44 protein-coding genes (1 of these 44 only partly in view) are annotated in these 57,671 nt (G+C 41.5%); 24 read left to right on the top strand and 20 right to left on the bottom strand.

Going from position 1 to position 57,671, the window contains the following annotated elements; translation table 11 throughout:
• Positions 1 to 138: 138 nt before the first annotated feature.
• Positions 139 to 699: a GNAT family N-acetyltransferase gene (locus AAEZ00_RS07565; protein ID WP_351088495.1), complete on the bottom strand. Its 561-nt coding sequence runs from the start codon at positions 697 to 699 to the stop codon at positions 139 to 141.
• A 157-nt stretch (positions 700 to 856) separates the two neighbouring features.
• On the opposite strand from AAEZ00_RS07565, the gene AAEZ00_RS07570 reads away from it, so the two are divergent.
• The 3 genes from AAEZ00_RS07570 to AAEZ00_RS07580 all read left to right on the top strand — a co-directional run bounded on the left by AAEZ00_RS07570 (position 857) and on the right by AAEZ00_RS07580 (position 8,245).
• On the top strand, positions 857 to 2,044 hold the full coding sequence (locus AAEZ00_RS07570; protein ID WP_351076873.1) for an efflux RND transporter periplasmic adaptor subunit: 1,188 nt from the start codon (positions 857 to 859) through the stop codon (positions 2,042 to 2,044).
• Between the two features lie 5 nt (positions 2,045 to 2,049).
• Positions 2,050 to 5,226 carry an efflux RND transporter permease subunit gene (locus AAEZ00_RS07575; protein WP_101031666.1) on the top strand — a complete coding sequence of 1,059 codons (3,177 nt, stop codon included), beginning with the start codon at positions 2,050 to 2,052 and terminating at the stop codon, positions 5,224 to 5,226.
• 310 nt (positions 5,227 to 5,536) lie between these two features.
• Entirely contained in the window at positions 5,537 to 8,245 is a 2,709-nt protein-coding gene (locus AAEZ00_RS07580; protein ID WP_101031668.1) for a bifunctional acetate--CoA ligase family protein/GNAT family N-acetyltransferase, read from the top strand.
• Positions 8,246 to 8,519: 274 nt separating this feature from the next.
• On the opposite strand, the gene AAEZ00_RS07585 is transcribed toward AAEZ00_RS07580, so the two are convergent.
• Complete coding sequence (locus AAEZ00_RS07585) at positions 8,520 to 9,542, bottom strand: GGDEF domain-containing protein (RefSeq protein ID WP_101031670.1); 1,023 nt, start codon at positions 9,540 to 9,542, stop codon at positions 8,520 to 8,522.
• A gap of 273 nt (positions 9,543 to 9,815) precedes the next feature.
• Between AAEZ00_RS07585 and eco the strand changes: the two genes are divergently transcribed.
• Both eco and AAEZ00_RS07595 read left to right on the top strand, forming a co-directional pair.
• Complete coding sequence (gene eco / locus AAEZ00_RS07590) at positions 9,816 to 10,379, top strand: serine protease inhibitor ecotin (protein WP_351088496.1); 564 nt, start codon at positions 9,816 to 9,818, stop codon at positions 10,377 to 10,379.
• A gap of 60 nt (positions 10,380 to 10,439) precedes the next feature.
• Positions 10,440 to 11,186, top strand: coding sequence for a TrmJ/YjtD family RNA methyltransferase (locus AAEZ00_RS07595; protein WP_351088497.1), 747 nt, complete (start codon positions 10,440 to 10,442; stop codon positions 11,184 to 11,186).
• Between the two features lie 58 nt (positions 11,187 to 11,244).
• Here the strand turns inward: AAEZ00_RS07595 and AAEZ00_RS07600 are convergent, their stop codons facing one another.
• From AAEZ00_RS07600 to pssA, 5 genes are all read right to left on the bottom strand, one after another.
• On the bottom strand, positions 11,245 to 11,520 hold the full coding sequence (locus AAEZ00_RS07600; protein WP_101031676.1) for a hypothetical protein: 276 nt from the start codon (positions 11,518 to 11,520) through the stop codon (positions 11,245 to 11,247).
• Positions 11,517 to 13,526, bottom strand: coding sequence for a RecQ family ATP-dependent DNA helicase (locus AAEZ00_RS07605; protein ID WP_124011486.1), 2,010 nt, complete (start codon positions 13,524 to 13,526; stop codon positions 11,517 to 11,519). The genes AAEZ00_RS07600 and AAEZ00_RS07605 overlap by 4 nt, the downstream gene beginning before the upstream one ends.
• 209 nt (positions 13,527 to 13,735) lie before the next feature.
• Complete coding sequence (locus AAEZ00_RS07610; protein ID WP_124011487.1) at positions 13,736 to 14,089, bottom strand: hypothetical protein; 354 nt, start codon at positions 14,087 to 14,089, stop codon at positions 13,736 to 13,738.
• Positions 14,090 to 14,243: 154 nt separating this feature from the next.
• On the bottom strand, positions 14,244 to 15,053 hold the full coding sequence (locus tag AAEZ00_RS07615) for a tRNA-uridine aminocarboxypropyltransferase (RefSeq protein WP_351076865.1): 810 nt from the start codon (positions 15,051 to 15,053) through the stop codon (positions 14,244 to 14,246).
• A gap of 71 nt (positions 15,054 to 15,124) precedes the next feature.
• Positions 15,125 to 16,465 (bottom strand): CDP-diacylglycerol--serine O-phosphatidyltransferase, encoded by a 1,341-nt coding sequence (gene pssA / locus AAEZ00_RS07620; protein WP_351076862.1) that lies wholly within the window; start codon positions 16,463 to 16,465, stop codon positions 15,125 to 15,127.
• Positions 16,466 to 17,069: 604 nt separating this feature from the next.
• Here pssA and dacB point away from each other — a divergent pair.
• From dacB to katG, 3 genes are all read left to right on the top strand, one after another.
• Positions 17,070 to 18,755 (top strand): D-alanyl-D-alanine carboxypeptidase/D-alanyl-D-alanine endopeptidase, encoded by a 1,686-nt coding sequence (gene dacB / locus AAEZ00_RS07625; RefSeq protein ID WP_351088498.1) that lies wholly within the window; start codon positions 17,070 to 17,072, stop codon positions 18,753 to 18,755.
• Between the two features lie 250 nt (positions 18,756 to 19,005).
• Complete coding sequence (locus tag AAEZ00_RS07630; protein ID WP_101031688.1) at positions 19,006 to 20,418, top strand: nicotinate-nucleotide adenylyltransferase; 1,413 nt, start codon at positions 19,006 to 19,008, stop codon at positions 20,416 to 20,418.
• Between the two features lie 1,071 nt (positions 20,419 to 21,489).
• Entirely contained in the window at positions 21,490 to 23,676 is a 2,187-nt protein-coding gene (katG, locus tag AAEZ00_RS07635; RefSeq protein WP_101031691.1) for a catalase/peroxidase HPI, read from the top strand.
• 413 nt (positions 23,677 to 24,089) lie between these two features.
• Here katG and pgm read toward each other — a convergent pair whose 3' ends face one another.
• Entirely contained in the window at positions 24,090 to 25,733 is a 1,644-nt protein-coding gene (gene pgm, locus AAEZ00_RS07640) for a phosphoglucomutase (alpha-D-glucose-1,6-bisphosphate-dependent) (RefSeq protein ID WP_351088499.1), read from the bottom strand.
• 51 nt (positions 25,734 to 25,784) lie between these two features.
• Entirely contained in the window at positions 25,785 to 26,411 is a 627-nt protein-coding gene (gene seqA / locus AAEZ00_RS07645) for a replication initiation negative regulator SeqA (RefSeq protein WP_101031697.1), read from the bottom strand.
• A 304-nt stretch (positions 26,412 to 26,715) separates the two neighbouring features.
• Between seqA and AAEZ00_RS07650 the strand changes: the two genes are divergently transcribed.
• The 10 genes from AAEZ00_RS07650 (at position 26,716) to AAEZ00_RS07695 (ending at position 35,051) form a co-directional block, all read left to right on the top strand.
• Entirely contained in the window at positions 26,716 to 27,489 is a 774-nt protein-coding gene (locus AAEZ00_RS07650) for an alpha/beta fold hydrolase (RefSeq protein ID WP_351088500.1), read from the top strand.
• Between the two features lie 99 nt (positions 27,490 to 27,588).
• The gene (locus AAEZ00_RS07655) at positions 27,589 to 27,810 is read left to right on the top strand and encodes a DUF2788 domain-containing protein (protein ID WP_101031701.1); all 222 of its coding nucleotides are present in this window, start codon (positions 27,589 to 27,591) and stop codon (positions 27,808 to 27,810) included.
• Positions 27,811 to 27,818: 8 nt separating this feature from the next.
• A complete protein-coding gene (gene ybfE / locus AAEZ00_RS07660) occupies positions 27,819 to 28,091 on the top strand; it encodes a LexA regulated protein (RefSeq protein ID WP_011637372.1) in 273 nt (90 codons plus the stop codon).
• 51 nt (positions 28,092 to 28,142) lie between these two features.
• A complete protein-coding gene (gene fldA, locus AAEZ00_RS07665) occupies positions 28,143 to 28,670 on the top strand; it encodes a flavodoxin FldA (protein ID WP_101031703.1) in 528 nt (175 codons plus the stop codon).
• Between the two features lie 77 nt (positions 28,671 to 28,747).
• The gene (locus AAEZ00_RS07670; protein WP_351088501.1) at positions 28,748 to 29,620 is read left to right on the top strand and encodes a hypothetical protein; all 873 of its coding nucleotides are present in this window, start codon (positions 28,748 to 28,750) and stop codon (positions 29,618 to 29,620) included.
• A gap of 34 nt (positions 29,621 to 29,654) precedes the next feature.
• Positions 29,655 to 30,863: an elongation factor P maturation arginine rhamnosyltransferase EarP gene (gene earP / locus AAEZ00_RS07675; RefSeq protein ID WP_351088502.1), complete on the top strand. Its 1,209-nt coding sequence runs from the start codon at positions 29,655 to 29,657 to the stop codon at positions 30,861 to 30,863.
• 49 nt (positions 30,864 to 30,912) lie between these two features.
• On the top strand, positions 30,913 to 31,473 hold the full coding sequence (gene efp / locus AAEZ00_RS07680) for an elongation factor P (protein ID WP_101031709.1): 561 nt from the start codon (positions 30,913 to 30,915) through the stop codon (positions 31,471 to 31,473).
• 277 nt (positions 31,474 to 31,750) lie between these two features.
• Entirely contained in the window at positions 31,751 to 32,965 is a 1,215-nt protein-coding gene (locus tag AAEZ00_RS07685) for a pyridoxal phosphate-dependent aminotransferase (RefSeq protein ID WP_351088503.1), read from the top strand.
• Positions 32,966 to 33,077: 112 nt separating this feature from the next.
• The gene (yfbR, locus tag AAEZ00_RS07690) at positions 33,078 to 33,665 is read left to right on the top strand and encodes a 5'-deoxynucleotidase (RefSeq protein ID WP_101031713.1); all 588 of its coding nucleotides are present in this window, start codon (positions 33,078 to 33,080) and stop codon (positions 33,663 to 33,665) included.
• A 9-nt stretch (positions 33,666 to 33,674) separates the two neighbouring features.
• On the top strand, positions 33,675 to 35,051 hold the full coding sequence (locus tag AAEZ00_RS07695) for an anti-phage deoxyguanosine triphosphatase (protein ID WP_502959321.1): 1,377 nt from the start codon (positions 33,675 to 33,677) through the stop codon (positions 35,049 to 35,051).
• Here the strand turns inward: AAEZ00_RS07695 and AAEZ00_RS07700 are convergent.
• Positions 35,034 to 35,282 carry a hypothetical protein gene (locus AAEZ00_RS07700; RefSeq protein WP_335687459.1) on the bottom strand — a complete coding sequence of 83 codons (249 nt, stop codon included), beginning with the start codon at positions 35,280 to 35,282 and terminating at the stop codon, positions 35,034 to 35,036. The two genes, AAEZ00_RS07695 and AAEZ00_RS07700, sit on opposite strands and share 18 nt — an antisense overlap.
• A gap of 655 nt (positions 35,283 to 35,937) precedes the next feature.
• Here AAEZ00_RS07700 and adhE point away from each other — a divergent pair.
• Positions 35,938 to 38,535, top strand: coding sequence for a bifunctional acetaldehyde-CoA/alcohol dehydrogenase (gene adhE, locus AAEZ00_RS07705; RefSeq protein WP_351088504.1), 2,598 nt, complete (start codon positions 35,938 to 35,940; stop codon positions 38,533 to 38,535).
• 101 nt (positions 38,536 to 38,636) lie between these two features.
• Here adhE and AAEZ00_RS07710 read toward each other — a convergent pair whose 3' ends face one another.
• The 6 genes from AAEZ00_RS07710 to zwf form a co-directional block, all read right to left on the bottom strand.
• On the bottom strand, positions 38,637 to 39,332 hold the full coding sequence (locus AAEZ00_RS07710; RefSeq protein WP_351088505.1) for an aspartate/glutamate racemase family protein: 696 nt from the start codon (positions 39,330 to 39,332) through the stop codon (positions 38,637 to 38,639).
• Positions 39,333 to 39,811: 479 nt separating this feature from the next.
• Entirely contained in the window at positions 39,812 to 40,324 is a 513-nt protein-coding gene (locus tag AAEZ00_RS07715) for a DUF1993 domain-containing protein (protein WP_124011501.1), read from the bottom strand.
• A gap of 227 nt (positions 40,325 to 40,551) precedes the next feature.
• Positions 40,552 to 41,196 (bottom strand): bifunctional 4-hydroxy-2-oxoglutarate aldolase/2-dehydro-3-deoxy-phosphogluconate aldolase, encoded by a 645-nt coding sequence (locus AAEZ00_RS07720; RefSeq protein WP_101031725.1) that lies wholly within the window; start codon positions 41,194 to 41,196, stop codon positions 40,552 to 40,554.
• A 20-nt stretch (positions 41,197 to 41,216) separates the two neighbouring features.
• On the bottom strand, positions 41,217 to 43,043 hold the full coding sequence (gene edd / locus AAEZ00_RS07725; protein WP_124011502.1) for a phosphogluconate dehydratase: 1,827 nt from the start codon (positions 43,041 to 43,043) through the stop codon (positions 41,217 to 41,219).
• Between the two features lie 11 nt (positions 43,044 to 43,054).
• A complete protein-coding gene (pgl, locus tag AAEZ00_RS07730; RefSeq protein WP_124011503.1) occupies positions 43,055 to 43,753 on the bottom strand; it encodes a 6-phosphogluconolactonase in 699 nt (232 codons plus the stop codon).
• A 9-nt stretch (positions 43,754 to 43,762) separates the two neighbouring features.
• Positions 43,763 to 45,232, bottom strand: a complete 1,470-nt coding sequence (gene zwf, locus AAEZ00_RS07735; RefSeq protein WP_124011504.1) for a glucose-6-phosphate dehydrogenase — start codon at positions 45,230 to 45,232, stop codon at positions 43,763 to 43,765.
• A gap of 345 nt (positions 45,233 to 45,577) precedes the next feature.
• Here zwf and AAEZ00_RS07740 point away from each other — a divergent pair, with 345 nt between their 5' ends.
• Complete coding sequence (locus AAEZ00_RS07740; RefSeq protein WP_124011505.1) at positions 45,578 to 46,432, top strand: MurR/RpiR family transcriptional regulator; 855 nt, start codon at positions 45,578 to 45,580, stop codon at positions 46,430 to 46,432.
• A gap of 444 nt (positions 46,433 to 46,876) precedes the next feature.
• Complete coding sequence (gene pyk / locus AAEZ00_RS07745; protein ID WP_124011506.1) at positions 46,877 to 48,316, top strand: pyruvate kinase; 1,440 nt, start codon at positions 46,877 to 46,879, stop codon at positions 48,314 to 48,316.
• Between the two features lie 281 nt (positions 48,317 to 48,597).
• Here the strand turns inward: pyk and AAEZ00_RS07750 are convergent, their stop codons facing one another.
• Positions 48,598 to 50,874 carry an acyl-CoA dehydrogenase gene (locus tag AAEZ00_RS07750; RefSeq protein ID WP_124011507.1) on the bottom strand — a complete coding sequence of 759 codons (2,277 nt, stop codon included), beginning with the start codon at positions 50,872 to 50,874 and terminating at the stop codon, positions 48,598 to 48,600.
• Between the two features lie 11 nt (positions 50,875 to 50,885).
• Positions 50,886 to 51,527 (bottom strand): TetR family transcriptional repressor PsrA, encoded by a 642-nt coding sequence (gene psrA, locus AAEZ00_RS07755; RefSeq protein ID WP_124011508.1) that lies wholly within the window; start codon positions 51,525 to 51,527, stop codon positions 50,886 to 50,888.
• Between the two features lie 194 nt (positions 51,528 to 51,721).
• Between psrA and AAEZ00_RS07760 the strand changes: the two genes are divergently transcribed.
• A complete protein-coding gene (locus AAEZ00_RS07760) occupies positions 51,722 to 53,563 on the top strand; it encodes a M2 family metallopeptidase (protein ID WP_124011509.1) in 1,842 nt (613 codons plus the stop codon).
• Between the two features lie 180 nt (positions 53,564 to 53,743).
• On the opposite strand, the gene smrA is transcribed toward AAEZ00_RS07760, so the two are convergent.
• Positions 53,744 to 54,346: a DNA endonuclease SmrA gene (gene smrA / locus AAEZ00_RS07765; protein WP_124011510.1), complete on the bottom strand. Its 603-nt coding sequence runs from the start codon at positions 54,344 to 54,346 to the stop codon at positions 53,744 to 53,746.
• Positions 54,347 to 54,492: 146 nt separating this feature from the next.
• Between smrA and AAEZ00_RS07770 the strand changes: the two genes are divergently transcribed.
• Together AAEZ00_RS07770 and AAEZ00_RS07775 are read left to right on the top strand one after the other, a co-directional pair.
• On the top strand, positions 54,493 to 55,077 hold the full coding sequence (locus AAEZ00_RS07770) for a YybH family protein (protein ID WP_233768532.1): 585 nt from the start codon (positions 54,493 to 54,495) through the stop codon (positions 55,075 to 55,077).
• Between the two features lie 8 nt (positions 55,078 to 55,085).
• Positions 55,086 to 55,577, top strand: a complete 492-nt coding sequence (locus AAEZ00_RS07775) for a YchJ family protein (protein ID WP_124011511.1) — start codon at positions 55,086 to 55,088, stop codon at positions 55,575 to 55,577.
• A 227-nt stretch (positions 55,578 to 55,804) separates the two neighbouring features.
• On the opposite strand, the gene AAEZ00_RS07780 is transcribed toward AAEZ00_RS07775, so the two are convergent.
• Positions 55,805 to 57,671, bottom strand: partial view of a bifunctional diguanylate cyclase/phosphodiesterase gene (locus AAEZ00_RS07780; RefSeq protein WP_124011512.1) — the 3' portion only. 368 nt of this gene lie beyond the right edge of the window; the window shows 1,867 of its 2,235 coding nt (coding positions 369-2,235); its start codon lies beyond the right edge, outside the window — the gene reads right to left on this strand; it ends in the stop codon at positions 55,805 to 55,807.

A 57,671-nucleotide genomic window follows, 5' to 3' on the forward strand; every position in this document is an offset into this window, starting at 1 on the left:
GGTACCCGCTCGGATGCCAAATAAAGATGCCACATTTGTTAATGGCCATTCCCTTGTCACTTGTTGCAACGCCGTTGGCGTTACTCTGTTAGGTTTATGCCATTAATCTAGATAAATTATAATAAATTAAATGCCTTTTTAAACTTCTTTTTGATAAAACACTGCTTCGGTATCACCTAATGGATCTCGATGAATACTTTTGTGTTGGAAGGTCATCCCGAGTTTTTTCATGATCGCGATAGACGCTAAGTTTTCTTCTATCGCCACGGCACTGACATTAGTGACCTCATCTACTGCACTCACCACGTCCATGACAGCTTGGGCCGCTTCTGTTGCGTAACCTTTACCCCAACTTATGTGCTTAAATCGCCACCCTAATTCAAGGTTATGCGGCTGTGCTTGGGTAAAAAAATGCATTGGTCTGACTAACACCCAGCCCAAATAGGCACCGCTTAAGCCATGATTGTCGTTGTCAGCACACGTTAATGCCTGTACCTTCCATAATCCCCAACCTTTGGCTGGATTTAAATATTGAGCCAATCTGGGGATCATCACCGTATCAATCTGATGTTGAGTGGTTTTGTGTCCTCCATTTAAAAAATGCATCACCCGTTCGTCTTGGTCTAGTTCAAATAATAATGCGCTGTCATCAAGGGTTATTAATGATAATTGTAATCTAGAGGTATTAGCGACCAACATGTTTTTTATCCTTGGGTTGACGCACAAATTGACACACAAGTTTACACAATGAAACAACAAACAATAAACATATCGATTAACATATACCATTGAAAAAACTATTAGCAGTATGCACAGCAATTTGCTGCAAAAAAATCGGATATTAAGAGGAAGGATTGTGGCGACTAAAAAACAAATCATATTACCAATCATAGTATTAGGAATTGGAATAGCCGGTTTAGTTGGCTTCTCTGCGTTAAAAAAGCCCCCAGAAGAAAAGCCCGCTGTTGATAACACTCCTTTAGTGTCGGTTGAAGCAATAGAGTATAACACGATGACCTTTTCGGTCAGTTCATATGGTGTTGTGGCCGCCAAATACGATACCGAACTCGTGTCGCAAGTAAGTGGTGAGATTATTTATTTAGCCGATGGATTCGTCAAAGGCGGATTTGTTAAAAAAGGCGATATTCTCGCCAAAATAGACCCTAGCGATTATGAAGCAGGCTTATTAGATGCTCAGGCCAATGTTGCCGCATCCAAAGCTAATATGGTTCAAGAGCGAGCCAATGGCGAAGTTGCTTTGCGAGAGTGGGCGGAAATTACCAGCAGCAAGCCAACGGCTCTCAGTTTGCGGAAACCGCAATTAGCCCAAGAGTTAGCAAAGCTAAAAAGTGCTGAAGCAGGCTTATTACGCGCACAACGTGATTTAGAACGTACCGTGATCCGCGCACCGTATGATGCACTCATTTCCAGTCGAGAAATCGGTTTAGGTGCATACATGACTACGGGCAGTAAAATTGGCCATGTTTACAATACAGATACAGCTGAGATCCGCTTACCACTAGCCGATAAAGATATGCAATATTTAGACAGCAAAGGCACCCATGCTGAAGTGCAATTAGTGGGCAATTTTGCCGGAAGTAAACAAGAGTGGACAGGAAAAATTGTCCGCAGTGAAGGCGTGGTAGACAGTAAAAGTCGTATGACCTATTTGGTTGCAGAAATTGACGATCCCTACGGGCTTAACACCAATAAGAATGAATTACGTTTTGGCACCTATGTCACCGCTCATATCGAAGGCAGTAATGCCGGTAATGTGACCATTATCCCCCGTCATTTGATAGTAAATGGCTTAGTTGCCGTCATGGATGCAGACAAAAAACTGCGTTATAAACCCGTCACAATTATCCGCCAAGAAGGTGCTAATGTGGTTATTTCTGAAGGGCTTGAATCAGGAATGCAAGTGATAACATCAGCGCTTGATTACCCATTAGAAGGCATGAAACTGGCACTGCCAGAAGATAAGATTCTGCAAAAAGAGTCTGTAGAAAAAGAGCAAACAGAACTTGCGATGGAAGGTAAATAATCATCATGGCAGATACTCATAAAGGAATCATCGCCTGGTTTGCTCGCAATAGTGTGGCCGCAAACTTACTGATGATCATTATCATACTCGGTGGTCTGTTGACCGCCAATACTATTCGAAAGCAGTTCTTCCCTGCCGTTGAAATTAACTGGATTCAATTTAGCGCTGTTTACCCCGGTACTGCGCCGCAAGAAGTGGAAGAAGGCATTACCATTAAAATTGAACAAGCATTAGAAAGTGTTCAAGGTTTAAAGCGAGTCATTACCTATTCAAACCGTAATATGGCTCAGGGTTACTTTCAGGTTGAAGACTCATATGACCCATTAGTGGTACTTGATGAAGTCAAGTCCCAAATTGACTCTATCTCTACTTTCCCTGGCGGCATGGAGCCCCCAAAAGTTGAGCGAATTAAATTCAGGCAAGAGGTAATGTACTTAAGCCTATATGGTGATTTAAATCAAAAGCAGCTGAAAGACTTGGGCGAGCGGATTAATGATGAAATCATGCAGCTGCCTGGGGTTAACATTAGCGAATACTACAGCGGCTTAAGTTATGAAATTGGTATTGAAGTTAGTAAAGACCGTTTGCGGGAGTTTGGCATAACCTTTAACGATGTTGCCGATGCGGTTCGCGGCTATTCACGCAATATGTCTGCGGGGCAAATTAAAGCTGAAAATGGTTACATTAATTTACGCGTCCAGAATCAAGCCTATGTGGGCTACGAGTTTGAACAACTGCCTTTACTGACCTTAGATGATGGTACTAAGATTTTATTGGGCGATATCGCCACCGTAAATGATGGCTTTGAAGAAGGCATCCAATACTCAAAATTTAATGGTAAAAATTCAGTTAGCTTTTTCATTGGCGCCGCTAAAAACCAGAGTATTACAGATGTTGCCAAAACCATTAATATTTTTGTCGATAAACAGCAAAATATATTGCCACAAGGCGTAAAACTTGAACCTTGGGTCGACATGACTTACTACTTAGACGGTCGTTTGCAATTAATGCTCGACAGCATGAAAACGGGTTCTATATTAGTGTTTATTATGTTGGCACTATTCTTACGAGTTCGATTAGCGTTTTGGGTGATGATGGGGCTACCAGTATGTTTCTTAGGCACCTTATTGTTTATGCCAATGGCATTTATTGATGTCACCATTAACGTTATCAGCTTGTTTGCCTTTATCTTAGTACTGGGGATCGTGGTCGACGATGCCATTGTTATGGGAGAAAGTGCCCACAGCGAATCAGAAGAACACGGCCAAAGTATTGAAAGTGTTATTCGTGGGGTTAAAAAAGTTGCCATGCCAGCGACCTTTGGGGTGCTAACAACAATAGCGGCCTTTTTACCCATAACCCTTGATGATGGTCCGTCATCAGCATTTGGGCAAGCCATTGGTTTTATTGTTATTTTATGTTTGTTATTTTCGCTAATAGAATCAAAATTAATTTTACCCGCGCATTTAGCCCACATGAAAAAACCTACCGTGGTTAAACCCGGTTCAAAAAATCCAGTAGATTGGCTGCGTAACGGCGTCAATTTTGTTCAAGGAAAAGTTGACCGCGGTTTGAGCCGATTTATTAGTTCTATTTATCGCCCTTCCCTTGAATTAGCCGTTGAATATCGTTATGCGGTCATAATGTTGTTCATTAGCTTGATCCTGATCGGTGTTGGACTCTATATGGGTGGTGTGGTGCGTTTTATTGGTCAGCCAAAAATCCCCCACGATTTCCCAAGGGTAACGGTTGAAATGAACGTCGATGCATCAGAACAGTCGACGCTTGCGGCCGCTCTGGCGATTGAGAAAACCTTATATGATGTCGATAAAAAGATAGAGCAACAGTACGGTCAGAAAATGATTTCTGACATGCAGGTCGATCTTAAAGGGCAAACAACCGCTGAAGTGATGACAAAATTAGTCGACCCCTCTGTGAGACCGATGGACACTTTCGCTTTAGCTGAATTATGGCGACAAGCCATGCCATTAATTCCAGGTGTAAAATCCTTTAACATCCGCGACAGTCTGATGGGTGGCGGTCGTGAAGACGGTGATATTAGCTTCAGGCTTGAAAGTAAAGATGAAGCCCAATTAGTTGCCGCTTCACTCGCCCTTAAAGAGAAGCTTAAATCTCTTAAAGGCGTCAGCGATGTCAATGACAGCCGTCAGTCAAGTGCAAAAGAAGTGCAGTTCCAATTAAAACCGTTAGCCAACGCATTAGGCTTAACCTTAGCCAATATTGCCTCGCAAGTGGGTAACAGTTTTTATGGCTTAGAAGCACAGCGTATTATTCGAAATGGTGAAGAGATCAAAGTGATGCTTCGCTATCCAGAAGAACAACGCAATTCAATCGCACTGGTACAAGACGTAATGATTAACACCCCACAAGGTGCAGAGTTACCCTTATCTGAAGTGGCGGAAATTAAGGTGGTTCAAGGGGTTAATAGTATTCGACGCGAAAACAGTAACCGTACGATTAACGTATGGGGCAATGTTGATGCAGAGCAAACTGAACCGTTTAAATTGGCTAAAGATATCCGTGATAACTTTATGCCAGAATTACTGACCAAGTATCCACGGGTACACAGTGAGGTTTCGGGCAGTATTCAAGAGCAATTAGACAGTGCCGACACCCAAATGCGTGACTTTATTTTATCGCTATTACTGATTTATAGCTTGTTGGCTATCCCACTGCGCTCATATATACAACCAATTATGATCATGTCTGTTATCCCTTTTGGGGTCATAGGCTCCGTCATGGGACACATCATTTTAGGCATTGATTTAAGCGTCTTATCCATTTTTGGTATTATCGCGGCGGCTGGTGTGGTGGTGAATGATTCGTTAGTGATGGTGGATTATGTTAATAATTCCCGAAAAGCGGGCGTCGCCATGAAAGAAGCTGTGCTCAATGCGGGTTGCAGACGCTTTAGGGCGATAATGTTAACTTCATTGACCACATTTATTGGTTTAGTGCCGATTATGGCCGAGACCAGTATGCAAGCTCAAATGGTGATCCCAATGGCGGTATCATTAGCCTTTGGGGTACTGTTTGCAACAGTCGTAACCTTATGCCTCATCCCTTGTCTGTACATTGCTATTGAAGACGGTAAAACAATGATCCGCAAGATCATCAATATTTACGTCCCGGTCCCTTCATCAGCAACAACAGCAACCTAGCAGTATTAGTTACTTGTAAAAAAAACCACTAGCAGCACACATAAAAAGGGCCTTAACAGGCCCTTTTTTATTACCGCTTTCTATGGCCGTTCTCTATTATTCTTTCTAAGACGAATTTTTAGCTTGAAGCTAAGCCCTACACACTATTTCATGATGCTTTAATCGATTACTAGAGACAGACTGAGTAATTGGTTTTATTCACAAAATAACGACCGCGTAAAAATAGTGTCTTTAACGTTATTCCACAAAATATTATGCTAATCTAACCTTAATCACCGTGCTTATTGCCAGCCAGCTAAGGTCACTTTCTATGAGTCAACGTAGCATTAATGCTCTATTTAAACCCACTTCTGTGGCAGTCATTGGCGCGTCTAACGGCAATAAACGTGCGGGTAAAGCCATTATGAAAAACCTGCTTTCGGGTGGTTTTTCTGGACCTATTATGCCGGTCACCCCCAAGTACACTGCTGTGATGGGGGTATTGGCTTATCCCAATATTGAAGCGCTACCCATCAAACCAGATCTCGCCATTATTTGTACTAATGCGCTAAAAGTCCCCAGTATCGTTGAACGTTTAGCGCAATTTGGCTGCAAAGTGGCCATTATTATGGCCTCAGGCATGGCCTCGCAAACCGACGAGCAAGGCAATAATTTACTTGAAGTCACCAAGCAATATGCTAAACGTTACGGGATGCGTTTGTTAGGCCCCAATAGCTTAGGAATGATTTTACCGCCTATAGGTCTCAATGCCAGTTTAGCCCACGCAGGTGCCAACACCGGGAAAATCGCCTTTGTGTCACAATCTGCCGCCATTTGTACCACGGTACTCGATTGGGCAAACAACAAAGGCATTGGCTTTTCTTCCTTTATTTCATTGGGTGATGCCACCGATATCGACTTTGGTGAATTGCTAGACTATCTAGGCCGTGACAGTAAAACCAGCGCCATCATGTTATATATTGATTCAATAAACGAAAAACGTCACTTTTTATCTGCTGCCCGTGCCGCCTCGCGCAATAAACCCATATTTGTGATTAAATCAGGACGCAGCCGTGAAGGTGTAAAAGCCGCCATGCTCCATACTGGGGGGATTGGTGGCAACGATGCCGTTTACGAAGCCGCCTTTAGGCGTGCCGGTATGCTAAGGGTTAATGATTTAATCGAATTATTTGCCGCGGTTGAAAGTCTCGCACATTCTGCACCCCTCAAAGGCGAACGATTGGTTATTATGAGCAATGGCGGCGGCCCTGCGGTGCTTGCTGCTGATGAGCTGATCATAAAAGGTGGCAAATTAGCCCCCTTGTCAGAAAAAACAGTTGCCGAGCTCAACACTATTTTGCCTAGCACCTGGTCACAGCAAAATCCTATCGACATGATTGGTGATGCAGACCATCAACGTTACGCTGATACCTTAAATGTGCTGATGAGTAGTAATGAGACTGACACCATTTTAGTGCTGCATTCGCCATCGATATTAGGCGAAAGCGTCGAAATAGCCAACAGTATTATCGACATCATTAATAAACACCCCAATCGAAACCGATTAAATATACTCACCAACTGGGGCGGTGAGGACTCAGCTTATCTCGCCCGCAAACGGTTTACTAAAGCTGGCATTTCGACCTATCGCACCCCTGAAGGGGCTGTAAAAGCATTTATGCATATGGTCGAATACCGTCGTAACCAAAAATTACTCCAAGAAGTCCCACAATCGATACCCGATAATATTCCGACTGATAGCCACGCGGCGCGAGCATTATTACAACAGGCCTTAGATAATGGTCAAACGGTACTGGAAACCCATCAAGCTGGTGATATTTTACGAGCTTACGGCCTCAATACCATTGAAACATTATTTGTAAAAGACGTGGATGAAGCCGTCAATGTCGCCAAGCAAATAGGTTATCCGGTGGCGTTAAAAGTGCAATCACCCGACCTACTCTACAAGTCGGATGTCCACGGTGTGGTATTAAATTTAGCCTCGGATGAAGATGTGAGCTATGCCGCCCACTCTATTATTAATCGGGTTCATCAAATTACTCCTAGCGCCAAAATTGACGGTTTGATTATTCAAAAAATGGCCTTAACCGCGGGGGCACAAGAAATTCGGGTATCCGTGATTAATGATCCGGTATTTGGCCCCGCTATCTGTTTAGGTGAAGGTGGCTCGGATTGGGACCCGACTCGTGATGCTGCCGTTGCCTTGCCTCCGTTAAATATGGCGTTGGCGCGATATATGGTCATCCAAGCACTGAAAACCCACAAGTTACGTGACCGTCACTTACCACTGGGTTTAGACATGAATGCCTTGTGCGTCATGTTAACCCAAATCTCTCATTTGATTATTGATTGCCCTGAAATCGCTGAATTAGACATTAACCCAGTGTTAGCGGCGGGTGAGAAAATCACCTTATTAGACGTCAATATGCGGTTGCATGATACGCCACAAGACAACATAAACCGCTTGGCCATTTTGCCTTACCCGAAAGAATTAGAACAAACCACCACCTTAAAAAACGGTCTTCAGGTGATGTTAAGACCCATTTTGCCCGAAGATGAACCTAAGCATTTAGAGTTTGATAATTCATTAAGTGATGAAGACAGATACAAACGTTATTTTGGGGTGCGTTCACGGATGACCCATGAAGAAATGGCAGTATTAACTCAAATTGATTATTCCCGTGAAATGGCGTTTATCGCAACCACAATGACAGAAGATGGCGAAGAGCTGACCTTAGGCGCCGTGAGAGCATCTATCGACCCAGATAATACTGAAGCCGAGTTTGCTATGGCGGTACGCAGTAACTATCAAGGGATCGGCTTAGGTAAGTTATTGCTCGAAAAACTGATTGCTTATTACAAGACCAATAACACCCTTTATTTAATGGGGTTTACCATGTTTGAAAACCGCAGTATGGCCAACCTTGCCAAGTCACTCGGGTTTACAGTGTCATTTGATATGGAAGAACATCTGATAAAAATGCACATGGATTTGCAACCTGAGTCTACCGTCCAATAACATTCTGGTTATCACACGGTATTAATCAGCAATAGATAAACAAACGCCCACCAATGGATCATAGCGATTACATTCATTGGTGGGCTTAAACGTTTTATAGCCAAATACCCGTGCGATTAAACAAGATAAAAGACATTATCGAAATAGCCATTATGCCCGCTAGAACAGACCTGATAACGTCTGATTATTGACGAGCATGTCGCTAAATCATGTGCTAAATCAAAAGCTAAATAGAGGATTGAATTTATAGCCATAAAAACGATATAGATTAACATCAAGCAAACTTAACGCAATTTTTACCGGCTGATTTTGCGATATAAAGTTGCTCATCAGCGCGGTAAAATAACGTGTCAGTGTCATCACCCGTTTGAATTGTTGCCACCCCAATAGAGACGGTAATATGGCCTAGGTTTTGTTTTTTTTCTTTACCGATAGAAAGCTGTTTCAATGAAATTCTCTCGCGGATCTTTTCGGCCACATTCACGGCGTCGTTAAGCTTGGCATTGGGTAACATGACGACAAACTCTTCACCGCCATAGCGGGCAACCAAATCGTCGCCTTTAACGGTATTTTTCATGGCTAAGGCAACATAAGCCAAAACCTTATCGCCAATTAAATGGCCAAAAGTATCATTGAATACCTTAAAATCATCGATATCTATCATCAACAGACTGCATATGGTTTGGGTATCATTAAACTTAGTCACCTGCTCTGCGGCAAACAGTTCATAAGAACGGCGATTTTTTAACGATGTCAGTTCATCTGTCATGGCCACCTTACTTAAGTTGTCCATTTCATCTTTGAGACTAGTAATCTCTTCAGATAACGACGCAAGACTGACCGCCATATGACGATTATTGGCAATGACTTGTTCCACTTCATCAGCAATACATTCCACGATAAGGTGGAGTTCATCAGCATTGGGGTTTGTTTGAAGCTTTTCACCAAATTCATTAAGATTAGTTGAAAAAGACTCAGTACCAAGATTTAGCAGCTCAACCTTATTCAATAAGCTGTTTATCAGAATTTGAGTTTCAATGTGCACATTTTCAATAATTTCTGGTGAACGTTCTTCAATAAACCGATTGTATAAGCCTAAGTTAACTTCGGGAGTAAATTGGACCTTATTAGCAATTAAACCATCAATTGCACGTTTAAGATTAAGGTTCGTCTCAGCAAAATAATCAAACCAAATAGCATAATTTTCTGGCGTTACAGGAATAGCTAATGATGCCATTTTAGGTAATGCCAAATGCAGTATATGCGAAGTTTGTTCAAGATTTTGGGTATTATGCATCGAAAACGATACCTTAGTAATAAATACAATGTGTCAAAGGTTATCAGTATGTTATGTCATACTTATGAACTAAACTCAATTATTGATCGTTTTGTTAACCATTAGACATAGGTAAATAAAACGTATTCATTTAACCCTTTTAGTCCCACACAGCGTTTACTATAAATAACTAAGGTAAACATACTTTTATTATTTGTTATTTTTAGTGTGAACACCGGAAATACCATGCCTTTTAATGCGAAACATCTTACATACACTTTACGAGGACAGAATATGAACCTGCCAGCTCTCGCTTATGCCAAAAAGCTCATCATTACTGTAACTATCATTACTAGCGTGTTGTCGTTTGGATCGAATGCTACAAGTCCTGTTGACAATAATTATCTTAACAACATAAAAATTAACAGCACAGTTATGGATACCCGTCATTATCAACCGCAAGTTGCCAGTAAAATGTATCCCTCACCTTCCACTGGAATGGTACAACATGTGCTTACCTTGCCAACCCTAGCCGATGAACAAAATTATATGCTTGAAGTGCAAATAGGCCAAAATAAACTTGTCGATTGCAATAAAATCAATCTTGTAGGTAAGATTAGCACATTGTCATTAGCCGGCTGGGGATATGTTTATTACCAAGTCGATAAAGTGATGCAAGGCCCAACTACCAGAATGATGTGTACTGCAGAGAGAACCGCTGAATTTATTGTCCTCAATGAAGCCCTGACGCTGCGCTATGACAGCCGTCAACCTAAAGTCTTCTATTTACCTGAAGGTACTGATTTACGTTATAGAGTGTGGAAAACTGCCAGCGAGTTTGTGTTTAGTGAGCAGTAAGCGTTGAGGCACAAAGGGCTTAAGTTTATACTTGGGTCACTTTTCATCAGTTGTCGATTTATGTCTATTTCATTTGTGTTAGTTGAACCCACCCGAGCGGCCAATGTGGGTGCTGCGGCTAGAGCTATCAAGACCATGGGCTTTGAACAGCTTATTTTAGTTAATTCTGCATTACATTTACAGCCTGAAGCACTTTGGGTGGCACATGGTGCACAAGATATTCTCGCCAATACCATTACCGTAGACAGTCTAGCGACATTACGTGAACATACCGATCTGCTGATTGCCACAACAGCACGTGAAAGAGGAAGCCCAAGGTGTTATTTATCACCGACAGAGTTAGTCAGTACGTTACAAAGCAAGAATGTATTCGGACCAAGGAGTATCCCGCGAGAACACCCACATACTCACTCATTGCAAAACCTAGCCCATCCATGTGCTATTGTATTTGGCAGAGAGTCTAGCGGACTGAATAATGAAGAGTTAAGCCTATGTGATCTCTACAGCTATGTGTCATTAGCTGCCGATTATCCCTCGCTAAATTTAGGCCAAGCAGTGATGGTATTTGCCTATCAACTCAGCCAGGTTGATAAAAAAATTGGTCTACAACAGTTAGCGGCCACAGATATAGCAACTGACCAATTACAGGCTTTAAAGGCGAAAGCGATGGCTTTAGTCGAGCAGATTGATGCAGGGGAAGATACTAAACTTGTCCAATGGCTCAGCGACGGCATAGCCATGCTGGGACAACGTGATATGAAAATGGCTCATCAATTATTGAATGACATTGCAAAAAAACTGAAATAATCCATCAATTAACACTCAGCACACCGAAACGTGGTGAGCTGAGTTTACGATATTGGGTTTAGTAACGGCGAACCCTTACCACTTGCATTATTTCAATTTCAAAGCCACCCACGACTTCTTTTGCAGGGTAGTAAATCAGATTCACTTTATGGTCTAACAAACTTTTGAAACGTTGAGGTCGCTTGTATTTAAATGGCACATCGCAATCTTTAATCATTAACGTTTGTACCACCCATTCTCCAACTTGACGTTGAATATGGGATACTACCGTCACGCCTTCACTTTGTATTAACTCACCGTGTCGCTTTAACAATATTTCAGGAACCGGTTTCATGGATTTACCTTCTTAACAGTATCCAGAATATCTTGATATCGATAAGCACTAAAACGTCCAAAGCCATCTAATTGTTTTACTTTCAAACGACTAAACATTGGCATTATCATACCAGCAAGAAATTTAGCCTGCGTAGCAATGGTTGGAGTGGGTAGCGATTTTGCCTGAGCCAGTATGGTTAACGGTTCAAGCAATGTTGTCACTGTGGCCGAGTCTGGTATCGGAGCCAAAGCTTGTTTTGATAATACAGCAATTTGCCCACGACAAACGCTGCAATGACCACATATTTGTGGTACTGAGTGGTCATCAAAATACTGAGCTAAATTTGCACTTAAACAACGATCAAGTTCAAAAAAATTGACTAGCTTACTAATCCGAACAATTTCTTTATGTTCATTATCACTAAAATACTCACTGAGTTGCTGAGTAAGTTGTTGTAATTGTTGCGGTGTCGATAACGCCTGCTGTTGTACATCATACACTTGAGTAATTTTTTTTGTCTCAAGAATAATCAAATCCTGCTCAGCTAAATAATTTAATGCCGCAACGACTCGTTGACGCTCACAACCATGTTGTTGATATAAACTATCAAAATCCAGTTGTCCCCAAATCTTTTTAAACTGTGTATGGGCAAACACCTGACTAAGAAACTGCTGGCGTTGGTCATTAAATCGACTGAGAATGGTTTGCGGGTCTTCAACAAACCGATATTTAAATTCAGCAAAATAAGCATAGCTTGGACGGATCACGCCGAGTAGCTCTAACTGTACAAATAACGTCTTCAACGGCAATGAGCGAATATTACACGCGGAGGACAATGGCGTTTCTTGTACTTCCCAGCGACCATCTTCAGTCTCACTGGCAATTATACCTAATAACTGGCTAATATTCTGTGCTTCAGGAGTATCACCATAAACAAAATTTTCAACCGTATTCAACCCATCTAAATTAGCTAGCGTAACACAGTGAGATAATTGTCCGTCGCGCCCTGCTCGGCCAATTTCCTGGCTGTAATTTTCAATCGACTTAGGTAAATCAAAATGGATAACAAATCGAATATCCGATTTATCAATGCCCATACCAAATGCAATGGTCGCCACTATCACTTGGATTTGATTATCCATAAAATGCTGTTGAATATGCTGGCGGACAGTTTGATCCATCCCCGCATGATAAGCTGCGGCATTGATCCCTTGACGGATCAAGTGTGCGGCAACGTCTTCAGCCGTTTGCTGTAAGGTCACGTATACAATACCGCTACCAGTATACTCTTTTACGCTATGGGTGAGTTGATTGAGTTTTTGCAGCTGACTTACCGCAATAACTGATAAATCTAAGTTCGCCCGATAAAAACCAGTTTGGACCACCTGTTCCGGTAATAAACCAAAACGCTTGGCCATATCCAATTTGACTTGTTCTGTTGCCGTTGCGGTTAACAATAAACTTTGGGGGATAGCAAATTCTTGACAATATTGCGGTATTTTTAAATAGTCGGGCCTGAAATTGTGCCCCCATTCAGAAATACAATGCGCTTCATCGACCACCAGCAAAGAAATGGGTACTGACTTAAGGAATTGCCTAAAGCGCTCATTTTTAAAACGCTCAACCGATACCATTAAAATCCGAGTGCGCTGTTCACGAACATCGCGCATGACTTGTTGTGTTTGCTCATAGGTTAAACTTGAATCAATACTGGCGGCCGCGATCCCCTTGCTGGTTAAAAAAGCTAACTGATCTTTCATTAATGCCAATAATGGCGAAATCACTAAGGTGAGATGAGGTAACTGTTGGGCGCAAAACTGATAACACAAAGACTTGCCAGAACCGGTAGGAAATATCGCTAACGCCGAATGACCGCCTAAAATGGTTTCGATAACCGCTTGTTGGCCTTCTCTGAACTCAGTAAAACCAAATTGTTGTTGTAGCAATTGATGTAGCGTTTGATGATCGAAAATTGCAGGGGTCGCTTCTGTGAGTGCGGTTTCGGAGTGCGCTAAGGGAGTCATAATTAATCCTGTTATTAACCCCAAACAACATAGGATTATACAATTAACGATTAAGCCGTAAGCTTTAGTGCTATCCGCTAAATCTAAAGTGCTATTAGTTAAATCTAAAGTACCATTAGTTAAATCTAAAGTACTATGGGTTAAATTTTAAGTACTATGGGCTAAATCTAAAGTACTGTGAGTTAAATTTTAAGTACTATGGGTTAAATCTAACGTTTACGGGCAATATATTGATTAATCAATTGCGTCAGTTTATCTTCAAAGCGTTCTTCTATTACATTAAGGTCTTGATCGAAAGAGCCAATGAACTTAATGGCTTTATCGCGAGACAACACCTTACCTGCAAGACTGTATTGAATTTCAATTAAGCTTTTGTCAAAACGAGGCGCAAGAAGCCAATGACACACATCAGCATTTAAGGTCACTAATGCACGTTCGGCAACCCGGCAAAAAGTGTTGATATGATCGACACCATCAGGTCCTAAACAACCTGGTTCAAGACGGCACAAGATGACTAACTTGCTAGTATTTATATCTCTAGTACTGTTTATCGACTCTTCCATAGATTGTACGACACTGTCCTTAATAAAAAACCGGTAGATGAGATCCACACCGACGCATAAGATCTAACGTTGCGCCTGCAGGTCAAGCCATAGGCGTTCGGTTAGCATCTCCTAATTGGACACAATATGCAACTGCTTAGCAGTGGTTAGCCGCTTAAACGGTCCGTTTGCTGCACTCATGACTGACGTTTAATGCTTGCTTATAAGCATCAATAAACACAGCAATAGGAGTTAATGTTTCTTTTGCTCGGCGGTTACGCCCCAGCAACGAAGATTCAACGAATAAATCAAACCAAGTAGATAATGCTAAACCATTTTGTGGTTCTTCAGCAGCGGTTAATGCTAACGCCGCCACTTCAGCGGTACCGAGTTGAAAATCATGACTCCCTTTGCGGAGTGCATAAGTCGCTAAGGTGTCGGGTGCAAATGATAATACTGGCATTTGATGTAAATACGGGCTTTTACGATACATTTTTATCGCTTCACGCCAACTGCCATCGAGCATCACCAACAGAGGCGTTTTAGCGTGACCAGGGGCGGTTGACAATTCGGCGGCAGTTATGTGTTCAACAATGGCTTGATCGTTTTCAACATATTGTTGTGGGAAGACTAAAAACGGTTGGTATTGTGGATTGGTTAATAATGCCAACATCGCACGATCCGTCTCTGTTCGAGTCCATAAAAACGCATGCGTGTCTGGAATTAAGTCGGCAATTAACCTACCGCTGTTGGTTGGCTTCAACACTTCATCGTTATACATGATCAGCATAAAGCTGACGTTGGTACTCAAATATTGTCGATGTTTACACGTGCAAAATAATTCACCCAAAAGACATAAATTACACCTAACAAGTTTCTTTCCTCGAGCACCAAAGGGCTTAGTCGACAATGATTTTCGATATTCATGCAACCGATGTACTGCATGAATAGGCGCTTTAATAGCTTTACTTGATAGCTCTGACATTTGACAACTCTGAGGTGAAAAAAATTCATCACCAATAATGGTGATGAATGAGTATAAACATTTTCAGGTAATTATAGAATACGGCGCAGTAAAAAGTCTGCTTTTAAACGGCGAATTCGATTCATGATTTTTTTCACTGGTTTAGGGTATTTCTGCAAGGTATCAATTTGGCTATAATGATATAACCGCTCAGTGTGGAGCAAGATATATTGCTGCTCTTTGTTGAACGACTCTTTCCAGCAACCTGAATCATCATGCAATAATAAAGCGTTTTCTAAATCTAATGCCCAAGCTCGTGGGTTTAGATTTGAACCTGTGATGAGATGCTTACGATTATCAGCACTGATGCCTTTCAAATGAAAACTGTTAATCCCATCTTTCCATAAATGAATATTAAGCTGTCCATTGTCAATCGCCCACTGCTGGTTTTTGGCAAATTTACGCAGTGATTGTTCGTACATATATGGCAATGCACCAATGGTAGTAAAATCTTGATCCGGCGGAATATAGAAATCGTTAGCAGTTTTGTCACCCACGACAATATCAATTTTTTTACCCTCACGCAGATGTCTTGCTAATGCACGGGTCAAAATAGTCGGAGGATTAAAATAAGGCGTACAAATAAACAACTCTTGAGTTGAGGAATCAACCAACTTAATGATTGTGTCATTTAATACGTTGTTCCTTCGCCCTAAGCCGACCAATGGCGTTACACGGTTGCCCACTGTGGTTGAGGTATACTGATATCGCACCTGAGATAATCGATACTTAAAACTTTTAATATCGTTCTTTTCAGGGCTATCATCATTGTCACCAGCTTGACTTAATATACTTACGGCAGGATCGCTGACGATGTCATTTTGTATCATATCGCGCATGCTGCGGGCCAGCTCAGGGCTGTCGATAACATGGTATCTATCGAAACGGTATTTTTCTTGCTGCTGAAAATAAATATTGTTAATGCTCGCGCCACTGTAAATAACAGTGTCATCGATAATAAACCCTTTAAGGTGTAACACACCCATAAATTCACGAGACTTAACCGGCACGCCCACAATATCAAACGGGTGCGTCGCTTCAGCCATTAATTGACGATATAAAACATTATTACCACTGTCGCCTTTTTGACCAATGAGGCCTCGGCGTGCACGATGGTAATCCACTAACACTTTGATCTCTAATTGTGGGTTTTGGTCTTTTGCAGCTAATAGCGCATGCAATACTTCACGGCCGGCTTCATCATCTTCAACATATAATGCCGCGATGTAAATTGAAGATGTTGCCGATGCAATTTTAGTTAATATGGCTTGCTTAAAATCTTTTGGGTTAAGCAACCAAGACACGGCATCTGCATTTAGGGCAATACCACCTAGCTTATCCAGCAAGGCATCCTCCTTAAAATGGGTGACCACTACGATAATCAGTAATGGGATCTAATTCAAAAACATTACAGCGATATATTGTAATTGTGAGTACGCTGTTGGAATGTTTAGCAAACATTACGCGCCATGTTTATTACGCACATGTTTGACAGAAATATAGAGGGAGTTATCAAACTTCAACCTCAACTCATGATGTTCCTTTTAACGTCATTTCAATCGTGTCTACGAAATAGCATTGACAGTATTAAACCTCACTGTTTGATGATAAATCGTGGTCATTCTATCAGATCAACTCGACATCAACGACGCCACGATATTATGCAAAATGGTGCAATTGCAACTCTGATACATCGATTTTTGATAGATTGTTGAGTTTGGCGTTTATTAAAACGATAGAAATTACCGACTAACAAGGTGATGAGCAAGATTTTTTTCACTTAGCAGCGGTTTTAATACGCTTTTTTGTCGATAATTAGACCATTAAACCAAGATTGCTTGCTAACTAGTCAGCTAAAGAGATCATGATAAACACATAAAGCACATATTTATAAGCAAAAATCATCAAATGCGTATCAGCCAAGGATTTCATCAGCTAACATCATCTATCGTTAGTGAACTCTTGATGAAGGCTTTTATGAATTCAATGCTTTTCTACCTCACTCGGCCTCGTTCATCTTATGAGCATCAATATGGGAGGGGTACTCAAGCCTTATGGCTATTATGTGCATTGATCGTCACAAGCCAGCCTTGTGTCGTCAAGGCAACAGAACTGCCTAACCAACAATCAACCATTCAACAATCAATCATTCAGCAACCCATATCAACCCCCCAGATCGACAAGGTTGCCCAGCAGCCTGCAGCGTTATATCTTGATAGTATGCTGCAACTATTAAAACCAATGCATTCACAGTTAGGCATTACTGTGTGGGACATGACTAGTCAACAAACGGTATTTGAGTACAACAATCAATCGTTGATGCAGCCTGCCAGTGTCCAAAAACTGTTAACCGCATTGGCCGCGACCAAACAACTCGGTAAAGAATTTACCTACCAAACACGATTAACTACGCTAGCAGAGCAACCTCTGGATAAAAGCCGGATTGACCATGGCATTTATTCTGGTGATATTTATGTCGAGTTCAGTGGCGATCCGACTTTTAAGTACCAAGATTTGCGCCTGTTACTCGCCTCCTTAAGTCAGTTGGGCATCACTGAACTGACAGGCAACATCGTATTAACCAGTGAACAAGACAGCCAACTACAAGCACCTGGATGGGTATGGGACGATTTAGGGATCTGCTATGCGGCCCCAATATCGCCTTTCATCATTGATAAAAATTGCGTCTATGGTCGATTAGCCACAGAGGGTTACAATAAAATAGCCAACATCACCATGATGGGTAACAGGCCTATTGAAATCAGTAGCGATGCTTATTTTGTCAACCCGTCCACGACGTTGCCGATTGCTAAACCTGCGGTTAAGTCATTAACCGATACTGACGTTATTCCCACACTCTTAACGGGATCTGCCCCACAGTGTCACTTATCGTTAAGTCGTTTCGATAATAATCGTTATCATCTCAGTGGCTGTTATGTTGGGGCTAAATCATTACCGTTAGCGATAGCCATTACGGAACCACAACTTTATGCTCAGCAGATTGTGGCTAAACAACTTGCCTCTTTAGGCATTGTGCATCAGCAACCTATTACGGCGAGAAAAATGAGTACGGATCCGCAATTTATTGCTCAACGGTACATTATCGCCAGCCACCAATCTGCAGCCTTGCCTCAATTGCTCGAAACCATGTTACTCAAATCAGATAATTTAATTGCCGACAGTTTACTCAAAAAACTGGGTGAGGATTATTATCAGGCGCCAAGTGACTTTGCCCAAAGTAGCCAAGCATTGAAAACCATTCTTTACTCGATAGGCATCGATTTATCCAACGCAAACATCGCCGATGGCTCAGGTTTGTCACGCTATAATTTACTCACCCCTGAGCATGTATTAAGTGTACTCACCACCCTATATCAACAACCACAATACCGCTTTTTACTCAACTTATTACCAGAATCAGGTGTCAGTGGCACCTTACGCTACAAACGCTATTTTAATAAGTCACCGTTGAAAAACCATGTGTTTGCTAAAACCGGCAGTATGTTGGGTATTGCTAACTTAGCGGGCAAAGTTAACGTCAGTAATGGCCATGATTATTTATTTGTTTTATTCGAAAATGGCCTAAGCCCACAAATTAAAAAACAGCAAAAAGCGCCGTTTTCAGCGATATTCTTGCAAACCATGATGGATGTGCCTAGATAATATTGTTACCTATGGACGCACCTTAACGAAAGGTGCGTCATCCTCAATCGCGATAATGTAATTTTAGCGCCACCAGCAAGGTCAACACCAACCAAACTGACGCTAACAGTCAGTAACAAAAGTAATAATTATCGTTAAATCATCATTATATCGTTACAAATATCCTTTCAGCACTAGCGCATATTATCACTTGCTATAACATTGCTAACCGTAACCTTAAGATATCAATGTTTTATCGGCTGGAGATATTATGGATAAGCAAGTCAGTTCGCGTGGCACAAAAGAAAAAGCCCTTCGTTTAAATTTAGACGAGAAAAAGTACGGCACCATTGTCGAAATTGGTGCCGGACAAGAAGTTGCGCGGAACTTTTTTGTGGCTGGCGCAGCTGCGGGCACGATAGCAAAAACGATGTCGGCCTACGATATGAAATTCTCGGATGCCATCTATGGAGTTCAAGAAGATGGCCGTTATGTCAGTAAAGCGCGCGTCTTAGCGATGATGGAGCAAGAGTTTGATTTAGTGGTTGATCGCGTCGGTGCAATTCGTTCAAAGTCTTCACGTTATTTTGCTTACGCAACAACCGTTTCGGCTAAAAGCTTTAATCGTAAAAACGAATGCCATGCATGGTGTGGGGTGCGTATTCAAATGTACCCTGGTGCTGAACCGTCAAATATTATTGTCCATGTCCGTATGTTTGATGACAGCGCCGAAGCACAACAGCAAGCATTGGGTATTTTAGGGGTAAACCTGATTTACGCCAGCTATTACTATTTTGAAGATCCAAAGCAAATTATCGATTCGTTAACCGACAGCTTAAAAGCCAATCGGATTGAAATTGATTGTATTGACTTCCAAGGTCCCTACTTTGAAGATGTCGACAATCAAACCAAGAATATTCATCTCATTCGCAGTTGGAAAACCCGCGCGATAATGTTTAAAGCCGATGGCAGTGTCGCGGTCCCAGCCGATATGCTCTACAAAAAGAATGTATTAACCATTCGCGGATCGTTTAAACCTATCACCAAACTCAATGTGGATATGATTGAGCAAGGCTATAAAGCCTTTGCCACATTAGAGGGTGTAACCGATAAGAACACGGTGTTAATCGCCGAAATATCGCTAAATGACTTACACGGCAAAGATGCCAATATGACCGAAAAGGACATCATGGAGCGGGTTAAATTGCTTAATTTATTAGGCTACAACGTGATGATTTCCGATTACACGCGCTACTTCTCATTACGGGCCTATTTCCGTCAATACACCCAATTACAAATTGGCATTGTGGTGGGCATGATTAACATCAAACAAATTTTTGATGAAGAATTTTACCGCGGTTTAGAAGGCGGTATTCTTGAAGGTTTTGGTAAATTGTTCCCGGATAACACTCGCTTGTTTGTCTACCCTGAACGAGATGAAAAAGGCATTCTTAACGATTTAACCACGGTCAGCGTACCCAATAACCTACGCTATTTATTCCGTCATGTGCTTGATAATGGTTTTATCACCAGTATTGAATCAAGCGATATTGATCTGTTTAATATTTTTTCTCGGGAAATTTTACAGCAAATTTGTCGTGGTCAAGGAGAATGGGTTGACGCCGTTCCCGAGCCGGTGAGTAAAGCGATAATGGAACAAAAATTATTCGGCTACCGCGGATAATAAGCCCATAATAGCTTTTTGCTATGATTAAACGGTCATTGCTCTACTCGATGTAAGATGACTCAATTTTCGGCTAAATCTCTTAAATAATTGATTATATTTTATGTCATTATGCATAAAAGTAGCTTTGCTAGACTATTGCTTAAAATGGCTAACTTATCTTAAGTTAGCCATTTTACTTAACAGGCTCTTTATTAAACGCCCCCCGTTAACAACGGCAATTAATGGTAATCATTCACAACAGCTGACCTGTTTTTTAGTCATCCGTACTCTTTACCACAGGAAATAGCGGTTGTTACAGATAGCGGCTTTATCCGTGCCTTTATTCGGGATCAGCATGGGGCCTTCAACTTAAGATCAGCCTATAAAAAGGTAACTAACAAAAAATATTGCCAAATAATCGAGATCACTGAATGGGTAAAGTAACAAGTTGCAAAGGATATTGATTATTTTGGATCCTTAGGATTATCGACCTCAATTATCCACCCAAATTATCCACCTCAATTTTTCAGCTAAAAATGTACCAGCCCCTAATTTGATCAATAAATGTGTGACACTTGTTAATTGCAATGACTCATCAAAATATCAGTAACCTTGACCATAAAGATGTTGAGCTCGCGCTCGTAAAATCAGTACGGTCGTTATCGCAAAATCTTAATTGTACTGTTAGTGCTGAAGGGGATGAACAAATTGAAACTGGCGCCAAACGTCAAGCGTTCGGTTGCGACTGAGCTCAAGACTAAAATTACGGTCAACCTATGCCGACAAAACAATCGCCATTTTATCCAAGCTTCTGTGGCGTAATCATCATGACAAACCTTTACCAATACATAAGTAAATTTAGTGATCTAGATCATAAATTCAACTGAAGTATTAACTTAACCTCATGATTGGTTAATTGTTCTATGATTAATTAATTATTCGATTTATAGGCCCCCTTATTATGTATCAATAAAACCGATTAACTAAACCGGAAAAAGTCGCTTTCTTTAGTTACCACAGTCAGTTAGCCTAGTTAAGTAATCCAATAATACATAAAATTTATGTTATTAAGTGATCAAGGAAAATATCATGGACAAAGCACAACAATCTCAAGGCAAGTGCCCTGTTAATCATGGCGGTAATACCTCAGTCGAAGACGATGTGATGGAATGGTGGCCTAAGGCACTTAATCTCGATATTCTTCATCAACACGACAGCAAATCAGATCCGATGGAAGCTGACTTCAATTATCCTGCGGCCTTTAAAAGCCTTGATCTTTCTGCCGTAAAAAAAGATCTCATCGCATTAATGACTGACAGCCAAGACTGGTGGCCAGCCGATTGGGGCCATTATGGCGGACTGATGATCCGCATGGCTTGGCATTCTGCAGGGACATACCGTATTGCTGATGGTCGCGGCGGAGCAGGAACAGGTAACCAACGTTTTGCGCCCATAAACAGCTGGCCAGATAACGTCAATCTAGATAAAGCGCGTCGCTTATTATGGCCAATCAAAAAGAAATACGGTAACAAACTCTCTTGGGCTGATTTAATTATTTTTGCCGGTACTGTTGCCTATGAGTCTATGGGACTCAAAACATTCGGTTTTGCGGGTGGTCGCGCCGATATATGGCACCCAGAAAAAGACATCTACTGGGGCTCAGAAAAACAATGGCTTGCCACTAGTGACTCACCAGATAGTCGCTATTCTGGTGAAAGAGATCTCGAAAATCCATTAGCAGCTGTAATGATGGGATTAATTTATGTCAACCCAGAAGGTCCTGATGGTAAGCCCGACCCACTGAGAACCGCACAAGACATTCGTGTCACCTTTGAACGCATGGCAATGAATGACGAAGAAACCGTCGCTCTTACCGCGGGTGGTCACACTGTGGGTAAATGTCATGGCAATGGCCAAGCAGAAAATCTACAAGCCGTTCCTGAAGGCGCAGAACTTGAAGACCAAGGCCTGGGCTGGTTAAATAAAACAAGTCGTGGCGTGGGCCGAGATACGGTTTCCAGTGGTATTGAAGGGGCTTGGACCACTAACCCAACACAGTGGGACAATGGTTACTTTGAGTTATTGCTTAACTACGAGTGGGAGCTTAAAAAAAGCCCTGCTGGAGCGTGGCAGTGGGAACCCATCAATATCAAAGAAGAGCATAAACCTGTTGACGTCGAAGACCCATCAATTCGCTTAAACCCCATTATGACAGACGCCGATATGGCGATGAAAATGGATCCCGAATATGGCAAAATCTCGCAACGTTTTTATCAAGACCCAGCTTATTTCTCTGACGTGTTTGCCCGTGCTTGGTTTAAATTAACTCATCGTGATTTAGGCCCTAAAAGCCGCTATCTTGGCACCGAAGTCCCTGCTGAAGAGTTAATTTGGCAAGACCCTGTTCCACAAGTTGATTACAGCTTATCAGAGCAAGAAATTAACGATCTTAAAGCCAAAATCTTATCCAGTGAATTGAGTGTTGCAGAGCTTGTGGCAACCGCTTGGGACAGTGCCCGTACCTTCCGTGGTTCTGATTTCCGTGGTGGCGCCAATGGTGCGCGTATTCGTTTAGCGCCGCAAAAAGATTGGCAAGGAAATGAGCCGGCAAGATTGCAAAAAGTATTAGCAGCATTAACCACTATTCAAGCCGGTCTTGCGAAGTCTATCAGCATGGCTGACTTAATCGTACTTGGTGGTACTGCTGCAGTAGAAAAAGCCGCTCACGCTGCTGGTGTCAAGGTTACAGTGCCGTTTGCGCCTGGTCGTGGGGATTCCACCCAAGAGCAAACCGATATTGAGTCTTTTGAGGTATTAGAGCCGTTGCACGATGCTTATCGTAACTGGCAAAAGAAAGACTATATCGTTCAGCCTGAAGAAATGATGCTCGACCGTACTCAATTAATGGGACTAACCGCCCATGAAATGACAGTTTTGGTTGGCGGTATGCGAGTATTAGGTACCAACTACGACAACAGCCAACACGGTGTGTTTACTGACAATGTCGGCGTGTTATCGAATGACTTTTTTGTCAACTTGACCGACATGTCATACAACTGGAAACCTGCTGGCAATAACCTATATCACATTATTGACCGTAAAACAGGCAAGATGAAGTGGTCTGCCACTCGTGTTGACTTAGTCTTTGGTTCTAACTCTATACTGAGATCTTATGTCGAAGTGTATGCTCAAGATGACGCTAAAGAAAAATTTGTTCATGACTTCATTAAAGCATGGACTAAAGTCATGAATGCGGATCGATTTGATCTAGTCTAACGATCATCAGTACGTGATAACCGCTTGTCATAAAAAAAGCACTGTGAATATTAGTCACAGTGCTTTTTTATTACAGTCAATTCAATCAACATAATGATTAAACCCAAGCCACTTCAACATGCTCGTTTCAGCGCTCCCGTAGGATAACTGAACAAGGCTGTGATTGAAGATAATGGTGACTCCCTTGTTAATATCACTATTCCTAGAGCCTAGATCGCTACGCTGCTAGGACACTACGCGGCTAGATGCTATAAAATCTTAGCAGCGAAGCGACGCTAGCAAGACGTAGTCCGCACTAGAACCTCGAAGACCGCAGGTCGCTCTAGCAGCCGTAGGCGCCCTATTCCTTGATCCTTGAACTCTGTCACTTCTGGACATGCACAATCCTGCATTTCGAGGTCGTTTGGGTATAACTAGCCTTTTAGGGCTTGGTCAATCATTTTTTGTGCTTGGATGATGATGTCATCCAAATGCTGCTGATTAATAAAGCTTTCGGCATAAATTTTAAACAAGGCTTCAGTGCCCGATGGCCGTGCGGCAAACCAGCCATTTTCGGTAGTGACTTTAATGCCGCCAATGGCAGCATTGTTGCCGGGTGCGTGACTCAAAATTGCTGTTATCGCCTCACCCGCTAATTGAGTATCAGTAAAGCTATCACTATTTAATTGTTCAAACTTGGCTTTTTTCTTAAGGCTAATGGGGCTATCGATACGCGTATAAAAACTCTCACCAAATTGCGCGGTTAATTCTTGATAACGCTCTGCAGGTGTTTTACCGGTTACCGCTAATATTTCAGCCGCAAGCAGAGCTAAAATAAAGCCGTCTTTGTCGGTACACCAAGTGCTGCCATCACGTTTTAAAAACGCTGCGCCTGCACTTTCTTCACCGCCAAATGCTATGGTGCTTTTGGCTAAGCCATCAACAAACCATTTAAAGCCTACTGGCACTTCAAGACAATGACGTCCTAACGCCTTACAAACCCTGTCAATCATCGCGCTAGACACTAAGGTTTTTCCGACTGCAAGTGACTCTGACCACTGCGGGCGATGGGTCATTAAATAATCTATCGCAACAGTTAAGTAATGATTCGGGTTCATTAAGCCAAAACCAGGACACACAATACCGTGACGGTCGTAGTCAGGATCATTACCCACGCACAAGTCATAATCTTCGCTGTACGCTAACAAGCCTGCCATGGCATAAGGAGACGAGCAATCCATGCGGATTTTGCCGTCTTTATCTAATGTCATAAAGCCAAATGTGGGGTCGACTTTGTCATTGACTAAGGTAATATCAAGGCCATAGTGAGCGGCTATTTGCTGCCAATAATAAATACCAGAGCCACCCAGTGGATCAACACCAATACGAATGTTGGCTTTTTTAATCGCTTCCATATCTATCACTTGTGCAAGTGATTCAACATAGGGCGCAATAAAATCAACTTCATCTATCCAACCAGATTTTACCGCAACACCGTAATTGACCTTTTTAACCCCAGAGAGTTGATTCGCTAGGTATTGGTTGGCCTTAGATTCAATGATTTTGGTAATGTCACCTTCAGCGGGACCGCCGTGCGGTGGATTGTACTTAATGCCACCATCCTGAGGAGGATTATGTGATGGCGTTATAATTAACCCATCGATTAATGTCGCTGGGTTAGCTGCATTCGCGGTGACTATGGCTTGCGACACTACCGGGGTAGGCGTAAACCCATCGTCTTTTTGAATTAACATCTTAACTTGATTAGCAGTCAACACTTCTACCACCGACATAAAGGCGGCGTAAGATAATGCATGAGTGTCAAAACCGACGATCATTGGCCCAGTAATATTGGCTGAGTGACGATAATCGACAACAGCTTGGGTGATGGCCCAAATATGGTTTTGATTGAAACTGGATGTAAACGCACTACCACGATGACCCGAAGTGCCAAACGTCACTTTCTGCTGCACGTCTTCCACGTTAGGAATGATGCGATAATAATGACTCATCAATTTAGGAATATTCACTAAATCCGTTTGTAAAGCGTGCTGTCCTGCGCGTTGATGAATGGCCACGTGTGGTCTCCTATGAGTAAATGATTAATTGAATCTTCGGAAAATCAAATGTTAAATGTGTTCAGCGATGCTCTTTGCTCTTTCACTACCACAGCCTAAATGTTCCAAGACCTCTGTTAATATAGTTTGTTTTTTCGCAGTATTGTTATTGGTGGTGACCCAAAAACCACTTGAGGCAATTTCTTTTGGATTAGAAGATTGACTTGAATTTAATAATGCCTGTTTAGAACGAGCAAAATACAAACGTCCTTTGCCTTGCACATTAAGCACCTTATCAAAATCACTGCGAGCAGTGGTTTCAAGACTGGCTAATAAATGCATAAAACGCCCTACCGCACCTTTTTGCTGGCTTAATAAATGTTGGTTAACAATCGCATCAAAATCAATCGTGACTAACGTTGAAATGTCTTCATCTAGTGGATAGTGCTGACCGGTAATATTCTGTTCAGCAATGACCTTTTCCACGACTGCCTTAGCTTGATTAAAAACCGAATTACGATCTTCCAGCGATTCAGATTCTAAACTGGGCTGACTAATGGCCTTGGGTAAGCTTATATCGACATCTTCGACAGACAAGTTCAATAAACGACGCAAAATATCTGAAGCGCTTTCGCCGATGCGTTCCGTCTTACTGGCAATAAAACGATAAAGTTCTTCGTCAATTTCAATGTATTTCATCAGAGTCATCCTTTTTCTATCAGTCTTTGTCACTACTGTAGCCATTATTTTGCTGGCGCCGAGTAATTCGGGATCGCAGATCAAATTATTATTAATGCGATCAAAAAAATATTGTTCCAGTGTAAGCCAAGCTTAACCTACTAATAAAGTAGCAAAATCATTAAATGACCTATAATGCTGAAATTTTATTAAAAGGCGATTAAAATATCATCAACAATTGTGACAACGATCATCAAAACTTGATTTGACAGGCTCATTGCAGCAAAATCCCCCGCACAAATTGTCCCAATGAGCTTATTGCGTTATGCATTATGTATCTTCTGGTCAAGGTGAAGCCGTCCTGCTTATTCATGGACTGTTTGGTAATCTTGATAATTTAAAAAACCTAGGCAGCGTGCTTGAACAACAGCATCAAGTCATACGGGTTGATTTGCCCAATCATGGCTTGAGTGAACATTGGGATAACATGGATTACGCTCAACTGGCTGATGCCATGGTTGATGTACTCGATGATTTATACCTCAAACAAGTCCATGTTATTGGGCATTCAATGGGCGGCAAAATTGCAATGGCAATGGCACTTTTACACCCAGAACGAGTAATAAGCCTAGTGATCGCAGATATCGCTCCTGTGGCGTATAGTCCGAGACATCAAACTGTGTTTGCAGGATTAACCAGTTTAATATTAAACAGTAAAACCACTCGAAAATCAGCCTTAACCCACTTAATGGATGCTGGTATTGATGAGCCGACATCTCAGTTTTTACTTAAAAATTTACAACGTACTGATAGCGGGTTTGAATGGAAAATGAATTTAACTGGGCTAATCGAGTCTTACGACCGTATTATTGGTTGGAATTTACCATTAACCAATGACAAACATTTTGATAAACCAGCACTATTTATCCGTGGTGGTGATTCAAATTATGTAACGGCTGAATATCGTGATGAAATCATGCGTCAATTTCCTCGCGCTAGCGCCAAAACATTAAATGGCACAGGGCATTGGTTACATGCACAAAAGCCAGAGATATTTAATCGCATCGTGTCTGAGTTTATTGAACAAAACCAAGGGTAAGTTTTTAATATTTTAGCTTTTTGAATATAGCCGATTGTCACCTAATGTGATATATTCGCGCCCTCTTTTCGCCAGACACTCAATCGCGAAGGTAGAAGTATGTTAAACCAATACATTGAACAAATTGAAGCGGTAGGCTTAAACTTGTTTTTTGCATCGATATTCTTTTTTATCGGCATGGCTATCCATGATGTGCTTAAACAAGGTCAAGTCCCCAAATTTGGTCGATTTATTGTGTGGTTAGTTTTATTCCTCGGCTGCGCCGGGTTTATTGCAAAAGGTATTATTCAGATGACCTGGGAAGGCTCTGGGATCGGTTAAAGAGTACAATGGCAAAAGAAACAACAGATAGAACGACTATTGACCTTTTTGCTGCAGAAACTCGCCGAGGGCGCCCGAGAAGTAACCCACTTTCTAGGGAACAGCAATTAAAGATCAACAAGCGTAACCAAATTCAGCGTGATCGCGCTAACGGTTTAAAGCGAATAGAGTTAAAGGTGTCACAAGATCTGTATGATGCCTTGAACCAACAAGCTTTGAACAGTAACATTAGTCGTAGCCAGTTAATCGAATTTATTCTGCAACAGCAACTCGACAACTGAAACGTTTTTAGAACATCGCACAACGCGAACTTGATATTTAAAGGATAGACAATGGCAACTGTAGGTCTTTTTTTCGGTAGCGATACTGGCAACACCGAAGCTATAGCCAAAATGATCCAGAAAAAACTGGGTAAAAGCATGCTCGATGTTAAAGACATCGCAAAGAGTACTAAAGAGCAAATTGCTGAATACGATTTGTTAATGTTTGGTATTCCAACATGGTATTACGGCGAAGCACAGTGTGATTGGGATGATTTTTTTCCTGATCTTGAGCAAATCGACTTTACCGATAAGTTAGTCGCTATTTTTGGTTGTGGTGACCAAGAGGATTATGCGGAATACTTCCTCGATGCGATGGGCATGATACGTGACATCGTAGAAGCGCGTGGTGGGATCATTATTGGTAATTGGCCATCTGAAAGCTACAACTTCGAAGCCTCTAAAGGCATGGCGGACGATAAGCACTTTGTTGGTTTAGGGATTGACGAAGACCGTCAACCAGAACTCACCGATGAGCGTGTTGATGCTTGGGTCAAGCAGATTTATGAAGAAATGTGTTTAGCTGAGTTAGAAGACTAATCCTGTAGTTATTCAGTAAAAAAAGCGGCAATTAGCCGCTTTTTTTCTTTTTAACTATCGGCTGTCGTAGGTGAAAAGTGCTAAAACTTAATATAGAAGTTAAAGAGATTATTGATAATGTAGTAATGCAATATCATATTTTTGATACATCCCAGCCTCTAATGATAACGTTTCCCCCTGTATGTCAAAGCATCAAAAATAAAGACGTATCTATTACAGCTCCGGTGTGGAGTTTTGATTTTTTTGCTAAGCGTAAACTCAATATAATTGCTTTTAATCATATTGGTGAAGGAAATTATTTTGACTCAATAGCCTTCATATCTTTGCTCGATAAGCTCAGACAAGAAATAGCAATATTTCCAACTAAAATAGGCTATGGCTCAAGTTTAGGTGCCTTCGCACTCAGTTTACATGCCGATAGATTACTTTTAGATAAAGCTTTACTTATGATGCCTCAAAGCACTTATTGTAAAAAGACTGCATCATGGGATCCTATTGTTGTTAATGCAGCAGACAGCAAGAACTCAGACATGACCGTTCTTGATAGCAGCACATGTAAAACGCCATTAACCATTATTTACGACCCACTGTCGCTTGCAGATAAGTTACATGTAGATCGTTATGAACAAACAGCCACACGATTAAAAATATTTGGTGTAGGACATCGTATTCCTCGAACGCTTCAGCATTTGGATATGTTATCTGAAGTCATATTACAATTCAGAATTGGCACTATCGACAATGATTATTTCTATCATGGGCTAAAAGAGAGACGTAAACTCAGTTATTATTATAGAGACGCATATAAAAAACCCACTGTTAGTTATACAAATCATAGAATTATCATCATTTATTGGCATAAAACCAAACAGAGGCTGATTCATTTTAAGTTTGAACCCGCTAAAATTTTAGACAGACTTTTATGCAGTATAAAAAAAAGAATATCTTAAATACATTTTCTATATATCAAAAGCACACAAGAATATGGCCGGATTTAGCAGCAAAATCTTTGATTTAGACATAAATAATAGTTTGAATCATTGGGATATATTTTGTACCGTTGTCGATAATTATGGAGACATAGGTGTCACGTGGCGTTTGGCTAAGCAGTTGGTGACAGAATATGCCATACCCATTAATCTATGGGTCGATGACTTAGTGAGTTTTTCGCATATTTTACCAATGCTAGATCCCGATAAAGCACAGCAAAATATCAATGGCGTGAATATATTTAAATGGAATAACCCACTTGATATTAAGTTTGAAGCTGGGGTTGTGGTAATAGAAGCATTTGCCTGTGAGTTACCTTCACAGGTAAAGCTAGCCATTGAACAATTACATCAACACCCAGATACTTGCGCCCCTACTTGGTTAAACCTTGAATACCTTAGTGCCGAAGGTTGGGTCGCTGGTTGTCATGGACTGCCGTCGTCACAAGCCAATGGGGTCAAAAAGTGGTTTTACTTTCCCGGTTTTAGCGCAAAAACTGGCGGACTTATTTGTGAACGTGACTTGTTTAGTCAACGAGATGAATGGCAAGCTGATCCTAAACATAAATTAGCATTGTTCAAGCAGCTGGGGTTACAGGGTATTAATGCCCAAGATACAGTTATCAGTGTTTTTAGTTATCAAACCCAAGCCTTACTTGCTTTATGTCATTTATGGCAAGCATCTCCGACCCCAATTCATGCGCTTATCCCTAAAGGGCGCAGTTTGCACAGCTTAACAAGCCTATTGCCTTGTGCGGTTGAAGATTTGATGCCCGGTCAGCAATTTGTCATAGGTAGCTTAACTTTGCATATATTACCCATGACAGATCAAAATGACTTTGATCGCTTGCTATGGAGCTGTGATTTTAATATTGTGCGGGGTGAAGATTCATTTTTACGTGCTCAATGGGCTGCAAAACCCTTTATATGGCACATTTATCCTCAAGAAGATGATTATCACTTGGTAAAATTACAAGCTTTTATGCAACTTTACTGCGATAATCTTGCTCCAGAAATTACTACTACTTGGTCTGAGGTGAATTTGGCCTTCAACCGGGGCAATACACACGCGGTAGTTATGCACTGGCAACAGTTAAATTCTGTTAATTTGTCTTTAATGCAACATGCTATTAAATGGCCAATTAACGCGTTAAAAGATGCAGATCTTGCGAGTCGACTCGTTCAATTCGTTAAAAATAGCTAAGATACTGCTCTATAAATAAAAAAAGTCCAAAAATATAGGAAATAGTGAAATGAAAACTGCTCATGAAATCCGTCCTGGTAACGTGATCATGTTAGATGGCAGCCCATGGGTTGTTCAGAAGACTGAAACAACTCGTTCTGGCCGTAACGCTGCAATCGTTAAATTAAAATTAAAGAACGTATTGCTAGATTCTGGTACTGAACAAACCTTTAAAGGTGAAGACAAATTAGACGATATCGTTCTAGAACGTCTTGATTGTACTTACTCATACTTTGCTGATCCTATGTATGTGTTCATGGATGAAGAATATAACCAGTATGATGTCGAAGCTGACAACTTAGGTGATGCAGCTGCCTATATCATCGATGGCATGGAAGACATGTGTCAAGTGACCTTCTATGAAGAGAAAGCGATATCTGTTGAATTGCCGATCCACATCGTACGTGAAGTTATTTACACCGAGCCATCCGCTCGTGGTGATACTTCAGGTAAAGTGATGAAGCCTGCTACTATTACTGGTGGTGGCACGGTCACAGTTGCTGACTTTGTCAAAGTGGGTGACAAGATTGAAATTGACTCTCGTACCGGCGAGTTCAAAAAGCGCGTTTAATTACCCATTAACTTGTGTTATTGATAAAATATCAATAACACAAGTTAATGCATTAAAAGCCAGCACTTAGTGCTGGCTTTTTTGTTATAAAATGGAATAAGACAACTGCATTAGGCATTAACAACAGTATAAAACACTTTTATATGTGCCATCAAACTGGCAATAACAGCATTTTTGACTGATTAATTTGTTCATTTTACTCTTATGCCCCTTCCACAAGAACAATAAATTCGTTATGGTTCGCTAACTTAAGCCGTATTTAGTTATCGAGAGTAGTATGCGACCCATTATCAAATCCAATAAGCTTGATTCAGTTTGTTACGATATCCGTGGACCCGTCCATAAAGAAGCCCGTCGTTTAGAAGACGAAGGCCATCGTATTTTAAAGCTTAATATCGGCAACCCAGCCCCGTTTGGATTTGAAGCACCAGAAGAAATCGTCAGAGATGTCATTTTAAATCTACCGAGTGCGCAAGGTTACTGCGAATCTAAAGGCTTATTCTCTGCGCGTAAAGCCATTGTGCAACACTATCAAGCACAAGGCATATTTGGCGTTGATATTGAAGATATCTACATTGGTAATGGTGTATCAGAATTGATTATGATGGCTATGCAAGGCCTACTCAACACCGATGATGAAGTACTCATCCCCTCGCCTGATTATCCATTATGGACTGCGGCAGCAAACCTTGCCGGTGGTAACGCGGTCCATTACCGTTGCGATGAAGAAGCCGATTGGTTTCCAGAATTAGACGATATTAAACGCAAAATTAGCAGTCGCACCCGCGCAATAGTGTTGATCAACCCCAATAATCCAACCGGCGCAGTTTACAGTAAAGAATTGTTGTTAGAAGTTATTGAGCTATGTCGCCAACATGATTTGATTTTATTCGCGGATGAGATTTACGACAAAATTTTGTATGACGAAGCTAAACATATTCCAGCTGCGGGCTTGTCTGATGATATTTTAACCATCACCTTTAATGGCTTATCTAAAGCGTATCGCGCAGCTGGGTTTCGTGTCGGTTGGATGATGTTATCGGGTAATTTAAAAGCCGCCAAAAGCTACATTGAAGGCTTAGAAATGCTCGCCTCAATGCGTTTGTGTGCCAATGTACCCAATCAACATGCTATTCAAACCGCGTTAGGGGGTTATCAGTCAATTAATGAATTGATATTACCAAACGGTCGCTTAACCGTACAACGTGATGCCGTATATGAATTGCTTAATCAAATCCCTGGGGTCAGCTGTAAAAAGCCTAAAGGAGCCTTATACGCATTTCCGAAGTTAGACATGAAAAAGTTTAATTTACGTGATGACGAACGCTTGGTACTTGATTTATTAAAAACTAAAAAAATTCTGTTAGTACAAGGAACAGCCTTTAATTGGCCAGAGCCCGATCACCTTCGAGTGGTTTTTTTGCCCTATAAAGAAGATTTGGCTAAAGCCCTTACCGAGTTTGGCGAATTCTTAGAAGATTATCGTCAATAGTCTCTTGACACTGCATCTCTAGCACAAAATACTAAGCGACTGAACAGTCGCTTTTTTTTATCGATAAGCTCATGTAAGCTGACTGAATCTATTGAGCGCAGTAAGGAGTCTCATGAGTCATTTATTTGCCCATTTATCGCGGATGAAGCTAATCCAACGTTGGCCGTTAATGCATAACGTGCGTCGCGAAAACGTCCAAGAACATTCACTGCAAGTGGCTATGGTTGCCCACGCTTTAGTGATCATCAGCAATAAGAAATTCGCCACAGACTTAGACGCCAATAAAGCTGCAACGATTGCGATTTATCATGATGCCAGTGAAATTTTAACCGGAGACTTGCCCACACCGGTTAAATATTTTAATAAAGAGATAGAAGCTGAATATAAAAAGATCGAAGCCATAGCCGAACAACGAATGCTTGAAATGGTACCTGATGAATTTAAAGAAGATTACCGCAGTTTATTCATTAGTCAAGATGCTGACCCACAATACAAAGCCATTGTGAAAGCCGCCGATACCTTATGCGCGTATCTTAAATGCTTAGAAGAACAAAAAGCCGGTAACAGCGAATTCAACAGTGCCTGTAAACGTTTAGAACAAATGATAGACGACAACCCTAACCCTGCAGTTGGTTACTTCCGTGATTGTTTTATTCCAAGTTTTACATTGAATTTAGACGAAATTAATCAAATGCTGTAAAGGAATTATATGCCTGATAACACTGTCATGCCCAGTAGTACAGAACATGAGGACTGTTGGCAACAACGTCTACTTGGCGAAGATAAACAACGCCGTAATGATCACCGCAGTCCTTATCAGCGCGATCGTGGCCGAATTCTACATTCTGCCGCATTTCGGCGACTTCAAGCCAAAACCCAAGTGCTTGGTATCGGCATGAATGACTTTTATCGCACTCGTTTGACCCATTCGTTGGAAGTCTCTCAAATTGGTACCGGCATCACCGCACAGTTACGTCGTAAGTATCCAGAACTTAAGTACTTGCTTAACTCTATGAGCTTAATTGAATCGATTTGTTTAGCTCATGATATAGGCCACCCACCCTTTGGCCACGGGGGCGAAGTCGCATTAAATTACATGATGCGTCATCATGGTGGATTTGAAGGAAATGGCCAAACCTTCCGTATTTTAACCCGTTTAGAGCCCTATACACCGTCATGGGGGATGAATCTGACTCGGCGGACGCTATTGGGTGTGATGAAATACCCCGCAACTCATGGGCAGTTATTTGTTGATCAACACCGTCCAGACATTGCCAATCATCGTCAATTAAAACCATCAGAATGGCCACCAGTAAAAGGCTTGTTTGATGATGATAAACCTATTGTTGATTGGGTATTAGATTCATTATCCGAGTCTGATAGACAGTTGTTTATCACTAGTGAGCAAAATCATACTCACGCCCATTACCCACATCTTAAAACCCGCTATAAGTCCTTTGACTGCTCTATTATGGAGTTGGCTGACGATATTGCTTATGCCGTGCATGATCTAGAAGATGCCATTGTCATGGGGATTGTTAATCAACATCAGTGGCAACGCGATGTGGTTGAGCAGTTAACGGAGATCAAGGATAAATGGCTCATATCGGAAATGGCTCAAATAGGTGACAAACTATTTTCCCATGAGCATCATTTACGCAAAGATGCCATCGGTACCTTAGTCAACGGTTTCGTGACTGCGATTGGCATCAGCGCCAATCCACAATTTGAACAAGACTTATTAAAATATAATGCAGAATTAGAGCCAGACTTTGCTTCAGCTTTACATGTACTTAAACAATTGGTGTTTAAGTACGTTATTCGTAAACCCGAAATTCAAATGTTGGAATACAAAGGACAACAAATTGTAATGGAATTGTTTGAAGCGTTTTCCTCTGATCCAGAGCGTCTATTACCGCTCAACACTCGTGAACGATGGTTAGCTGAGTGTAATGAAAACAATAATCCAATGCGGGTGATTGCCGATTATATTTCCGGCATGACTGATGAGTTTGCAGGCCGCTTACATCAGCAATTATTTGGTTCAAAAACCGCAGGCATCATGGAATTAAGTCGCGAGCAATAAGCATAAAAAAGCACTTGGTTGTTCCAACCACCATTGCTGGTCATTCTTATTGGTATACTTGTCCGTCATTAATGGATCTATCGCCATAAACCCAAGGGCATAAACGCTAGCATTGAGACTAGATAGCGCTTTAGTGAGTGGCAAATCGATACCGTACGGCAAAGATGGTACTTGCGACAGTAACAATATTAGCGCGTAAAACACGCTTTTACTGAGCGTCAGTAGTGCCATTTAAACATCAAGCCACAACAATCACTCTGTATAATCACCCTTAAGGGGTTAACAGAAGATGAGTTTGGTTTGAGAGTCACCACGTTAATCTAACCAAAGCATACATTCGGCCCACATTGAATATTGGCCTTAAAGTGAGTCAATCCGCCCTTATAAATATTGATATCAATCACAATTCACTGATTAAGTAAGCAAAAATGCTTTAGTATTTGCTTATATGCATTAATCAGTACTAAGATATTTCATACATTCAACAGACTATTTTCAAACTGTTTGATATGGTTAATTAATTAGGTCAAGGTATAAAGGTAAAAGAATTTCAGTGTAAAACAACTAAAAACACACCCCCAAGTCTATTGACCATTGCACTAGTTGATGACAATAGACCCAGTGATGACTGATTTAACGCCATTATTAAATAGTGCCATAAGCAGATCATCATGTTGAGCGAGTATAAGCGTTAGGCCATATCGAAGTGCTGGATGAACAGAAGTTGAATATTAAGTGGCTAAAAAGCATTCAATGCTGTAATAAAATTACATGAGTTACGCTTTTGTGGTCATCATCACAACAAATATAGCCTAAAAGCTGTAATTTTATTTACAAAGAATATTTTGCAAAACTAATTTGTTGAATATTTTTACAGGAAACCACTATGACAGTCACCAATACGCAAGAGCTAGATTTATTAGTAGAACGCGTTGCCAAAGCCCAAGCCGAGTTTGCCAATTTTAGCCAAGAACACGTTGATATTATCTTTAGGGCGGCCGCTTTAGCCGCTGCAGATGCACGTATATCATTAGCTAAAATGGCCGTAACCGAAACGGGTATGGGTGTATTAGAAGATAAGGTGATTAAAAACCACTTTGCCTCTGAATACATTTATAACAAATACAAAGATGAAAAAACCTGTGGCATTCTATCTGAGGACTTAACCTTTGGTACCATTACCATTGCAGAGCCTGTCGGTATTATTTGCGGTATTGTTCCCACCACGAATCCCACTTCAACCGCTATTTTTAAAGCCCTTATCAGTTTAAAAACCCGTAATGGCATTATTTTCTCACCCCACCCAAGGGCGAAAAACTCAACCACCACAGCAGCTAAAATTGTATTAGATGCCGCAGTGGCCGCGGGTGCGCCTAAAGACATCATTGGCTGGATAGACCAACCGAGTGTGGCACTGTCTAACCAATTAATGACTCATGAAAAAATTAACTTAATTTTAGCTACAGGTGGACCTGGCATGGTTAAAGCCGCCTACTCGTCTGGTAAACCTGCCATTGGTGTGGGCGCGGGTAATACACCGATTGTGATTGACGAAACCGCAGACATTAAACGTGCTGTGAGCTCAATTTTAATGTCAAAAACCTTCGACAATGGCGTAGTTTGTGCCTCTGAACAAGCCGTGATTATTGTGGACAGTATTTACAAGCAAGTAAAAGAGCGCTTTATCAGCCATGGCGGATATATCCTGTCTAAAGCTGAAACCGCAGCAATGCAAACGGTGATCCTTAAAAATGGCGGACTCAATGCTGATATTGTTGGCCAAAGTGCGGTGGCGATTGCTGCAATGGCGGGTTTTGACGTTCCTAGCACCACTAAAGTCCTCATTGGTGAAGTAACTGATATAGATGATGCCGAAGCATTTGCTCACGAGAAGTTGTCTCCGTTATTGGGAATGTATAAAGCAAAAGACTTTAACGAGGCAATGGATAAAGCCGAAGCCTTAGTCACGTTAGGGGGGATTGGCCACACATCAGGTTTATATACCAATCAAGACACCCAAGATGAACGTGTTAAAATCTTTGGTTTTAGAATGAAAACTGCGCGTATTCTAATTAATACACCGGCATCTCATGGTGGGATCGGTGACTTGTACAACTTTAAATTAGCACCGTCGTTAACGCTAGGTTGTGGTTCATGGGGCGGTAATTCAATTTCGGAAAATGTCGGTCCAAGCCACTTGATCAATAAGAAAATGGTCGCTAAGAGGGCTGAAAATATGTTGTGGCACAAACTTCCATCATCTATATACTTCCGCCGCGGCTGTTTACCGATAGCATTAGAAGAGTTAAGTGATAAAAAACGTGCGCTGATCATTACTGACAAATTCTTATTTAATAATGGTTACTGTAACGAGACCTTAAAAATTCTCAAAGCACAGGGTCTTGAAACCGAAATTTTTTATGAAGTAGAAGCCGACCCAACCTTAGCCATTGTTCGCCAAGGTGCAAAAGTCGCCCAAAGCTTCCAACCCGATGTCATTATTGCACTCGGTGGTGGTTCGCCAATGGATGCCGCTAAAATTATTTGGGTGATGTATGAGCACCCTGATGTTGATTTTGCCGATTTAGCACTGCGCTTTATGGATATCCGCAAACGTATTTATAAATTCCCTAAAATGGGTGTTAAAGCCCAAATGATTGCCATTCCAACTACCTCGGGTACAGGTTCAGAAGTGACCCCCTTTGCCGTGGTAACAGATGAAGTAACCGGAATGAAGTATCCTATCGCTGACTATCAATTAACCCCAAATATGGCGATTGTTGATCCTAACTTAGTCATGGATATGCCCAAATCACTCACCGCTTTTGGTGGCATTGATGCTGTTACACATGCGTTAGAAGCTTATGTGAGTGTAATGGCAAACGAATACAGTGATGGCCAAGCGCTACAAGCATTAGACCTATTGTTTAAGTACTTACCAGACTCCTATGAGTTTGGTGCAAACGCGCCAGTTGCCCGAGAAAAAGTTCACAATGGTGCGACGATTGCCGGTATTGCTTTTGCCAACGCATTCTTAGGTGTTTGTCACTCAATGGCGCACAAGTTAGGTGCTGAGTTCCACCTAGCACACGGCTTAGCTAACGCGCTGTTAATCTCTAACGTGATCCGCTTTAACGCGACGGATATGCCAACCAAGCAAGCCGCTTTTAGTCAATACGACCGCCCTAAAGCACTGTGTCGTTATGCTGCCATTGCGGATTATTTAAAGCTTGGGGGTAAAACCGATGCTCAAAAAGTTGACAAGCTGATTGAAAAAATCGAAGCGCTGAAAACAACCATAGGTATTCCTGCATCAATCCAGGACGCCGGTGTTAATGAAGCTGATTTTATCGCCAAACTGGATGAGCTTGCTGAAGATGCTTTTGATGATCAATGTACGGGTGCCAATCCACGTTACCCGTTGATTAAAGAGCTTAAACAAGTGTTATTGGACAGTTTCTATGGCAGAGCTTATAAAGACTAGTCAACTCAATAACAAGCAGTAAGCTTATAACACTTCGCCTTACGAGATAATTATCGTAAGGCGTTTTTTTATACCTTTGACTGTGTAAAAACCTTACAAAACTACTTTGCTAGCGCCAGCATAACAGCGCTGTGAGCATGAATTTGAGTGGTATCATACAAAGGCACATTGGTATGTTGTTGCTGCACCAGTAAAGCTATTTCAGTACAACCTAAAATCACTGCCTCGGCTCCTTGAGCGAATAATTTATCAATAATACTAAGATAGCATTGTCGAGATTGCAGATTAATCTTGCCTAGGCACAACTCTTGATATATCACATTATGGATTAATATTTGATCGTCTGGCGAAGGCACAATGACTTCGATCGGATAGTTATCGGTGATACGCTGCTTATAAAAATCTTGATCCATAGTAAAGCGCGTACCCAATAAGCCCACTTTACCGATACCGTCGGCTAACAACGCCTCGGCGGTGGCATCGGCGATATGTAAAATAGGAATAGAGATTTGTGCTTGAATGTCATCGGTCACTTTGTGCATTGTATTGGTACAAATCAACAAAAAGTCAGCCCCGCCCGCTTCAACAGCCTTAGCCGCATTTGATAAATGAATGGCGGTATCGTCCCACAACCCTTGATGTTGCAATATTTCAATTTCAGCAAAATCGACACTGTACAGACAAATTTTGGCCGAATGAAGTCCGCCTAAAGTAGACTTCACCCCTTGATTAATGGCCTGGTAGTAACTCAGTGTTGACTCCCAACTCATGCCACCTATCATACCGATTGTTTTCATGTTCACTCCTACAACTGAATAGCAAAAAGTCCCTATAGACATTATTGGCCAGATGGAACCTTACTTCGAAATAACACACTTATATCCTAAGCCGTATTATCGTTATTCAGACTTCGGATAATATAACCTCAATACAAAATAAGAGATAAGCCAAATAGATAAAAGTCAGCATTTTTGACGTATTGCATATCAAACTTGCCTAGCGTTTTGCTAACAAGACCCATTTATATGGAAATATCTGCCTCTGACAGGTTATTACAACTGCATTAGTTGGAAAAAAGTTGCTTATAACCGTTTATTATCTCAAATGCCGCTATCTAGTAATAAGCCCCCTTCGGCCGCTATCCACAACTTACCCTATTGTTGTTTAGTAGACTTTATTTGGCTAGATAACAAAAAACCAGCTCATGCTGGTTTTATTGACGCCATTGACACTGGCGATTTCTGTTGGCGATTACTGTTGGTCACTAGTGGCTCAGTTACGACTTAAATGACATTGCACCTAAGTAATCTTTTTTACCAACCTCAACCCCATTATGACGCAAGATTGAATAGGCTGTTGTGATATGAAAATGAACATTAGGGATTGCATGTTCAAGTAAGAAATCGTGGCCGGTAAGGTACTTATCGTTCCAACGATGATGAGTGATCTTGCGGGTTTGGGCACCAACAAAATCTTCTGCTTTAAAAGTGGCTAAATAACCAATAACCGAGGTTATGCGGGTTTGTAATTCTGCCACAGTCGTTTCATTATCTTCATGTTTTGGTGCACGGTCTTGTTGACCCGTTAAACGCGCAACCGATAATTTTGCGGTATCACACGCGATTTGTACTTGGCGAATTAAGTTAAATTGATCTGCTGCTAAACGTGAGTTAAGTAATACCGACATTTCAATCTTTTTAGCACCGGCAAAGTCTTCCCCTTTCGCAAGAATTGAACTTAAGTTATTGAGCATTTTACTAAATTGCACAACCGTTAAATCATAAAACATAGAGAATACCTCTTAAAAATGAATGAGCTTGCATTGTTTTAGGTCTAAAACATCAATAATCGTATACTTATCAACAATAACGCTTAGATTATCAGCAACCCTTAGATTACATCAAACTGAATAATAAGAACTTTACTTAAATTAAATTAACTTAATGATATACACAGTAAACTATCGATAATAAAAAACCAGCATAAGCTGGTTTTTTAGGTCACACAATCAATGTATTACAAAGCCGCCAGGGCTTCTTTACATAATTGTGTAATGCGATCCCACTCTTCGTTATCTACAGCATCAGTCGGTGCAATCCAGCTGCCGCCAATGCAATCAACATTTGATAATGCTAAATAATCTTTATAAGTCGCTGGGCTGATCCCACCAGTTGGACAGAATCGGATCTCAGAAAGTGGGCCAGAGAAAGACTTTAATACATTAACGCCACCCGAGGCTTCTGCAGGGAAAAACTTGAAGTGAGTGTAGCCCAACTCCATACCCACCATAATCTCTGAAATACTCGCGACACCTGGAATTAACGGCACAGTGCCTTTCTTGGCCGCTTTTAATAGATCAACCGTTGCACCCGGGGTAATGATAAATTGCGAACCCGCATCAATAGCTTGTTGTAACTGGGCTTCATTTAAAATGGTCCCTGCACCAACCAATGCTTCTGGCACTTCTTTAGCAATTTTAGCTATCGCTTCTAACGCACATGGAGTTCGTAAAGTGACTTCTAAGACACTAATGCCGCCAGCCACTAACGCTTTTGCTAATGGGACAGCGTGTTCAAGTTTATTAATGACCATGACCGGAACAACCGGGCTGCGTTTAAACACGTCTTGTGGTTGGAGCAACCAATTATTAGGCTCAAGCATATTACAGTCTTCCTTTGTCGTTAATATAATTCATCAATCGCATTAGTACTGCGAGCACCTGTTTCTGGGCTGCTCAAACTGCTACGTAGCGCGCCAAACAACTCACGGCCCATGCCATAACTTGAGTGATGTAAATCCACTATCCCTGCGGTTCTGCTTGCAAGTGTCTTCTCGTCAACAAACAGGGTTAATTCACCCGTTGTAGCATCAACACGAATTAAATCACCGTTCTCAACTTTGGCAATCAAACCACCGTCTAGCGCTTCTGGGGTTAAATGAATGGCTGCAGGTACTTTACCTGATGCACCTGACATACGGCCGTCAGTCACTAGTGCAACTTTAAAACCTTTGTCTTGTAGGGTACCTAAGTAGGGTGTGAGTTTATGCAGCTCAGGCATCCCGTTAGCTTTAGGGCCTTGACCTCTAACAACCACAACACAATCTCTGTCAAGCTCACCCGCTTGGAATAGTGCATCAAGTTTGTTTTGATCATCAATCACAATCGCAGGACCTTCAACTACGCGATTTTTATCGGGCACGGCAGATACTTTAATCACTGCGCGGCCTAAGTTACCTTTGAGTAACTTCAAACCACCGTTATGTTGAAATGGTGTATCAAGGTGAGTTAACACTTCTTTGTCTAAGCTTTCAGTGACACCATCAACCCACTTAAGCTCGCCATCAAGCAAACGAGGTTCTTGGGTATAACGACGTAAGCCATAACCTGCAACGGTATTAACATCTTCATGCAATAGGCCGCCATCAAGTAACTCTTTAACCAACAACGCCATGCCACCTGCTGCATGGAAGTGATTAATATCGGCATGACCATTTGGATATACGCGGGCTAATAATGGTACTGCATCAGATAAATCAGAAAAATCATCCCAATTAACGATAATGCCAGCGGCGCGAGCTGCAGCGACAATGTGCATGGTTAAGTTAGTTGAACCACCGGTCGCGAGAATACCCACAATGCCATTAACTACTGACTTTTCAGAGACCAGTTCACCAATCGGAGTGTACTGTGTACCCATTGCGGTTAGACGGCACACTTGTTTGGCAGCCATTTTGCTTAATTCATCACGTAATGGATCATCAGGATTAACAAACGATGAACCAGGTAATTGTAACCCCATGATTTCAAGCATTAACTGGTTAGAGTTAGCTGTACCATAAAAGGTACATGTGCCGGCGCTATGATATGACTTAGCTTCAGCTTCAAGCAATGCGGCACGATCAACCTGCCCTTGGGCAAATTGTTGACGAATACGCGCTTTTTCTTTATTTGGAATACCTGACTTCATTGGACCAGCAGGCACAAATAACATCGGCAAATGACCAAAGCTTAATGCACCGATTAATAAACCTGGAACGATTTTGTCACAAATACCCAGTAGTAGCGCACCATCAAACATATTGTGCGACAAACCTACCGCGGTAGACATAGCAATGACTTCACGACTCAGTAAGCTAAGTTCCATGCCTGGCTGACCTTGGGTCACACCGTCACACATGGCAGGAACACCTGCCGCGACTTGTGCCACACTACCCACATCCATACACGCTTGCTTAAGCATATTTGGATAAGTTTCATAGGGTTGATGTGCTGACAACATGTCATTAAATGCAGTCACAATACCAATATTGGCTTTCGTTAGCTGGCGTAAAGAATCTTTTGCTACCGGCTGACAGGCTGCAAAACCATGGGCCAAATTGCCACAACTTAATGCACTACGATGAACCCCTTGGGCTTTGGCATCGTTTAACGCGGTTAAATACGTTGATCGAGATTGTTGACTACGAGCAATAATTCTATCGGTGACGGCTTGTACTACTGAATGCATGGTAAAACTCCTTACGCGCTATAGAACACATCAACGGGCGTTTTATGCTGCGCTAATACGGCTCTAATGGGCATTTGGGTAACATCATCATTCTCGAGAGCCTGATGATATACAGTTAATTTTGGTTCTCCGACAAGATGCAAATAAATCTGACGACTATTTAAAATGGCATCTTTAGACAATGTGATGCGTGCATGCGGCGCGGTCGTTGGGTTAACAGCTACACATACCGCTTTGGTATTTAATGCATTATCAAGCTCTGCACTGCAAGGAAACCATGAGCATGTATGGCCATCAGTACCCATTCCCAGTATCACCACATCAAAAGGACGAGGAAAATTAGCTAACGATTCGCTGGTCATATCGCAACCCGCTTCAGGCGTCGCAAACATATTTTTCAAACCGCGAAACTTAGCGCTAGCGGCGCGATTTTGCAGAAAATGCTGACGAACCAATCTTTCATTTGAATTATTTTCATCAGTTTCAACCCATCGTTCATCAGCTAAAGTAATATAAACATCACTCCAGTCAACAAGCTTATGACTTAATAGCTCAAATAATTTCACGGGTGTTGAGCCACCAGAAACCACTAAGCTGGCTTTACCACGGGTATCAACAGCATCTTGTAATTGCCTAGCAATTTTATCGGCCAATTTAGCGTCTAAATCAGCGGGTGTATTGAACGATTTAAATACGGCTTCTTTAATCATGTCTACTCCCTACTCGTCCCAAGAACGACCATCTTTGGTTATCAATGCAACGGATGCAACAGGTCCCCACGTGCCAGCAGGGTATGGTTTGGGTTTTTCGCCACTTTCTTCCCATGACTGAATAATGCCATCGACCCATGTCCACGCTTGCTCAACTTCATCACGACGAACAAACAGCGCTTGATTACCAAGCATGGCTTCAAGTAACAAACGCTCATAAGCATCTGCAATGCGTTCATTTTTAAACGTGTCACTGAAACTTAAATCAAGCTTAGTGGTTTGAAGGCGTTGCTTTTGCTCAAGACCTGGCACCTTGTTCATCATCTGAATTTCAACCCCTTCGTGAGGTTGCAAACGAATAGTCAGTTTATTCGGTGGGAGATTACGGTAACTTGCCCGGTATAAGTTATGCGGTGGATTTTTAAAGTACACCACAATTTCACTGCTCTTAAATGGCATACGCTTACCACTGCGCAAGTAGAATGGCACGCCAGCCCAACGCCAGTTATCGATATCTACACGTAACGCCACAAAGGTTTCGGTATTCGATTGGGTGTTGGCATCTTCTTCTTCGAGATAACCAGGAACGGGTGAGCCTTTTAGGAAGCCAGCACTGTATTGACCCCGAACAGTATTTTCATACACATTCTCTTGATTAATGGGACGCAATGACTTAAGCACTTTTACTTTTTCGTCACGAATACTGTCAGCATCTAAATTGACCGGTGGATCCATCGCAACCAAGGTTAACACTTGTAATAAATGGTTTTGGATCATGTCACGCATTTGCCCAGCGCCATCAAAGTAGCCCCAACGCCCTTCAATACCCACTTCTTCAGCAACCGTGATCTGGACATGATCAATCGTACGGTTATCCCATTTAGAGGCAAATAAAGAATTAGCAAAACGCAGAGCAATTAGATTTTGTACCGTTTCTTTACCAAGATAATGATCGATACGATAGACCTGATTCTCATTGAAGAATTCAGCCACTTGGTTATTAATTACATGTGATGATTCCAAGTCGGTACCAATCGGCTTTTCAAGCACAACACGGGTATCAGATTGAATCAGGTTTTGTGCATGTAAACAGCGGCAGATGACACCAAAAATCGAAGGAGGCGTTGCGAAGTAATTCACCATGACGCGTTTACTGGGTTCAAGTAAATCGTGGAAGGCACGATAACCTTCAGGATCTTTAAAATTGGTACCAATATAATGACAACGACTGAGGAAGCGCGCTAGCGTGGTTGGGCAAAGTTCGTCTTTTACAAATGTATTTAATGCTTTAGTAACGAGGGCGATAAACTCTTCTTGAGTAAATGCGTCTTTTGCTACACCGATTACCTTGGTTTCTTTATCAAGCAATTCTGCTTTATCTAGCTGATATAGGGAAGGTAATAGTTTACGCCTAGCTAAATCGCCTTTAGTACCGAAAAGTACGAAGTCACAAGCCTTGGCTCCAATTGATTTGCCCATTGCTTAAAGCTCTCCTGATTATATGTGTGTGTCATGTTCCAATTTGGTCAATGAATAAATGAATAAAAGCACACTTTTGTTGTAATATAACAACAGAATTTAAATTTTGCATCTTTAATTTGCATTTATTGTATTGTTTTTAATCTAGTCATGTGTATCTATTATCTGCTATGATTTTCTACCAATAACAAAGATTGCGAACCATTTAACCATGATCTTTGTATTGAAAAATAATTCCGGATTACTACCATAAGTAAATAAATAACTTAATTTACGTAATTCCTGTAACTTATGATATAAAATTACATTACCTACTTTTAGCTACTTTCTAGCGGATGCTTGCTTATGAATACCCTTGAAAAGGTTCAAAAAAGCCTTACCCAATTTAGTAAATCGGAACGTAAAGTTGCCGAAGTCATATTAGCCTCACCGCAAACAGCTATACATTCAAGTATCGCCACCTTAGCCAAGATGGCTGATGTAAGTGAGCCAACCGTCAATCGCTTTTGTCGTCGACTCGACACTAAGGGGTTCCCTGATTTTAAGTTACATTTGGCTCAAAGTCTTGCTAACGGTACACCTTATGTAAGCCGTCACGTTGAAGAAGATGATTCACCAGATTCATATACCACAAAAATCTTCGAATCATCAATGGCATCGCTTGATACTGCACGCCAAAGTTTAGACACAGCTGCGATAAATAAAGCCGTTGATATTCTAACTCAAGCTAAGACTATTTCATTTTTTGGTCTTGGTGCCTCTGCCTCTGTAGCCCATGATGCGCAAAACAAGTTCTTTCGCTTTAATGTACCAGTGATATGTTTCGATGATGTGTTAATGCAGCGCATGAGCTGTATTAACTGCAATGAAGGCGACGTAGTGGTATTAATTTCGCACACTGGCCGGACAAAATCACTGATTGAAATAGCCCGTATCGCTCGTGAAAATGGCGCCGCAGTCATTGGTATTACAGCCCGTAATTCGCCACTTTCTCTTGAATGTACATTACCTGTAACAATGGAAGTGCCCGAAGATACTGATATGTATTTACCAATGGCATCGCGCTTAGCGCAACTGGTTACCATAGACGTATTGGCAACAGGGTTTACCTTACGCCGAGGCCCTCGTTTTCGTGAAAATTTAAAACGCGTTAAAGAAGTATTAAAAGAATCTCGAGTGAACAAGGATTTGACTATTTAAATTGATGGCCGATTAAACGAAGATATTACGGATGATCAGACATTGTTCGTTTGAGGATCGATTAACTCAACATCTATCGTCAATCGACACAACGCCGAACTCATTCTCATTTATACAGTGAATTTTGCACAAATCTTACAAGATAACTGGTAAATAATTACACAATTTAGTTATGTTTAATCGTGTAAATTATCATGCATCGCAATCAAATATTGTTCATAAAGCCAAACGGTTTATTCTGTTTGGCTTTTTTTATTGCAAAAATCGCTGATCTGTCACATAAATTACACATTAAAAACGATCTTTTTGTTTGTAACTTTACTACATTTGTTGAGAATGTCTGTTAATATAGTTACATCATTTAAGTGCCGAGATTGCTTAAGCACTTTAAATAACCAAATTCTATTTAACACAAAATCTTTCTTATCATTAACGGAGTATCTTATGTTCCGCAGAACTAAAATCGTTACTACACTAGGGCCAGCAACTGATCGCGATGACAATTTACGTAAAATTATCGTGGCAGGTGCTAACGTTGTTAGACTTAACTTCTCACACGGTTCACCAGAAGATCATTTAAAGCGTGCTACAGATACACGTAGGATTGCTAAAGAATTGGGCAAACACGTCGCTATTTTAGGTGACTTGCAAGGGCCTAAAATTCGTATTTCTACCTTTAAAGATAACAAAAAGATCAAGCTTAACTTAGGTGATGCTTTTATCCTTGATGCTGATTTAGCAAAGGGCGAAGGTGATGAAACTCAAGTAGGTATCGATTACAAGCAATTACCTAATGATGTCGTTATTGGCGATATATTAATGCTTGATGATGGCCGAGTGCAGTTAAAAGTTGAACGTGTTGAGGGTAATAAAGTCTTCACTAGCGTTACAATAGCAGGCCCGTTATCAAATAACAAAGGCATCAACAAAAAAGGCGGCGGCTTAACCGCTCCTGCCCTCACTGAAAAAGACATGGCGGATATCAAAACAGCTGCGTTGATTGATGTTGATTACTTAGCAGTATCGTTTCCTCGAACGGGTGCGGATCTTGATTTAGCACGTTCGTTAGCACTTGAAGCGGGCAGTAAAGCATTAATTGTCGCTAAAGTTGAGCGTGCAGAAGCGGTTGAATCTGACGAAGCTATGGACGATGTTATCCGAGCATCAGACGTCGTCATGGTTGCTCGTGGTGACTTAGGTGTTGAAATCGGCGATGCGGCACTTGTTGCTGTACAAAAACGGTTAATTCAACGTTCGCGTCAACTCAACAAAGCCGTGATCACTGCAACACAAATGATGGAATCAATGATTTCAAGCCCAATGCCAACACGTGCTGAAGTGATGGACGTGGCTAACGCAGTGTTAGACGGTACTGATGCAGTGATGCTCTCAGCAGAAACCGCTGCGGGCGATTTCCCTGAAGAAACCGTTATGGCAATGGCTAACGTTTGTTTAGGCGCAGAGTTACACCCAAGTGTAAATGTGTCTAAGCACCGTATGGATGAACGTTTCTCTTCAGTTGAAGAAACGATAGCACTATCAACCATGTATGCTGCTAACCACTTGCCAGGTGTTAAAGCGATTATTTCGTTAACGGAATCTGGCGCGACAGCTAAATTAATGTCACGTATCAGCTCTGGTTTGCCGATTTTTGCATTATCACGTCATCAAAAAACATTAGCTAGCATGGCTATGTTCCGTGGTGTACAGCCTATTGAGTTTGATTCAACAGCTTATCCTGCTGATGAATTAGCTAAAGAAGCATTAAACTGCATGGTTAACGCCGGTTATTTGGTCAGTGGTGATCTGGTACTCATGACTAAAGGTGACGCGATGGAAACGATCGGTGGCACTAACACTTGTAAAGTACTTATTGTTGCATAATCAACAACTACGCGTAGCGAGTAACACTCAATAGTTTTTATATTGTGATTATCTCGTTAACCCTAAAGCCAGTCTTCGGATTGGCTTTTTTTATGGGTTAAATTTAGAACGCTAGTAATGAACCGCCTATCCCCCCTAAATTCGCCTATCCCTCCCTTGTTGTATTTCTAACAATGTCTGTTTATCGCTTTGTTGTAATGAAAAAAAACCCCGACAGAGTCAGGGTTTATTTGGCGCCAATGATTTACATCAAAGACTGACATAAAAGTAATCAACTTACATTATAGCGTCTCAAAGTCATTGACGTTAATAGCGGCTAAGCGCAATTCATCTGCTTCGACAAGCTGTTTATGTTCAGCTTCAGTGATAATGTCTTTTGCTAACGCTACGTCAAATAACTCAAGCATTGGAAGCTTGGATTTTATATGACCGCTACGTTGAGCTTTCTTCAACTTTTTATACAGCTCTTTTGCAGCATATTTGGCTAAGAAAGCTTGCTCTACTTCCGCAATACCACTTTGGTCATCTTCAACATCACTACAAAGGAAAGTGATTCGGTCTCGTGCAGGTCCAGGCTTTAGCATACCGGTCACTAAATCAATCGCCAACTTGTCGCTTGGTGCGCTAAAGTGATTCCCTAATGGAAAAATCAATACTCGCAGTAATACTGCCGCGATTTTGCTTGGGAAATTATGGATAGCATCATTCAACGCTTTAGCCGCTAAATGTAAACGCTCCGTCATCACATAATGCACTGCAGGTAAATCATCTTGTTGACGACCATTATCTTCAAACAGTTTCAACGTGGCAGACGCTAGGTATAGCTGACTTAATACATCCCCCATACGTGCAGAGAGCATTTCTTTACGTTTAAGGTCGCCGCCCATGATCAACATCGAAACATCAGTCATGATGGCAAGTGATGAAGAGATACGCGTCATATCACGGTAATATTGCTGCGTCGGACCGCTCACTGGCGCACTGGCAAAACGACTGCCCGTTAACGCATTACCCAATGATCGTAATGCGTTACCGATCGCATAACCTATGTGTCCCAGTAAAAGAGAATCGAAACGGTCTAATGCCGATGTCTCATCTTCCATCGCCGCGGCTTCCATTTCAGCCAAAACGTAGGGATGACAGCGCGTTGCACCTTGGCCAAAAATCATCAATGACCGAGTCAAAATGTTTGCACCTTCTACGGTAATTGAAATAGGAGTTGCCATGTATGCATGACCTAAATAGTTTTTAGGTCCTAATTGGATACCTTTACCCGACTGAATGTCCATTGCGTCTTCTAATACATCACGACCTAACTCTGTCATATGGTATTTAGCAATTGCGGTAACCACAGAAGGTTTAACTTTTAAGTCGATACCTTGAGTGGTTAAACGACGGGCGGCTTCAAGCTGGTAAGTATTGGCAATAATACGCGCCATAGCCTCTTGTACGCCTTCAAAGTGACCGATTGGCATACCGAACTGTTGACGAACATAACTATACGCTGTGGTCGTTTTAGTGGCCACATGGCCAGATGCAGTAGCAAGCGCAGGTAATGAAATACCACGTCCTGCAGACAAACATTCAACCAGCATACGCCAGCCTTTACCCGCAAACTGTGGTCCACCAATAATCCAATCTAATGGAATGAATACATCTTCACCACTGGTAGTACCGTTCATAAACCCCATCATTAATGGATTATGACGACGACCGATTTCAACGCCTTGATGATCCGTTGGGATCAACGCACAAGTAATACCTAGGTTTTTAATCTCACCTAACAAACCGTCAGGATCGCGCATTTGGAATGCTAACCCTAATACTGTCGCTACAGGTGCTAAGGTAATGTAACGCTTGTTCCAAGTTAAACTTAAGCCTAATGTCTCTTCGCCTTCAAACTCACGGCGACACACAATACCCAAGTCAGGGATTGCGCCAGCATCACTGCCCGCTTCTGGACCCGTTAACGCGAAACAGGGAATATCTTTACCCACAGCTAACGATGGCAACCAACGCTCTTTTTGCTCTTGAGTGCCGTAATGCGTTAATAGCTCACCTGGGCCTAAAGAGTTAGGCACCATAACGGTAACGGCAGCACTGACACTGCGGGTGGCAATTTTAGCCACAATCGTTGAGTTTGCATAAGCTGAAAATTCACGCCCGCCGTACTTTTTAGGAATAATTAACGCAAAAAAGCCTTGTTCTTTAAAATATTGCCATAACTCTGGCGGTAAATCTTTACGATTATGGACAATATCGAAATCGTCAATCATGGTTAATGCGGTTTGTACTTGATTATCAATAAAGTCTTTTTCTTCTGCACTTAACGTTGGTTTACCATAACTGTGTAAGGTGTTCCAGTTTGGTTTTCCGCGGAATAACTCACCTTCCCACCAAACATCACCGGCTTCCATTGCTTCTTTCTCGGTACTCGACAATGGAGGCAACACTTTTTTGAAAAATGAGAATACTGGACGCGTGATAAATTGCATCCTGATATTACGTACGCCAAAGAGGACGATGATCGCTATAATAAGCAATATGACGATGGTCATTTTATACCTTCTTAGTTTGTTAACACAGGGACAGCAACACCAGCTGCCATGTAGGGGATAACTTTACGAATAATGGCTTCAATATTGTTATGTTCACCATAATCTGCCGCGGCAATTTCATTTAAGGCATCTGCAGAAGCCATAGTGAACACAATAGTTCCTAAAGTGAAATGCAAACGCCAAAACATTTCAGCCGCGGGAATATGCGGAACGCTGGCTGATACAGCTTGAACAAATGTGGCTAAATGTTCGCCATAGTGTGTGGTGATAAACCAGCGCAAATGCCCTTGGCTTTCTATGTAACCTCGGCCCAACAACTGTAAGAAAATAATCGTGCCGCCGTTACGTACCTTATTCAATTCAAGTAACGGGTTAATTAAAGCAGAAAAAATCTCGTTTAGTGATGCATTTTCAGGCGCATTATGTAAACGATTAATCTCTATCGAAGCGCTTGGCATAAACACATCTAAGTATCTTGCTAATACAGCACGAATTAATTCTTTTTTCGAACCAAAATGGTAATTGACCGACGCCAAATTGACTTCAGCTTTACTCGTAATCAGTCGTAACGACGTTTCAGAAAAACCTCTTTCAGCAAACAACTTTTCAGCTGCATCGAGTATTCTTGTTTTTGTATCAGTACGACTTGCCATTCCAAGACCCAAGTTAATTTAAACACCTGTTTAAATTAATCATTGAGCGCACAGATGTCAATCGAAATTGTTAGCTTTCTTTGTTTATGCAAACAACAAAAACAGTAACAACCGCATCAGATTGTTAACTTATATGCAAAGTTTGCTATTTTTCGGTACACTCATTACGACAAGAAAAACAAGGATGCAAACAAATGAATTTGCCTTTAAAACGACCGTCCCAAATTGCACTTATTGTCTCAATCGCATTAGGATTGTGTGCGTGTAACGACACGACTGTCACCACTGAGGCTGCTGATGAAAAAACAGATATCGCAGCCGCAATAAATTTTGTTAACCGCGCAGAGGCTGATTTAGCCAGTTTATCGATTGAAGCTAACCGTGCAGAATGGATCTATTCCAATTTCATTACAGATGACACCGCGGCTTTATCTGCTGCAATGGGAGAAAAAGTAACCTCCACATCAGTGCGCTATGCAACTGAAGCGGCCAAATACGCTAACGTAGATTTAGACCCTGTCAATGCACGCAAGCTTAACAGCCTTCGCAGTAGCATAGTATTACCCGCTCCACTTGATGCAGCTAAAAATGCCGAGCTGGCTAGTATCGTCTCACAGCTCAATGGACTTTACGGCAAAGGTAAATATTGCTTTGCTGACGGTCGCTGCCTTACTCAACCTGAGTTATCTAATATTATGGCAGAGTCAAAAGACCCTGCTTTGCTTTTAGAAGCATGGAAAGGTTGGCGTGAAATAGCCAAACCCATGCGTCCGTTATTTGAACGCGAAGTTGAATTAGCCAATCAAGGCGCAAGCGATCTAGGTTATACCGACTTGTCTGAACTGTGGCGCAGCCAATACGACATGGAGCCTGAGGCATTTTCAGCAGAACTTGATCGGCTCTGGGCACAAATAAAGCCGCTTTATGACTCATTACATTGCTATGTTCGCGGCGAATTAAACCAACAATATGGTGATGACGTTGCGCCAAAGACGGGCCCTATTCCAGCGCATTTACTGGGGAATATGTGGGCTCAACAATGGGGTACTATCTATAATAGTGTTGCACCTAAAGATGCAGACCCTGGCTATAACGTGACCGAACTATTAGCCCAAAACGGCTATGATGAAATTAAAATGGTAAAACAAGCTGAAGGTTTCTTCACTTCACTTGGGTTTGGCGCATTACCAGAAACATTTTGGACCCGTTCAATGTTTGTACAACCTCAAGGCCGTGATGTGGTGTGCCATGCATCGGCGTGGGACTTGGATAACCTAGATGATATCCGCATTAAAATGTGTATTCAGAAAAATGCTGAAGACTTTAGTGTTATTCATCATGAATTAGGCCATAATTTTTATCAACGAGCCTATAAAAACCAGCCTTTCATCTTTAAAAACTCAGCAAATGATGGCTTCCATGAAGCGATTGGCGACACAATAGCCTTATCTATTACGCCTAAGTATTTGCAGAAAATTGGCTTACTTGAAACGGTCCCCGATGCGTCTAAAGACATTGGATTATTGTTAAAGCAAGCATTAGATAAAATTGCCTTTATGCCTTTTGGGTTAATGATTGATCAATGGCGCTGGCAAGTATTTAACGGCACCATCAAACCGGAGCAATATAACCAAGCTTGGTGGGAGCTACGTGAAAAATATCAAGGTGTTAAAGCACCCATTGAGCGTACTGAAGCGGATTTTGATCCTGGTGCTAAATATCATGTCCCAGGCAATGTCCCCTATACGCGTTATTTCTTAGCCCATGTACTGCAGTTCCAATTCCATAAAGCACTGTGTGATATTGCAGGTGACACAGGTCCTGTTCACCGTTGTAGCATTTATGGTAACAAAGCAGCAGGAGCTAAACTGAATCAAATGCTCGAAATGGGTGCCAGCAAACCTTGGCCTGAAGCGCTTAACGTTGTGACAGGTTCAGACAAAATGGACGCCAAAGCAGTGTTAGATTACTTTGCCCCTTTGCAAGTCTGGTTAGATGAACAAAATACACAGGCAAACCGCCAGTGTGGCTGGTAACCCTCGATGTGATGACCGATTGTTTCAGCGACCGATTGTAGCGATTGGTTGCAGTGACTGATGCAAATAAACGATCATTAAGAGGCCGCTACTTCACATCTAATTTTTTCACTTAAAATAATGGCGCTAGTCAATAATAGCGCCATTATTTTATATAAATACTCTCGATTTAATGTAAACCTATCTAAAACCACGACCTTTTCTATTCAACTCGCCATTTTCAATTCTTTTTTGCTGTGATTTTTTTAGCATCACAAATAGCGCGCCGACCCCGCCACATTCTTTTGTGGCAGAATGATACGCGGTAACCGGCTCGATAAATTGTAACCAATGACATACTGCAGATTTCATTAATGCTGCATAAGGTTTGCTTTTATAACCCTTACCATGAATAACCAGTATGTTACGTTCTCCGTGTTCATAAGCACTTAATACGTAATTAAGTAAACTTTCACGGGCCTGTAAAAGCCGATATTGATGTAAATCCAACACAGTATTGAATCGATATTTACCCAGTCGAAGTTGTGTAAACACTTCGTCTTGAATGCCATCCATTTTATAGCTCACCACATCGTCGGGCTTAAGCGGTTTGAATAAATAAGGATCGGTGGGCAATAACGCTAACAACTCATGTTGCTCTGCTGCCGCTCGCTTTGCCAGTTGAGCATCTGTTACTCTTAATGGATTAGGCCATGTTTGGGCAGTCTGTGTTTGATGTTGATGTTTAATAGGAGTCACATCGGCCATTTCTTGTAAGAATAATGGGTCATCACTTAACAACATATGGACCTCCTACATACTTTGTAAAGATTCTACGCTTTAGCAAAGTTGATGAATAAATTATAGTTACGGTTACGGTATCGCTTCAATTATTGATTTAGGCGACAACTGCCTTGAAAAACACCGTTAGCTAAAAAGAGAACTAATCCTTGAAAAAAATATTGACCTTATTGAATGCGCCATGGTCGTCTCTACTTCTGCTAGCAGTGGGTTTGAGCGGAATCACGTTGAACGTTTATGCCGCAGAGTCGATCCCTCATCAGACGTTGAATGCTAATTTTACAAAATTGACTCAAGCTTTTGAACAATTAGATTTAACCGCCATTGAGCAAATATACACTGACGATGCTGTGTATATTTCTGAAACACAAGACCGAGGCATCATTAGCGGTAAAGAAAACATTTTAGATCTGTATAGCCGATTTTTTAATAAGATTAAAACTAAACACGCTAAACTTGAAGTCGACTTTCGTGTACTTGTACGTTATAGCGAACCAAATAGCGCAACCTACATTGGTTATTATTTAGTGCGGTTTCACCCAGGAAAAGAGTCTGGTGAACCGATCAGTGAGTTTGCCGGTAAGTTTGTGACTGTTTTTACCAAAGACAGCAAGCAACAATGGAAAATTAGCGTCGACTCTAACACTCACGCCGCGCCCCATTTTTACTATGATGCGAAACCGGTACCGAATCTATATTATGGTCGGCAATTTATTGCTGCAGCCGCAAAATAATAAACTTGATGAAGAATAATGATTTATTAGACGCTAAATCGACACACTGCCCCTGTGGCAGTTCACGTCCCTACGAGCAATGCTGTGAGCCATATCATTTAGGTCGTGCTGTGGCAGAGATACCAGAGCGTTTAATGCGGTCTCGTTATTGTGCCTTTGTGTTGCGTCATTTCCGCTATTTGATTGCGACGCATCATCCACAATATTTACACGGTTTGACTGAACAACAACTTGCCCAAGGTAAAACCCAGTGGTTGGGTTTAGTGGTAATGTCATCGACACAACAATCTGAATATGGCGAAGTAACCTTTAAAGCTTGGTTTATTGAAAACAAACACATTGATGCTATTTATGAGTGTTCGTCATTTATCAAACAAGATGGCCATTGGTTTTATACTCACGGACACCAAATGCAAACTCGGTTACCAGGCAGGAATGACCCTTGTATCTGTCATAGCGGCAAAAAATTCAAACAATGCTGTGCTAAGCGCACGGGTTAGCAACGGTGAGTAATACGCTACCCATCCGCTTAAAAATAAGCCTAGTTGCTGATGTCGTCGAATAGCTCGTTGCAGAGCAATAGTGAATTAATCTGCTATTGATAAATAAAAATTGAGTAAAAGACGCTGTGAAAAGGCTATTTAGCATTTTGTAGAATACTGCTTAAAGATAATTTCAATCATTACCCGTAAAAATCTTATGCTCCACAAGGATGAAATACGACGACTCAGCCAACATGTTGCTCACTTAATGCCTGTTGGTGTCGTTTCATCTCATGGGCATTAATAAACAAGGCAAAATCATTAACACGTATAGCTGGGCTATATAAAAACCCTTGAGCATGATCGCAAGCGTTCAATGTTAAAAACGCTTCCTGTTCTTTGGTTTCAACCCCTTCAGCGGTTAACGAAATATTCAGTGCTTTAGCCATCGCGATAATCGCACTGACAATCTCACGGCTTTCGTGGCTAGAACAGATATCCATAATAAATGAGCGATCTATTTTTAATTTCGAAATGGGGAATTGCTTAAGGTATTTCATCGAACTGTAACCTGTACCAAAATCATCAATCGCTAAACCGACACCTAATTCGGCCAATTCATGACATAACTTAATTGCATAGCGAATATCTCCCATGAGTTCAGTTTCAGTTATTTCAAGGATCAAAGTCTTAGGCTTAATACGATAGCGCGTAACGAAACGCCAAACTTGTTCATACAAGTTACCGCTAAAAAATTGTCGCGCGGCAACATTCACATGCATCGCAATGTTGACATCTTTATGCTGCCACAAATTCAATTGCTTACAGGCCGTTTCTAATACCCATTCACCAATTTGATTAATCATCCCGGTTTGTTCTGCTATTTCGATAAACGCACCTGGATAAAGCACCCCTTTTTTAGGGTGATGCCAGCGAATTAATGCTTCTGCACCAATATACTGATTATTTTGCAGATCCATTAAGGGTTGATAATACAACTCAAACTCTCGACCGCGAATAGCGTGGTGTAAATCATGCTCTATCTCTGCTTTAGTGTTAAAAGCTTCAAGTAGCGCTTCATTAAAGAATTGATAATGAATATCATTGTTTTTCTTAGCAACTTGTAACGTAATATCAGCACAAGATAACGGGTTGAACAAGCCGACTACTGACTTGATATCGACTACGGCAATGGCGGGTCTAGGTTCTACTTTTTCTCGATAGATGACTGATGAAGCGGCCAGATTCATGTAAAGCTGGCTGATCATTTGTTCGACATCTGTATCCGGTAACATCGGCGGCAATAATACAGCAAATTCATCGCTACCTATTCTGGCGACATCAATAGCGTTGGAAGTCTCTGCAAAATATTGTAAACGTCTTGCCGTCTCAATTAATAAGGCGTCACCTTGTTCATGGCCATGAGTATCGTTAAAACGCTTGAAGCCTAATAAATCAATAAGAATTAATGTACCTTCAGTAGCGCTATCTAGAATGGGGGTAAAATGGCTACGATTGTGTAGTCCTGTTAATGAACAATGCCATGCCAAACGCTCTAATTCGGCTTTGTGTAAATATTCTGCGGAATTATCGTAACTAGACACAAGCGCATAATGCTTACCTTGTTCCGTTACAAACGGCGTAACATGATAATTTATCCAATATTCACTACCGTCAATTCGCGCCAATTTAAGGTCGCCTTTAACGATCTCGCTATTACGTAATTTATTGATAACCTGGTCAAGCAGTTGTGGCGTATGCCTAAACACATCGAGGTTTGAAGCACTATGATGTTCAACCGAAGAACGGGGTAACCCGGTCATTTTTTCGTGGGCACTGTTAACATACTCAATAATACGACTATCGGTATTCACCAGCATGACAACATGTTCTGATTGCTCGGTAGCATTTCGCAACATATAAACTTGTTCATTGCGATCATAGGTATAGCGCGTAGATAACGTTAACGCCAATTGATCAGCACATTGAATAGCAAACTGAATATCAGATTTTATCCAACGGGCCTCTTCACAGCTTTCCACCGACAAAATGCCCTCTATATGGCCATTTATTCGGATGGCAATATCGATACTGGTGGCAATGTTGTGGTGT

The sequence above is a fragment of the Shewanella sp. S1-49-MNA-CIBAN-0167 genome (genome assembly GCF_040310145.1).
In the GTDB taxonomy this organism is placed as follows: Bacteria; Pseudomonadota; Gammaproteobacteria; order Enterobacterales; family Shewanellaceae; genus Shewanella; species Shewanella psychromarinicola.

Coding starts and splice junctions, on each gene's coding strand:
- pyk (WP_124011506.1), top strand. CDS start 46,877: ATGTTCCGCAGAACTAAAATCGTTACTACACTAGGGCCAGCAACTGAT.
- AAEZ00_RS07605 (WP_124011486.1), bottom strand. CDS start 13,526: ATGACTCCCTTAGCGCACTCCGAAACCGCACTCACAGAAGCGACCCCT.
- yfbR (WP_101031713.1), top strand. CDS start 33,078: ATGAGTCATTTATTTGCCCATTTATCGCGGATGAAGCTAATCCAACGT.
- earP (WP_351088502.1), top strand. CDS start 29,655: ATGGCCGGATTTAGCAGCAAAATCTTTGATTTAGACATAAATAATAGT.
- smrA (WP_124011510.1), bottom strand. CDS start 54,346: ATGTTGTTAAGTGATGACCCATTATTCTTACAAGAAATGGCCGATGTG.
- AAEZ00_RS07615 (WP_351076865.1), bottom strand. CDS start 15,053: ATGTCAGAGCTATCAAGTAAAGCTATTAAAGCGCCTATTCATGCAGTA.
- AAEZ00_RS07600 (WP_101031676.1), bottom strand. CDS start 11,520: ATGAAACCGGTTCCTGAAATATTGTTAAAGCGACACGGTGAGTTAATA.
- pgl (WP_124011503.1), bottom strand. CDS start 43,753: ATGATTAAAGAAGCCGTATTTAAATCGTTCAATACACCCGCTGATTTA.
- zwf (WP_124011504.1), bottom strand. CDS start 45,232: ATGGGCAAATCAATTGGAGCCAAGGCTTGTGACTTCGTACTTTTCGGT.
- AAEZ00_RS07595 (WP_351088497.1), top strand. CDS start 10,440: ATGTCTATTTCATTTGTGTTAGTTGAACCCACCCGAGCGGCCAATGTG.
- efp (WP_101031709.1), top strand. CDS start 30,913: ATGAAAACTGCTCATGAAATCCGTCCTGGTAACGTGATCATGTTAGAT.
- AAEZ00_RS07655 (WP_101031701.1), top strand. CDS start 27,589: ATGTTAAACCAATACATTGAACAAATTGAAGCGGTAGGCTTAAACTTG.
- AAEZ00_RS07585 (WP_101031670.1), bottom strand. CDS start 9,542: ATGCATAATACCCAAAATCTTGAACAAACTTCGCATATACTGCATTTG.
- AAEZ00_RS07610 (WP_124011487.1), bottom strand. CDS start 14,089: ATGGAAGAGTCGATAAACAGTACTAGAGATATAAATACTAGCAAGTTA.
- AAEZ00_RS07565 (WP_351088495.1), bottom strand. CDS start 699: ATGTTGGTCGCTAATACCTCTAGATTACAATTATCATTAATAACCCTT.
- AAEZ00_RS07630 (WP_101031688.1), top strand. CDS start 19,006: ATGGATAAGCAAGTCAGTTCGCGTGGCACAAAAGAAAAAGCCCTTCGT.
- AAEZ00_RS07700 (WP_335687459.1), bottom strand. CDS start 35,282: ATGGCACTACTGACGCTCAGTAAAAGCGTGTTTTACGCGCTAATATTG.
- AAEZ00_RS07715 (WP_124011501.1), bottom strand. CDS start 40,324: ATGTTTTATGATTTAACGGTTGTGCAATTTAGTAAAATGCTCAATAAC.
- AAEZ00_RS07760 (WP_124011509.1), top strand. CDS start 51,722: ATGAATTTGCCTTTAAAACGACCGTCCCAAATTGCACTTATTGTCTCA.
- AAEZ00_RS07650 (WP_351088500.1), top strand. CDS start 26,716: ATGCATTATGTATCTTCTGGTCAAGGTGAAGCCGTCCTGCTTATTCAT.
- psrA (WP_124011508.1), bottom strand. CDS start 51,527: ATGGCAAGTCGTACTGATACAAAAACAAGAATACTCGATGCAGCTGAA.
- adhE (WP_351088504.1), top strand. CDS start 35,938: ATGACAGTCACCAATACGCAAGAGCTAGATTTATTAGTAGAACGCGTT.
- AAEZ00_RS07580 (WP_101031668.1), top strand. CDS start 5,537: ATGAGTCAACGTAGCATTAATGCTCTATTTAAACCCACTTCTGTGGCA.
- dacB (WP_351088498.1), top strand. CDS start 17,070: ATGAATTCAATGCTTTTCTACCTCACTCGGCCTCGTTCATCTTATGAG.
- eco (WP_351088496.1), top strand. CDS start 9,816: ATGAACCTGCCAGCTCTCGCTTATGCCAAAAAGCTCATCATTACTGTA.
- AAEZ00_RS07720 (WP_101031725.1), bottom strand. CDS start 41,196: ATGCTTGAGCCTAATAATTGGTTGCTCCAACCACAAGACGTGTTTAAA.
- AAEZ00_RS07740 (WP_124011505.1), top strand. CDS start 45,578: ATGAATACCCTTGAAAAGGTTCAAAAAAGCCTTACCCAATTTAGTAAA.
- AAEZ00_RS07575 (WP_101031666.1), top strand. CDS start 2,050: ATGGCAGATACTCATAAAGGAATCATCGCCTGGTTTGCTCGCAATAGT.
- seqA (WP_101031697.1), bottom strand. CDS start 26,411: ATGAAATACATTGAAATTGACGAAGAACTTTATCGTTTTATTGCCAGT.
- katG (WP_101031691.1), top strand. CDS start 21,490: ATGGACAAAGCACAACAATCTCAAGGCAAGTGCCCTGTTAATCATGGC.
- AAEZ00_RS07685 (WP_351088503.1), top strand. CDS start 31,751: ATGCGACCCATTATCAAATCCAATAAGCTTGATTCAGTTTGTTACGAT.
- AAEZ00_RS07775 (WP_124011511.1), top strand. CDS start 55,086: ATGAAGAATAATGATTTATTAGACGCTAAATCGACACACTGCCCCTGT.
- edd (WP_124011502.1), bottom strand. CDS start 43,043: ATGCATTCAGTAGTACAAGCCGTCACCGATAGAATTATTGCTCGTAGT.
- ybfE (WP_011637372.1), top strand. CDS start 27,819: ATGGCAAAAGAAACAACAGATAGAACGACTATTGACCTTTTTGCTGCA.
- AAEZ00_RS07695 (WP_502959321.1), top strand. CDS start 33,675: ATGCCTGATAACACTGTCATGCCCAGTAGTACAGAACATGAGGACTGT.
- AAEZ00_RS07750 (WP_124011507.1), bottom strand. CDS start 50,874: ATGACCATCGTCATATTGCTTATTATAGCGATCATCGTCCTCTTTGGC.
- AAEZ00_RS07710 (WP_351088505.1), bottom strand. CDS start 39,332: ATGAAAACAATCGGTATGATAGGTGGCATGAGTTGGGAGTCAACACTG.
- fldA (WP_101031703.1), top strand. CDS start 28,143: ATGGCAACTGTAGGTCTTTTTTTCGGTAGCGATACTGGCAACACCGAA.